The organism is Maricaulis sp., assembly GCF_015665295.1.
GTDB lineage: Bacteria > Pseudomonadota > Alphaproteobacteria > Caulobacterales > Maricaulaceae > Maricaulis.
The window spans coordinates 1-54,334 of the sequence record NZ_JADFAJ010000020.1; the positions used below are offsets into that span (position 1 = coordinate 1).

Here is a 54,334-nt window from a genome sequence, read left to right on the forward strand (position 1 = left end):
CTTCTGCAAAATCAAGCACTTCCGCCGATGCGCAACACGCTTCGACAAGCTCGCAAGAAACTTCCTAGCCGCAGTCGCTCTCGCTTCAATCCGACTCTGGGCCAGAAGTTATGAGTCCACGACCTAGGACGTCGCGTCGCCTTTCAGAGCGCTTCGATCACGTCAGACCAGTCCGGGTTGCGCGCTGCCTGGGCTTGCAGAAAGGGGCAGAGCGGCACGATGGTGAACCCGATCTTGCGGGCCTCTGCGACGACATGACGGGCCAGCGCCGCGCCGACGCCAAGCCCCCGCAAACTGTCCGGCACACCGGTATGGTCGACGATGATCCGTGTTGCCGAGAGGCGCGAATAGGTCATTTCGCCCGTTTCTTCCTCGCCCTCGACATGCGCGACATAGCGACCTTTTGAGCCAGTCTCTTCCTGGCTGAAACTCATGCTCATGAATCTCTCCGTCCGGGTCAGCCGCTGACCGGTTGATCGAGTGCTGGGCGTACCGTCAGGGCGCTGCCGGAGGCAGCTTCCTGCCAGGCGAGCAGCCCGGTTCCGGCAAGGATCATGATGGAAAGTACAAGTCCGACAAAGCGCATCTTCGCCTCCGTTTTCGTTGACGGAGATGTAATTGGGTCGATCAGGCGTTATTAGTGGCTATTTTGGAAAAACTGAACCGTTCCGCCGGACCCAATCCGCTCGGGACTTCGCCGGATCGGCCGACCGCTGGTTCGGTCGATCGTTGGTTCGGTCGACGCGCGCGTTCAGTCGAAGTCGGGCAGCCGCTTTTGCAGTTGCGCCAGGACGGCCTCGGTCTGGTCCGGTCCGCCCATCAGGGCGGATTGTTCCACCGATTCCGCCATCAGGACGGTAGCGGCATCCGCGCCGGCCGCAAGGTTCAGCAGGCGCTTGCTGGCCCGCATGGCCGACGGGCTGCGTGTTGCGATCCCGGCAGCCATGGCCTGCGCCTCCGCCAGCGGATCATCGGCGCACAAGGTGGCGAGCCCGAGCGTGACCGCTTCCTTGCCGGTCACGTCCCGACCGCTATAGGTCAGGGCCCGGATCTGGTCGTCGCGCATTAGTCCCGGCAGGACAACGCAGCCGCCCATATCCGGCACCAGGCCCCAACGTATTTCGGCAATTGCCAGCCGGGCTTGCGGCGCGACGACGCGGATATCCGCACCCAGGGCAATCTGCAGCCCACCACCGAGCGCGCCGCCCTGGATCGCCGCGATGACCGGGACAGGCAGGTCGCGCCATTGCAGGCAGGCCTGCTGCGGCCGGTTGGTGAGGCCGTGTGTCCGCTTCTCCAGGGGTTCGCGAGTGAGATCCTCGCCGGCCATGGCGGCAAAGCTCGCAAAGTCCAGCCCGGCGCAGAACATGCGTCCGGACCCGGCGAGAACCACGGCGCGGATGTCCGTCCGCCTGGCCAGAAACGAACCGGCAGCCAGCAAGCCCTCGAACATGGCGGGGTCGATCGCATTGAGCTTGTCCGGCCGATCCAGCGTAACATGGGCGACCCGGTCGATGATCCGCACCTGCACGCGGTCGGCAAAGCGTTCATCCATGGTCCTGCGCCTCCAGCGGTCCATTGCCAGGATTTCCTGATTCCCGAGGGCCTGCAGCAAGGCAGTCGCCGAGCCAGGCGGCAACCCGGTCGGGAACCTCCAGCGGTGCGAGATGACCTGTGCCGGCCATGCGGTCGATCACGATCCCGCGTCTCGTCAGGGTCCGCGGGTTGACGATCGTCGAGGCCCGCTCGGCGCCGAGCACCCGGATCGGGCCGCGGTGGCGGCGCAGGGCGGCGCCGATATCATGTCCCTGGGCCTCAAAATTTGCCGCTTCCCAGCCGGGCGTGCAGGACAGGTGGTACATCCCGTCCTCGGCCCGCGTAAGCCCGTCTTCCAGATAGTCATCCAGAACCCCCTCGGCCCAGTTGCGGAAAGTGCGGTGCCGCACATAGCGCGCATGGGCATCGGCGGGGCTTGCCCAGCCGTCAAACCGTTTCCGGGCCGCATTGGCGATCGGGATCCGACCCTTGATCAGCCCGCGAAACGGGCTGGCGGCGGTCAAATAGAACACGGGCGGAAGGATGACCGGCTCGATCAGGGCGAGCGGTGCCGTGTCGGCCGCAGCGCTGGCGCTGAGCAGGGCGACGATTGCCCCCATGGAATGGCCGGCAAAGGCATCGGCCGGTCGGTCCAGCTGTTTGAGCCAGTCCAGGACATCCTGCGCGTAGAGAGCCCAGCTGCGATGGTTGTCGGGGTCGGTCGGCAGACGCGACCGGCCATGGCCGCGCAGATCCGGCGCGATAATGTCGAAACGCGGCGCCAGCCGTCCCAGAAGCCGTTTATAGGCGCTGGCGCAGAATCCGTTCGCATGGATGAAGACCAGCCGCGGCGAGCCGGGATTGGGCCATGCCAGCCCGGCGAGCGTGCCATTGGCGAGCGCGTGGGAGAAGCGAACCGGATCGGGTGTGTCAGACGTTTCGGTCATGCCTTTGTTTCCTCCCATCGCCCCGGCAAGGCTAGTGCGGCGAACGGGCGGGTTCGAGCCGGGATTGCACACATGGCTGCATGCGGGACATTCAGCGGTGCTTGCAGGACGGGCAATCCGCACATCGCCGCCGGCTGCCCATTGCCCGGGCAGGTGATCCGTGATTTTTCGCCAGATACATCTTCAGCGGGCGGCGCTTTGCGCTACACTAGGGCTCGACCAGACATGAGGGAGCAGGACATGTTGACCCGCAATTTCACATTGGCGGAATTCATCCGTTCGGACACAGCCAAATCCATGGGTGATCCGAATACGCCGGAGGAGGAGCATCTGCGTGCGCTGCATGGCCTGGCTTGCGGCATGGAGCAGGTCCGCCGCGTGCTGGGTGACCGTCCGGTCAGCATCACATCGGGCTACCGGAACCCGGCGGTCAACAAGCAGGTCGGTGGCGTACCCAATTCGGCGCATGCATTGGGATACGCCGCTGATTTTACCGTCAAGGACATGCAGCCGGTTGATGTTGCCAAAGCGCTGGAGGCCTCGCCGCTGGCCTTCGATCAGCTGATCTATGAGGCGTCGCGCAAGATCAATCATATCAGTTTCGATCCGCGCATGCGCCGCGAAGTCAAGACCCAGAAGGGCGGGCCGGGCACGCCGGTCGAGTGGGGGATCGTCGAAGACTAGTCCGCTACCGCCGGCGCCGCGAATACCGTGATCCCGTCGCGGGCCAGTCCGGCCGTCCACAACTCCCCATTCCAGATCAGGGCCGTGGTGATCCCGTCTGCATCCTCCAGCGGACCCCGCAGCCCGAAGACAGGCTGGCCGTCCGTGTCGACCGCAATCGCCATGGCCGGACGGTCGGGCAGCGCCGGTAGTCCGGCGATCTGCAGCCAGCGCCATATCAGGCGTTTCAAGAAGGGGCGGGCATGCAGGGCTTCGAGGTCCGCCGCACGCAGCGACGGCATGGCAGTCCAGACAAGCCCGCTTGCCGGGTCGAACTCCAGATTGTCGGGATAACCCGGCAGGCCCTCGATCAGCACCGTCAGCTCGCCGGCGTCCGGATCGAGCTGCCAGATGCGTCCGGCCCAGGTTTCATTGACATAGACCAGGCCGGTCGCCGGATCATGGTCGACGCCATTGATGAAGCCCAGCCCGCTGGCGAGCTCGGTCATGTCGCCGGGCGCTGTGACCAGCAGGATGCGCCCCGTTTGCTCGGCTTCCAGGAAGGAATCGAGATGTGCGCCATAGCCGTGCCGCAGCGAAGCATCGGTCAGGATGATGCGGCCGTCTTCCAGCACGCTGAGGTCATCGGTAAAGACGAGGGGGCCGCCATCCTGGGCCGAGGCGATCCAGACCGTCCAGCCGTCCGGCGTCAGCTGCAGAAGCCCGCGCAAGGCATCGGCCACGAAGAGCGATCCGTCCGGCGCAAAGCTCAGTCCGAGCGGGCGGCCGCCGGTATCGGCGATCTCCGACCAGATACCGGCCGTGTCACGGGCCATGATCCGCCCGTCGGCGAGCGAGGCATACAGCCGGCCGTCCGGCCCGGGTTCGAGATCCTCGGCGCCGTGGAAATCAGCACGTTCCGTGCGGATCGGCGTCTGGACCCGTTCGAACCGCTCATCCAGCGCCGGATCGGCGACCGGTGGTGCAAAGTGCATGGCATTCAGAGCGCCCGGCCCGTAGGCGGCGAACCCGACCAGCGCCGCGATCAGCCCCAGAATGATCAGAATCATCCGCATCTTCTTCTCCCCGGATCCCGACACGAGCAAAGCGGATTTCGGCCTGGAACGAAAGCGCGGCGTCGATGATGCCATCAGGCGCGTGGCTTGATCCGGCCTGCCTCGATCAATTGCTGGAAATGCTCCGTGACGGTCTCGGCCAACGGCCGGTAGCTGATGGACAGGGCCTCGCGGCTCTTTGAATTGTCTGCCGTGAACGGGATACCGACATTGCGGCTGACCATCTTGCGGGTCAGCGCCGGATTGATCATCGGACCGATCAGCCAGACCAGGAATTTCGGCAGGATGGACTTCCCGAAGCGGTAGCGGTCGCCGAAATGCTCGCGCAGGAGGGCGCTGATCTCGACGAAGCCCGTGTCGTGGGCCGAGAGGATATGGCGGCCCAGCGCCTCGGGCGTGTAGCCGGCCGCAATGTGGGCGGCGGCAACCTCGCGCACATCGACGGCGCCGATACGGAAGTCGGGTATGCCGGCTGCCATCGTGCCATCCCCCATCTGGGTCAGGATGGAATAGCTTTCGCCGCTCGCCTGCGGATTGATGCCCGGGCCGAGAATGAGGGACGGGTTGATGGTCACCAGATCCCAGCGAGACTGGGCGTGGACGATATCCCAGGCGGCTTTCTCGGCGCGGGTTTTTGACAGGGAATAGGCCTGGTGGCCGAGTGTGGAACTGGTGTTCCAGACGGTTTCGGTGAGCCGCCTCTCCGGCATGCCGGCAATGTCGCTGTTATCGCCATAGATGGCCGCGCAGCTGGAGGTCAGCACAACGCGTCTGACTGTTTCCGTGGCGTTCACTGCCGCCAGCACATTGCGCGTTCCCTCGACAGCCGGATCGATGAGATCGCGTTGCGGATCCTCGACATGGGCGATGAAGGGCGAGGCGGTGTGGATGACCAGCTCGCAGCCGGCCATCGCCGGAGCAAAGGCGTCCGGATTGAGCAGGTCGGCGCGAAAATAGCGGATCGAACCGGGTGAGGCCGCCGCGACTGCCTCGAGGTGTTTCAGCTTTTCGCGCTGGTCCGGGTCGCGAACCGTCACATGGACGACATGTCCTTTGCCGAGAAGCTGGGCGATGATCACGCCGGCCAGATAGCCTGTACCGCCGGTTACCAGGACGGGGCTGGCGGGATTGATCTGCGTCATGACGGGCCTCACGTGTTTCAGGGTCGCGGCACAGGTTAGTCCGATCCGTGCCCGATGCCAGCGCGCTCGTCGCGCGCGCCCATGGAACAGGCTCGATGGTTCTCCGGACGGGCAAAGCCCTGCCTGTCTGCGCCCGCAGCACGCGGCCTGGCCCGCTGCGGTGGGGCGGCCACGACATGATCACCGATATCAGGACTTCCTTGCCACCGGCTGCGGTCGCTGCGACCGTTTCGACGCGCCGGCCTGTTCGGCCCGGCCGCGCAGCCCTTGCGGACGCGCTTGTGGTCAGGCCTTGGCGCCAAGGTGGCGCGAAACAGCGACCTGTGTCGGGCGCTGACCGTTCGGCCCGTAGAGATTGACCTCAAGGCTGGAGATCGCGTGCACCAGCGTATTCGGCGAAATTGTCTGCTTCCCGGTCCAGGCAATGTTCGGGAAGCGCTCAAGGATCTTGGTTAGGGCGCGCTGGAGCTGCATTTGCGCGATGCGGTTGCCGAGGCATTTGTGCGGGCCGTGTCCGAAGGCAATGTGCTTGTCGACATTTTCGCGCGAGACGTCGAAGCGGTCAGGATCCGCAAAGACATCCGGGTCGCGATTGGCGGCCGGATACCAGAGCACAACCTTCTCGTCGCGGGCGATGCGCTGACCGCTCAGCTCGGTATCCTCCATCGCTGTGCGCCGCATGTGCTGGACGGGTGAGATCATCCGCAGCGCCTCATTTGTCATGGCCGGGATCAGCGAGCGGTCGGCCAGGACGCGCGCGCGCTGGTCCGGGAACTCGGTGAGCAGCCGGATCGTGCCCGACAGCGAGTTTCGCGAGGTATCGTTTCCGGCGAAAATGATCAGCAGCCAGGAGCCGTCGAGATATTCCTGGGGCAGGGGTTTGCCGGCCATCCGGGTATTGGCGATCGCCGTCATCAGGTCCGGCCTGGGATTGACCCGCCGATCCGCCATCACGCGCTCGCCATAGGCGAACATCTCGTTGACATAGTGGTAGAATTTGATCGGGAACCAGGGACGGCGCGAAAGCAGGGTCCAGGGATTGACGAAATACTGGTTGGCCAGTTCCAGATAGTGCATCCAGCGGATGATTTTCGGCCGGTCCGCCTCGTCGATCCCCAGCATTTCGCACAAGGTGAAGAGCGGCAATTCCTGCGAGAAGAGCGACACGAAATCGACGACGGGGCCGCGTCTTTCCATCTCGTCCAGCAGGCTGTCGATCTTGGCATCAACACGCTCGCCCAGTTCGGCTACGAAGCGCGGTATGAAGTAATCCTTCTGCTGGATCCGCATCTGCATGTGCTGGGGCTGGTCCAGATTGATGATGGAGTTGAAGGCGGCCGGGATCAGCTTTTTCGGCTTCCATTCATTCCGCGGCATCACGAACATGTTGATGCTGCCGCGCTCGGACGAATAGATCTCGGGCGCCAGTTCCACCGCCTTGATGTCGTCATAGCGGCTGACCGACCAGTAGCCGGCGCGCTTCGGGTCGGCGCTTTGCCACATCACCGGTGCCTCCTCGCGCATGCGCCGGAAGAAATCGTGCGGATGACCGTTCGTCCAGGCCTGCGGATCCCACAGGGCAAACCCCTCCAGGGATGGATAGCGAGCCTCGAAATGGGGGGCGACCTGCGGCTGGTCTTCCAGAATGACATCGCTGACGAGTTGCATCGGTTCGGACCGTTCCTGTCAAAAATCGAACAATGTTCACGTTTGACGTTAGGGCGGGCCGGGACAGTGTGGCAAGCGAAGTTCGCGCCGCGGCAGAGAATGAAGTTGTGTCGGCGGCCGTCCCGCGCTTGTCTGTCCGGGCAACAAGATGGGGAGACAGGACATGGCCATATCCGACCAGGTACCGACACAATCGGGCTTTCATGCCAAGAGCAGCGGTGCAGAGGTGCTCGCCGACATCGATTTGGCGGGCAAGTTCGCCATCGTCACTGGCGGCTATAGCGGGATCGGCCTGGAAACCGTGCGCGCCCTGGCGGCCAAGGGCGTCTCCGTCCTGGTGCCGGTCCGGTCGCCGGAAAAGGCGGCTGAAACGCTGGCAGATGTTGCGGGCAATGTGACAACAGCCGCGATGGATCTCGCGGACCTGGCCTCGGTCCGGCGCTTTGCCGCCGACATTCTTGAGACGCGCGCTTCGATCGATCTCCTGATCAATAATGCCGGTATCATGGCCTGCCCGGAAGCGCGGGTCGGGCCGGGCTGGGAATCCCAGTTCGGCATCAATCACATGGGCCATTTCGCGCTGACCCAGGCCTTGATGCCGGCACTGACCTCAAAGCCTGGCACACGGGTCGTGGCGCTGTCCTCCACCGCACACAAGATTTGCGGCATTCGCTGGGACGATATCCAGTTCACCGACACGCCCTATGACAAATGGCAGGCCTATGGCCAGGCTAAGACCGCCAATGCGCTGTTCGCCAATGCCCTGTCCCGCCGTTTCAAGGCGAGTGGCGGCGCGGCCTTTGCGGTTCATCCGGGCGGGATTTTCACGCCGCTGCAGCGCCATCTGCCGCAGGAGGAGATGATTGCGCTGGGCTGGCTCGACGAGAATGGCGAAATGTCGGAATTGGCCAAACAGGGCTTCAAGACGCCGGAGCAGGGCTGTTCAACCACGCTGTGGGCCGCCAGCTCGGCCCTGTTGGACGGCAAGCCGGGCGTCTATTGCGAGAATTGCGACATCGCCGCGCCGACCAACCCCGACAGCCCGCTCGCCCGCTATGCCGGCGTTGACGCCCATGCCTGCGATGACGAGGCGGCAGAGCGCCTGTGGACGGTGAGTGAGACGCTGCTGGCGGAGGTGTGAGAGACGGTCGCCGGACGTGAATTCAACCGTAAGCGCCCAGGACGCGTGGAACGGTAGTCGTGCCTGGTCTTCCAGTTGCCTCGCGTCGCCTATTCGGCGGGCGGCTCGCTGAGATCGGGTACTGTGACTGCCATCGCGCAGCCGGTCTCGTTCGCCAGCACGCAGGCGAAGTAGGCGCGTAGCCTCGCTTCCATCGCGTCCGGGGTCGTATGACCGATACCGGGCAGGAGGAGAGAGTTGAAATCCTCCATGCCGAAGTCCGAGTAGATCGCGCGGACGGCCGGCACACGGGCGATGGTTGAAGCACCGAGCGTTTCATTTACCCAGATGCTCTGCTCACAATCATAGCTGTCGGACCGGAAATTCTCGCAGGTGAAGGGCGGCTCCCGCACTGAATCGTTTTCGTCACTGCCGCCCTGGAACAGCAGAAAGGGCGTCTCGCGCAAGGCGGCGCCATTCAGAGGGCGGCCGGAAACCTGCTCGAGGTCGGCAATGCCGACCGGATAGGCCAGGCTTTCGCCATCATGGGTCTCGACGGGCAGGATGGGCAATCCACCAACCCCGCCAGCGGCGACCGCCCGCACGCGCTCGGGATGAAGGACCGTCATGCGGGTTACGAAATCCGCCGCCGCGGAAAAGCCCCAGAAGAGCGCGTCGTCGGAGAGCTGATGGCCGTTGGATGCGAGCTTGGCCCGGGCGTCATCCAGCATCGCCAGAATTTGAAGATCCGGACGGGCATACCGTCCATCGGCGTGCGTCATCGTCGGAAGGGTCAGGGCATGGATGTAGAGATTGCCGCCGATGCCTTCGACCAGCGGTCGCGGGAAGACCGGGGTCAACATCGGGGTGCCGAGATGGCGGCCGAAATCGAAATACAGCTGCTCGTTTCGGATCGCGGCCCAGTATTCATGCGTTTCAAACGGGGCGCCGGGCAATCCGTCATTATTGGGCTGGACCAGAACGGCGCCGTCCGGGGCGACGGTCTCGGGCAGGAGCAAGAGGTAGGGCCAGTGAAAGCCCAGTTCGGGATTGGCCTCGATACGATAGACCTGCCTAGGCTCAAGGACACCCTCATAGACATGCAGTTCGGGGGCGGGGCCGACAATCTCGCTTATATGATCGGGAATGCGTGAGCTTGGATCCATGGAGACCCGAGCACGAGGATGATAGCCGTCCCCCTCTTGGGCAAAGGTGCAGTCAAGTCCCGCGAGAGCGATCAGAAGTCCTGCAAGAAATCGTGCCATCTACATACCCCTTTGCATACACGACGCTTGTATCGCAGGTCGTTGTCAGACGAAAGCGGACCGGTCCCCTATCTACAACGCTTGGCAAATTCGGGCAGCAAACTGCCGGCATTCGGCCAGCGCGATTTGCCGATTCTCCCTGAACCGGTAAAACGTCAACACGTAAGGTAGTGGCGGAGAGGATGGGATTCGAACCCACGGTACGCTTTTGGCGCACACTCCCTTAGCAGGGGAGCGCCTTCGACCACTCGGCCACCTCTCCACTGACCGGTTTAGAATGCGGCGGCGCGGGCTTCAAGTGCGAGCTGCCGCAATTCGTGGGCGGATTGCAGAGACATGGCCCTGGCGATTGCTCAGGCGCGGCTGCGGGCCATGTCCAGCCAGCGATGATGGGTGCGCTGGACGAATTTCGGCGCGTGACGCGCGGCCGCCGTAATCTCCTGCCATCGGGCCCGGGCTTCATCGGCCTCGCCGAGGCTTTCAAGCATCAGGGCCCAGCGGGCGCGGGCCTCCGGACCGGGGAAATGGTCCGACACGCTGGCATAGGTCGCGGCAGCCTCCTCATGGCGGCCCAGGGCTTCCTGGGTGCGCGCGAAGAGCAGGTGGGCCTCCGGGTGGCGGATGTCGGGATGGGCGGCCTGCATGGCCTCGAGCTGGGCGAGGGCGGCCGTGTAATCGCCGGTCTCGTATTGGGCCCGCGCCAGGGTGAACATCATCGCCGCATCCTCGGCGAAGGCGCCACTGGTAGCCTCGCGGGCCATGACCAAGGCATCGGCGGGCCGGTTCGTGGCCAGCAAGGCATCGGCGGCGCGGCGCATATTCCCGGGGGTCCGGCTGATCTCGACCTGGGTGAGCGCCTCGCGGGCTTCGCGCCCCGGATCGAGTGCCTTGCGCGCGGCGGCTCCGGCCTTGCGCGCCTGGGCGCTGCCGGCCATCGAGGGCAGGACTTCCGCGAGGATGTAGACGATCGAGCCCAGCGCGGGGAAGATGAACAGGATCATGATCCAGTACATCTGGCGCTGCGTGCGGATGACGTGAACCGCGCAGGCAAGCGCGACCAGAATGTGAATCCCCATCAGAATCGGCATGTTGTCCCCCCTGCCAACCCCACCGGTTTAAGCGAGAGGGTTGCAGGGGGCAAGACAGCGCGTCTGACGGGAGCGCCCTGAGGTTTGGTCGATCCTAGAAGAAGGCCTGCAATCCGGTCTGGGCGCGGCCGAGGATGAGGGCGTGCACATCGTGGGCGCCTTCATAGGTGTTGACCGTTTCCAGATTGACCATGTGGCGCATGACCTGGAATTCCTCGGAGATGCCGTTGCCGCCGTGCATGTCGCGCGCCATGCGGGCGATATCCAGCGCCTTGCCGCAATTATTGCGCTTCATGATCGAGATCATTTCCGGCGCCGCCCTGGCTTCGTCCATCAGGCGGCCGATGCGCAGCGAACCCTGCAGGCCGAGCGTGATCTCGGTCTGCATGTCGGCCAGTTTCTTCTGGTAGAGCTGGGTCTGGGCGAGCGGCTTGTTGAACTGGTGCCGGTCGAGCCCGTATTGCCGCGCCGCATGCCAGCAGAATTCGGCCGCGCCCATGGCGCCCCAGGAAATGCCGTAGCGGGCGCGGTTGAGGCAGCCGAACGGGCCCTTGAGGCCGGAGACATGCGGCAGGAGGGCGTCTTCGCCGACCTCGACATTGTCCATCACGATCTCGCCGGTGATCGAGGCGCGCAGCGACAGCTTGCCGCCGATCTTGGGAGCCGACAGGCCTTTCATGCCCTTTTCCAGCACGAAACCGCGGATCTTGCCGTCATGGGCGTCCGACTTCGCCCACACTACGAAAACGTCAGCGATGGGCGAGTTGGAGATCCACATTTTCGAGCCGGTCAGACGGTAACCGCCCTCGATTTTTGTGGCGCGCGTCTTCATGCCGGCCGGGTCCGAGCCGGCATCGGGCTCGGTCAGGCCGAAACAGCCGATCCATTCGCCCGAGGCGAGTTTGGGCAGATATTTCTGGCGCTGTTCTTCCGAGCCATAGGCATAGATCGGATACATGACGAGGGAGGACTGGACCGACATCATCGAGCGGTAACCACTGTCCACACGCTCGACCTCGCGGGCGACCAAGCCATAGGCGACATAGCCCAGGCCGGCGCCGCCATATTCTTCCGGCAGGGTGCAGCCCAAAAGGCCCTGCTCACCCATTTCGCGGAAAATGGCCGGGTCGGTGTTTTCCTCGCGATAGGCATCGATGACCCGCGGCTGCAGCCTGGCCTGGGCATAGCTGTGCGCGGTGTCGCGGACCAGGCGCTCTTCCTCGGTCAGCTGGTCGTCGAGTTGGAACGGGTCCTGCCAGTTGAACGAACCCAGATCCGGAGCGTCCTTGGCTTTTAGCGTCGGCTTGTCGGTCATGATGTTTCCGTCCCCTCGGGCGTCTTTGCGTTTCGCTTTATTGCCGGATTAGCCGGGCGGGAAGCGCGGAGCAAGCCGCCGGAGCGGTTCGGCTTGGCGTGGTATCGCAAACACGGCTAGAGGTGACCGCGGACAGGGTCACACGACTCTGAACGACGTCATTCGGGGAGGGATGCATGTCGCAGGAAAGCCTGATCGTTCTGGCCACGCTGGTTGGCTACAAGCTCTTGCTCATCGGAGTCGGCGTCTGGGCCTCGCGGCGCAACCAGACCGAAAGCGATTTCTTCATCGCCGGGCAGGGGCTTGGTCCCTGGGTTGCAGGGCTGTCCTATGCCGCCTCCACCTCTTCAGCCTGGGTGTTGCTCGGCTTTTCCGGCTTTGTCTATCTCAACGGCCTGTCGGCCCTGTGGATGGTGCCGGGAATCTGGGGCGGCTATGTCGCTGTCTGGCTGTGGTTCGGTCGGCGCCTGCGCGCCGAGACACAGGCCGAGGGCCATGTCACGACGGCCGATTTCCTCGCCGGCGGCCAGTCGCCGGGCGGCAAGCGCCTGATTGCCATGGTTGCGGCGTTCATGATCCTGTTCTGCTTCATCTTCTATATCGCAGCCCAGTTCGGCGCTGCCGCCCAGGCCTTCGAAACGCAATTCGCGCTGCCGCGGCTGGAATCGGTGCTGGTCGGTGCCGGTGTGGTGCTGGTCTATTCCCTGCTCGGAGGCTTCTGGGCGGTCAGCGTGACCGACATGCTGCAGGGTGCGCTCATGCTGCTGGTCGCACTGCTCCTGCCGGTCGCAGCGCTGGTCGCGGCGGGCGGCCCGGCCGGTGTCATGGCAAGCCTCTCGGCCAATGAAAGCGCGGCCTATCTGAGCTTTGGCGGTGACATGCCGGTCATGCTGCTGGCCGGCTTCGTGATCGGCGTGTGGGGTGTCGGCCTCGGCGCGCTGGGACAGCCACAGCTGATCGCCCGCCTGATGGCGGTCAAGGATGAGGCGGCGCGCCGCCGCGGCTTCCAGATCGCCATCGTCTGGGCGGTGCTTGTCTTTGTCGGCATGACCGTGCTCGGCCTGGCCGGCCGGGCGCTGGTCGGGGCCGGGTCGAATGGCGAAGCGGTCTTCTACCAGGTCGCGCGTGACTTTCTGCCGCCGATCGTCGGCGGTCTGGTCATCGCTGCCGTCCTGTCTGCCGTCATGTCGACGGTCGATTCCATCCTGCTGGTCGCGGCTTCGGCGGTGAGCCGGGATCTCGGTGTGTCGCGCCGGTTTGCCGGGCAGGAAGTCACGGTCTCGCGGATCGTCATGGTCGCCATCGCACTGGTTGCCGTGTGGATGACGCTGGCCCTGCCATCCACGATCTTCGCCCGCGTCCTGTTCGCCTGGGCCGCGCTCGGCGCGGCCTTCGGCCCGGTCATCGTGATGCGGGTCTGCGGCGTCCAGTCCGGTCACAGGGCCGTGCTCGCCGCGATGATTGTCGGCTTCGGCCTGACGGTTTTCTTCAACGCCATGGGCGCCCTCGATCCCGCCGGTCTGCCGGCGCCGGCGGCAATGGCGGCACACTGGGCGCAATTGCCGGGCGATCCGTTCGAGCGGGTTTTCCCGTGGGTTCCCGCTTTGCTGATCCTGTGGTTCGGGCGGGTGAGGGGCCGCGTGTAACATCCACCTGCGACACCTCGCGCCTTGACCTTCGTGGCTTCCCGTAACAAGTCGGCGTCATGATTGCTGAACTCGGGCAATTTGCCCTCATCCTGGCCTTCGTGGTCGCGCTCTTCCAGTCGGTGGCCATCTTTGCGGGGCTGCGGACCGGCGATGCCGTGGTGCACGGCTTTGCCCGGATCGGCGCGATCGCGCAGTTCGCCCTGGTGCTGGCGGCCTTCGCCTGTCTGGCCTGGCTGTTTGCCGTGTCCGATTTCAGCGTGCTGGTCGTTGCCGAGAACTCGCACACCGACAAGCCCTTGCTCTACAAGCTGACCGGCGTCTGGGGCAATCATGAGGGCTCGATGCTGCTCTGGGCCCTCATACTGACGGGCTATACGGCGGCGCTGGCCTGGTCGGCCGGACCGGTCGAAGCGCGGCTGATTTCGCTGACCTTTGCCGTTCAGTCGCTGATTACCGCGGCGTTTACCGCCTTTTTGCTGTTCACCTCCAACCCGTTTGCCCGCCTGTGGCCGGGGCCGGAGAACGGCCTCGATCTCAATCCGCTTCTGCAGGACCCTGGCCTCGCCTCGCATCCGCCCATGCTCTACGCGGGTTATGTCGGTTTCTCGATCACCTTCTCCTTCGCGGTTGCCGCCCTGCTGGAGGGACGTGTGGATGCCCGCTGGGCCCGTATTGTGCGGCCCTGGGCGCTCGCGGCCTGGACTTTCCTGACGGTTGGAATCGCGCTGGGTGCCAGCTGGGCCTATTACGAGCTTGGCTGGGGCGGCTGGTGGGCCTGGGATCCGGTCGAGAACGCCTCGCTCATGCCCTGGCTGGCAGGCACCGCCTTCATCCACTCGCTGCGAGTGATGGAAAAGCGCGACACGCTGAAGGCCTGGACCATCCTGCTCGCCCTGCTGACCTTCGCCCTGTCTATGGTGGGCACCTTCCTGGTCCGCTCCGGCGTCCTGACTTCAGTACACGCCTTCGCCGTCGATCCCGAGCGCGGCGTCTTCATCCTGGCCATCCTGATCGCGCTGATCGGTGGCTCGCTGCTGATCTATGGGCTGCGGGCCAACCTGCTGAAGCCGACCGGCATGTTTTCCGAGGTCAGCCGCGAGAGCACGCTGCTGGTCAATAACCTGGTTTTGGCCGCAGCCTGCGCCCTGGTCTTTTTTGGCACCTTCTATCCGCTTTTCATCACCACGGTGAGTGATGAGACGGTGACTGTAGGCGCGCCCTTCTACAACCAGACCTTCAACCCGATGATGGGCGCCTTGCTCGTCCTGGTGCCGATCTCGGGCATGCTGGCGTGGAAACGTGGCAAGTTGCTGCCGGTGCTCAAGGATCTCGCGCCGGCGGGGCTTGCGGCGCTGGCCGGTGCCCTGGCGGCATTCTGGATTGCTGATCGCAGCCTGGTGGCGGGCGCCCTGGGGACCGCCCTTGCGATCTGGATCGCGGTCGGGGTGCTGATCGATCTGGGCAAGCGCTTCAAGCTCGGGCAGATCCCGGTCGCGGCCTCGCTGGCGCGGGCGGCGCGCCTGCCGCTCGGGATTTGGGGCATGTCTGTGGCCCATTTCGGTCTCGCCATCATGGTTTTCGCCATTACCGGGGTCAGTGCGTGGAAACAGGAGACGAGCAGTTTTCTGATGCCTGGCCAGCATCTCGACATTCGCGAGCTCACCGTCACCCTGGATCGGGTCGAACAGGTTGAGGGGGCCAATTATGTTGCCGAGCGCGGATATCTGACTGTTCGCCGCGACCAGAGGCTGGTGGCGAACCTGACGGCTGAACGGCGTCTTTACCCGGTGCGCGGCATGTCGACGACCGAATCCGCCATCCATGCGCGGGCGACCGGCGACGTTTATGTCACCATCGGGCAACCCAGCCCGGAGCACGGTTGGCCGGTGCATGTCTATCTCTACCCGTTTGCGGTCTGGCTGTGGATCGGCTCTGGCGTGCTCGGCCTGGGCGGTTTGCTGTCGATCTCGGACCGGGGCCGTCGGGCACTCGGTGCGAAATCGATGAACAAGGCCGGCGCCGGTGTCGCGGAGCCGGCGGAATGAATCGCGCCTTTCTCTTTCTGCCCCTGGCGATCTTCATCGTGATGGGGGTCTATTTTGCGCTCGGCCTGCGTGAGGATCCGTCCGCCATTCCCAGTCAGATGATCGACCGGCCTCTGCCGGCATTCGACCTTGCGGGGATTGCCGAGGGCGAGCCCGGCCTGTCGCGCGCTGACCTGGACGGGCGGGTCGCCTTGCTCAACGTGTTCGGATCCTGGTGCCCGCCCTGCGAGATCGAGCATCCGATGCTGATGCAGATCAGTCGCTCGGGCCGCGTCCCGATCTATGGCGTCAACTGGCGCGACGCGCCGGGCGACGGCGCGGCCTGGCTGGCGCGCAATGGCAATCCCTACCACCGCGTTGGCGATGACGCGGCAGGCAATCTGGCTTTCGAGCTGGGGATCACCGGTGCCCCGGAAACCTTCCTTGTCGATCAGCAGGGGCGCGTGCGCTTCCATCATGTTGGCATTATCGACGAAACCGTGTGGCGCAGCATTCTTCTTCCCATGATCGAGGCGCTGGAGGCGGAATGACCAGAGCATTTCGCATCCTGGCGCTCGTCGCCGCCCTGTTGTGCCTGGCGCCTGTGGCACAGGCATCGCCGCCGCCGGACGAGCGGATGGACGATGCCGTCATGGAGACGCGGGCCCGCGATCTTTATCGCGAGCTGCGCTGCGTGGTCTGCCAGAGCCAGAGCATCGACGAGAGCAATGCTGCCCTGGCGGCCGATATGCGGATCAAGGTGAGGGAGCGCCTGCTGGCCGGCGACAGCAATGCCGAGGTCCGCGCCTGGGTGCGTGAACGCTACGGCGATTATGTGCTGATGAGCCCGCCCGTTCAGGCCAATACGCTGTTCCTCTGGTTGCTGCCCTTTATCGCCCTCATCGGTGGCGGCACCGTTCTGGTCATTTTCGTCCGGCAGCAGGCGCGCCGCGTTGATATCGCGCCTGACGCCGACGAGGACGCCGAACTGGCGCGGCTGCGTGAGCAGGAGGGGCAGTCATGATCTGGATCCTGATCGCTTTTCTTGCCAGCCTGGTGGTTCTTGCGCTTGTCCTGCCGGTCATGCGCGGTGTTCGCGGTTCGCTGGCTGATGGCACGGATGTGTTTGTCGGTCAGCTGGCCGAACTCGACCGGGACCGGGAACTCGGCTTTATCGAAACCGCTGCCGCGCGCCAGGCCGAGCTGGAAATCCGCCGCCGCATGAGCCAGTCCGCCGCCGTCGCCGGGACAGACGCAGCTTCGGTTTCGACGGTCCTGCGGCGTGGTCTGGTCGCGGGCTCCGGCGTGTCGGCCATCCTCGCGGTGGCTCTGTACCTGATACTGGGTAGTCCGCATCTGGTTGGCATGGAGCCGGCCCGTGCGCCGGAACTCCCCGAGGAGGCCCGGGAAATCATGGCCGAACTGGCCAATCTTCGCGCCAGCCTCGAGAGTAATCCCGACAATCCGCAGGGCTGGGCCGTCCTTGGCGAGGCGAATTTGCGGATCGGGCGGTATACGGTCGCCGCCGAGGCATTCGAGTCAGCCATCGATTGGGAACCGGGCTCGGCCTATCTGTTTGCCTCGTTGGGACAGGCGCGCCTGTTTGAAGCCGGTGGCACAATGACGCCGACTGCGCGCGAGGCCTTTGCCCGCGCGCTGGATGTTGATCCGCTCGATGTCCGGGCTCGTTTCTTCATGGCTGAGGCGGTGTATCAGGACGGTGATCGGGAGGCCGCACTGGCGAGCTGGCAGGCGATTCTCGACGAATCGGGGGCCGACGCGGCCTATCGCGGCATGGTCGAGGCGCGGATCGCCGCCGCGCGCGCTGAGAGCGCGCTCGACGGCCAGCCCGGTGATGATGGCAATCAATAGGTCGACGAGGCCCTAGGAGGCCGGCAGGTCGCGCGGTGCCATCTGCGGGACATTGGCGTCATTCCGCGCCCAGGCCACGAAGACGTCCAGCTGACGCTCGGCTTCTTCATAGACATGGTCCGGAATCTGGGTCCGCTCGGACACCGCCGCGCGGACCGATGCCGGACAGTTGATGGCCAGCATTGTAACGGCAAGTGTGCCACCCAAGATGATTGCAGTCGTTTTCATCCTCAGCTCCCCAGCGATGAATCGATTAGCAGGTATCGTTACAAAAACGTAATAAGATCGCGAGGTCCATCCCGACAATCGATAAGACTTGTTGTTTTTTCGCCCCTTCATGCCGGCCTTGCGCGGGGAGGTTGCTTGCGCCGCCACTGGGTGGCGATTAGCATGTGACCTACAGGGCGAGGCAAGGTTGACCGGAAAATGGGGTGTCGGCCAGCCGTTATGGAACGCATGAAGCAGCCGAAAACGACAGTGCGCGCCGGTACATCAGAGCCGACGCAGGAGATTTTGTTGCAGCTCGTGCAAATCAGCACGAGCGGGGAGGGTGGTCACGACGCTTGCATTGATCGCTTGCTGGAGACGGTCGCGCGCTTTTTCGACCTTCCACTTGCCATTATCGCGCAAATCGAAGGCGCACGTTACGAGGTTCAATTCGTTCGTGATGTGAATGCCGAGGTCGAGGTTGGCCAGGTCTTCGATCTCAGCCAGACCTATTGCGAACGCGTGATCACGCTTGAGAAGCCGATCTATGTCCACAAGGCGTCGGAAAGCCTGTTTTCCGATCATCCCTGCTATCGCGACATGGCGCTTGAGACCTATCTCGGCGTTCGCCTTTTCGTTGGTGGCGCCGTTTACGGGACCCTCAATCTGACAGCGCCAGACGCACAACCGCGCGCTTGGAGCCCCGACGCCGTCGCCGTATTGGAGACTGCCGGCGCCCTGGTCAGTCACCACCTCGCCCTTCGCGAGGCTGATCGACGCTTCTCGCTCGCCGTCAAGGGTGCCAGCGTTGGTTTGTGGGAATGGGATGTCCGAAGCGATGCGCTTTACTGGTCGCCGCGCTTTCTCGAACTGGTGGGGGTTTTGGATCCGGATTTCCAACCGACTTTTGATGATTTTGTGGACCGGCTGCACGCGGCAGACCTGGACCGGGTCATTCTGGCCATCAACGATCACCTGTCCCAGCGCAAGCCCTTCGCGATCGAGTATCGGTTGCGGCACGAGGGCGGGGAGTATTTCTGGGTTCAGGCGCGTGGGCAGGCGGAATGGGGGCGGGGCGGCCAGGCCTTGCGAATGGCAGGGTCGATCGATGACATCACCGAGCGCAAGACTGCCGAAATGCGCGCCAGGGACCGGCTCCGCTTGCTGGAAATGGCCGGCGAGGCTGCCCGGGTCGGTTATATCGAGATCAGTCCCGAGGCCGGGCCGGGGTCAGCCAGTGACGAGGTCTACAGCATTCTCGGGCTTGATCGGACGCAGTTTGAGCTGTCTTTCGACACCCTGCTCTCGCGTGTGCATCCCGATGATTTCGCGACGGCCCGCAGCCTTTTTGAACGATCGGTCGAGAGCGGTGCGCTTGAAGCCGAGGCGATCCGTTTCACGCGGGCAAGTGATGGTGAAGAACGCCTCGTCCATGTCTGGGTCCAGTCACTGCTCGATCCGGGTGACCGGATTCCGCGCAGCTTCAGTGTCATCCAGGATGTCACCGGGCAGCGGGCGGATGAACAAAGATTGCGCCGCCAGGCAGCTGAACTGAAACGCAACAATGCCGAACTCGAGCGCTTCGCCTCGATTGCCTCGCATGACCTGCAGGAGCCGCTGCGAAAAGTATCCACGTTCGGCAGTCTCCTGGCGCGTGATTACAGTCCGCTGCTGGACGAACGCGGTACCAAGATGATTGGCCAGATGGTCGATGCGGCGCAGCGCATGCAACAACTCATCGCCGACCTCCTGCAATATTCCCGTTCGGCGCACACCGCGCTGAATGTGGAGGTCCTGCAGCTCGACGAGTTGATGCAGGACGTCATGACGGATCTCGAGATTGCTGTGGACGACTGTCACGCGACAATCAATTTCCCGCCCGAGGCGAAGATTGCCGGCGACCGGATATTGATGCGTCAGCTATTCGTCAATCTGATTGGCAACGCGTTGAAATACAGGGCTGCCGGCCGCCGCCCGGTGATTGATATCGGTGTGCAGAATGGCAAGCGATGCTGCCGGATCGCGATCAGCGACAATGGAATCGGCTTTTCCCAGAAGTATGCCGAACGGATATTCGAGGTCTTCCAGCGCTTGCATTCGCGCGATGCCTATCCGGGTACCGGGGTCGGGCTCGCCCTGTGCCAGCGGATAGTCGAGCGCCATGGCGGGACGATTCGTGCCGAGGGCGAGGTCGATGTCGGCGCATGTTTTACCGTAGCGTTACCGCGAGACCCCGTGGATCGCTATTCCCTTATGACTGGCGAAGCGGTCTAGACGCAGTCCATACATTGAGTGTTTGACGAGGGGTTCGGGACGGCTGACACTCACGGTCCGTTCCGTACCGGTTCTTTTGTTTTCATTGCGAGTAGCCATCCATGATCCTTGAATCCCGTATCCTTGCGCGCTCCGAGGCGATCCTGAAATCCTGGCGTACGCTCAATTGGGCGAGCGCGTTTTCCGCGATCATCTATCCCGCGCTCGGCCTTGCCCTTCTCACCACAATGGTCGTGCTCGGTCTTGCCCTTGGCGGGCTGACCCTGCGCTGGTGGTATGCGCCGCTGTGTTTCGGCGTGACCGCGCTGACCATCTTCCTGTGCAATATGGGTATCGGCCCACTCCACCGGATCTGGCAACATCGCGCCGGCGAGATCAAATGGCCCGGCCAGGTGATCATCATGGTCAACTGCATCCTAGCCATGCAGGGTTCACTGAAGGATTGGGTGAATTATCATTCCCAGCACCACCGCTTCGCCGACAAGCCTGGTGATCCGCATAATCCGTTTGAATCCAAGGTCTGGGCCTGGGTTGGCTGGATCCTGTGGCGCGACGAAAAAGATCTCGCCCGTCCGATGCCGATGTGGCTGAAGGACAATCCGGTCGTGCATTTCGCCGACCGTTTTCACATCACCCTGTCTCTGGTCATGCACTTTGCCATTCCGGCCATGATCTATCTCATCGTTGCCCTGGCGGGCGGCTCGCTGATCCTGACCGCGCTGATCCATGCCAGCGTGATCATAGGTCGCGGTCTGCAGTTTCACGCCACCACGCTCGGCGTGAACGTGTTCGGTCACATGAAGACCCCGAAATGGTTCGATTATCTTCTGGCGCTTCTGACCGGCGGCGAGGCGCTGCACGACCATCATCACGACTTCCCGCGCTCGGCGCTGCACCTTCCCAAGAAGGGGTTCTGGAACCGGGTCGTCGACTATAATGGCACGGCGCTCCTGGTGATGCGCCGTCTCGGCATCGCCAAGAACCTGGAGATCGCACCGCAATTTGCCTGATTGCGGGCGATCTGCCGCACTGCACCTGAAAGCCCCGGTCCGTCGACCGGGGCTTTTTCATGCGTTCCTGCATGCGGCGATTTCACTGAAATCGCCGCTTTCAACCATGGACCTGACCCCGGTTCGGCGCTAGCGTCTTCGCAAGTGCATCATACCGAATGCTCGATAAAGTCGATAAAGGGGAGATCATGTCCGATCTGGAAAGCTTCCGCGAAGAAGTCCGGGACTGGCTTGAGGCCAATTGTCCCGAGGAAATGCGCCGGCCCATGGAAAGCGAGGCCGACGCTGTCTGGGGTGGCAAGAAGGGGCAATACTCAGAACCGCAAAAGACCTGGCTGGAGCGGATGGCGGCCAAGGGCTGGACGGTTCCGGAATGGCCGACCGAATATGGCGGCGGCGGTCTTTCCAAGGAGGAAGCCAAGGTCCTGCGCGCGGAAATGCAGCGCATCAAGGCGCGCTCGCCGCTGCAGTCCTTCGGGATATGGATGCTTGGGCCGGCGCTGTTGAAATTCGGCACGCACGAGCAGAAACTCGAGCATCTTCCCCGCATCGCCCGTGGCGAAATCCGCTGGGCACAGGGCTATTCCGAGCCGAACGCCGGCTCCGATCTGGCAGCATTGATGACCAGGTGCGAGGACAAGGGCGATCACTACCTGATCAACGGCCAGAAGATCTGGACCTCCTACGCCGATCAGGCCGACTGGATCTTCGCGCTGGTCCGGACCGATTTCGAGGCCAAGAAGCATGAAGGCATCTCCTTCATCCTCGTCGACATGGACCAGCCGGGCGTCACCACGAAACCGATCAAGCTGATTTCCGGCAAGTCACCCTTCTGCGAGACCTTCTTTGATGATGCGAAGGCGGAAAAGCGCAATGTGGTTGGCGAGCTCAACAAGGGCTGGACCGTCGCCAAATACCTGCTCACCCATGAGCGCGAAATGATTGGCGGCATGGGATCAGGTGCCATGCGCCCGGCTGGCGATGTGGCCGTGCAAATGCTCGGCAAGGACGAGCAAGGCCGTCTCGCCGACCCGCTGCTGCGCACCGATATCGTGCGCCTGGAAATCGACGGGCTCGCCTTCATGTCGACGATGGAGCGGGTTCTTGACGAGGCCAAGGCCGGGCAGGGGACAGGCGCCAATTCCTCGGTCCTGAAATACTACGGCACCGAGCTCAACAAGCGCCGCCTCGAACTGATGATCGACAGTGCCGGCCAGGACGGGCTGGAATGGGGAGCGGATGATGATGTCGCGGCCACATGGCTGCGCACCAAGGGCAATTCGATCGAGGGCGGTACGTCCGAGGTCCAGCTCAACATCATCTCCAAACGCATTCTCGAATTGCCGTCGGCCTAGACGCCGCACCACAGGGGAGAGACCATCATGGCCATGGTGCTCAATGAAGAAGCCGGCATGCTCAAGGATGCCGCCCGCGGATTTCTCGCGGACAGCGCGCCGGTCGCGCAATTGCGCAAGCTGCGCGACACCGAAAGTGCGGACGGGTTCGACCGCAAGACCTGGGCCGCGATGGCCGAGATGGGCTGGACCAGCGTTTTGGTTCCCGAAGACCAGGGCGGTGTGGAGATGGGCTATGTCGCCGCGGGCGTCATCGCCGAGGAGATGGGCCGCACGCTGACAGCCTCGCCCTTCCTGTCGACCGCCATCATGGGCGCAACAGCCCTGTCGCGCTTCGGCTCGGACGGGCAAAAAGCCGAATGGCTGCCGCGTATTGCCGCTGGCGAGGCGATAACTGCGGTCGCGGTCGATGAAGGCCGCAAGCACAATCCTTCAAGCGTCGCCACCACGGCCGAGCGCTCGGGCAATGGTTTCAAGCTGTCCGGCCGCAAGAGCTTCGTGGCTGAAGGCCATGTCGCCGACATGCTGATCGTGTCCGCGCGAACCGCCGGCAGCGGGAGCGAGGACGAAGGTGTGTCGCTCTTTCTGGTGCCGATGGGGGCTGCCGGACTGACGGTGGACCGGATCAAGACCGTCGACAGCCGCAATTTCGCAACCGTCACGCTGGACGGCGTTGACGTGACCGCGGATGCGGTGCTGGGCGAGGTGGATGGCGGGCTCAAGGCGCTGGAAGCCGTGCTCGACGCCGGTCGTGCCGGCCTGTCGGCGGAAATGTCCGGCTCGGCACAGCAATGCCTTGAAAGCACGGTGGGCTATCTCAAGGAACGCAAGCAGTTCGGTCAGATCATCGGCACCTTCCAGGCGCTGCAGCACCGGGCCGCGCATCTCTATTCCGAGGTCGAACTGGGCAAGTCGATCGTCTTGAAGGCGCTTCAGTCGCTGGACGCCGCACCGGATCATGCCGCGATGATGGTGTCGGCCGCCAAGGCCAAGCTGGGCCAGGTCGCCCAGCTGGCGGCTCAGGAAGGCGTACAGATGCATGGCGGGATGGGCATGACGGACGAGTTCGATATCGGCTTCTTCATGAAGCGGATCCGGGTCGCCGAAGCGCTCTATGGTGACGCCAATTACCACGCCGAGAAATTCGCTCGGATGCGCCAGTACTGATCCGGACCGGAACCAATCCGGCGGAGGAGAGACGGATGGAATATCAAGGCAAGGTGGTTGCGATCACAGGTGGTGCGCGCGGTATCGGGCTCGCCATGGCGCGCGCTTTCCACGCGGCAGGCGCGAAGATTGCGCTCGCCGACCTCGACGGCGCGGAAGCGGCCGCGGCCGAGTTTGGCGGCATTGGCATGAAAGTCGATGTCACGAAGGAAGCGGAAATCGCGGCCTTCCTCGACCGGGCTGAAGCAGAGCTGGGCCCGGTTGAGGTCTATGTCTCGAACGCGGGCATCCTGCGCACGGACGAGCCGAGCTGGGACGCCGCTGGTGCCGACGACAAGGCGTGGCATGACAGTTTCGAGGTCAATGTGATGGGCGCTGTTCGCGCTGCCCGCCAGGTCTGGCCGCGCATGAAAGCGCATGGCGGCGGGGTGTTCGTGATCGTCGCCTCTGCGGCCGGTCTGCTGGCCCAGATCGGCGCGTCTTCCTATACCGCGTCGAAGCATGCGGCTGTCTCCTTTGCGGAGAGCATGGCGATCGCCCATGGTGATGAGGGGCTGCAGGTGGTGTGCGTTTGTCCGCAAGCCGTCCGGACCGACATGCTCGGCGGCAGCGAGGATGGCGGGATTGCCGGAGCGGATGGTATTGTCGAGCCCGCCGATGTTGCGGCCGAGACCCTCGCTGCGATTGCGGAGAAGCGCTTTCTGGCGCTGCCGCACGAGAATGTCCCGGCCTATGAGCAGGCGCGCGCGAATGAACGCGATCGCTGGCTTGGCGGGATGCGCAAGTTTCGCCGCATGATGGTCGGCGCACGCGGTCGGCCCGTCTAGGCACGGGGCGCGCCGAACAGAATTCGAAGAACAGTAAAAACGGTTAAAAGATCAAAGGGGAGAGATATGGATCTCGGTGTATCCGAGCGCGTGAAGCCGCTCATCGAACAGGTTCGTGCCATGGTGCGCGATGTGGTCATGCCGGTTGAGGCGGAATACCATGCGGAGATCGGCAAGGCCGGTGACCGTTTCGCCTTCACCGACCGCCAGACCGAGATCCTTGAAAGTCTGAAGGCCGAGGCGCGCAAGCGCGGCCTGTGGAATTTCTGGCTGACCGGATCGGATCGTGGCTACGGCTTGTCCACTGTGGAATATGCCTTCCTGGCCGAGGAAATGGGCTGGTCCCACCTGGCCGCCGAGACCTTCAACTGTTCGGCGCCGGATACCGGCAATATGGAAGTCATCGAGCGCTACGGAAACGCCGAGCAGAAGAAGCGATATCTCGAGCCGCTGCTCGAGGGCAAGATGCGGTCGGCCTATCTGATGACCGAGCCGGACGTAGCCTCCTCGGATGCCACCAATATTGCCTTTTCCGCCGTCGAAGATGGCGATGAGTGGGTGCTCAACGGCGAAAAATACTGGGCTTCGGGCGCCGGGGATCCGCGTTGTGCCGTCTATGTCCTGATGACCCGCACCGAGGGCGATGACGCGCCGAGACACGGTCGTCACTCGCAATTCCTCATTCCTTCCGGCCTGCCGGGCATCGAGATACTGCGTCCGATGACCGTGTTCGGTCATGACGATGCACCGCACGGCCACATGCATATCCGCTTTACCGATGTGCGCGTGCCCAAGGAATGTCTCATCCTTGGCCGCGGGCGTGGTTTCGAGATTTCGCAAGGCCGTCTCGGGCCGGGGCGGATCCACCACTGCATGCGGGCTATCGGCCAGGCCGAGCGGGCGCTCGAGCTGATGTGCCGCCGCGCTGTTTCGCGGACCGCGTTTGGCAAGCCGCTCGCCAAGCTTGGGGCCAATTACGACATTATCGCGGAACGGCGCATGGCGATCGAACAGGCACGCCTGCTTTGTCTCAAGGCCGCCTGGATGATGGATCAGGGCGATCCGCGCGCCGCCGCGCCCTGGATCTCGCAGATCAAGGTCGTGGCGCCTCGCGTCGCTCTGGAGACCGTTGACGAGGCCATGCAGATGCATGGCGGGACCGGCGTCTCCCAGGACACGCCGCTGGCCATGATGTGGACCGGTTTGCGTACCCTGCGCTTCGCCGATGGCCCCGATGCCGTCCACCGCATGGTGATCGGCCGCAAGGAACTCAAACCATACGCCAATGAGGTCTGAGCATGGCCCAGCGTAAACCTGCCCCCCCAAGGGCCGTTCTCGAACAGATTGCGCGGCAGGTCGCCGAAGCCGAACCGGTCCTCAACATAGGCGAGGCCGATGTCCTGGGCGTGCGCCAGAAGGCCTATGTCAACGCACCGGCCGATCTGCGTTTTCTCCTGCTCAAGGCCATGGAGCATGGCGATGCCACGGCTGTGGTGTTTGAAGGCCAGCGCTGGTCCTTCGCGGATCTGGTGGCGCGCTCGGTTGCCGTCGCCAACACGCTGATCGACCGGCATGGCGTCAAGCCGGGCACGCGCGTCGCGCTGGCCTTGCGCAATTGTCCGGAATGGATGGCCTGTTTCCTCGGCGTCATCGCCGCCGGGGGTGTCATCGTGCCGCTCAATGGCTGGTGGACCAGCGAGGAGATGGCGTTCGGGCTTGAGGATTGCGGCGCCAGGATCGTGATTGCCGGGGCCCGCCAGGTCGAGCGTATCCGGCCGCATGCCGGTCGGCTCGGCCTGACACTCATTGCCGGCCGCGGCGAGATCGACAATGTCGCGGATACATTCGACAACATGGTCGCGGCCGGCGCCGGCAAGGCGCCGCCTGAACTGGTCATCGATACCGACAGCGATTTCGCGATCTTCTACACCTCCGGCTCGACCGGAAAACCCAAGGGCGCGCAGCTCACTCATCGCGGCGCGGTGACAACCATATTGTCGTTTGCCCTGCTGGGCGCTGCGCTGAAACTGGCCAATGGCAACCAGGAATTTGTCGATGGCGATCCCGGCGTCCTGGTCTGCCTGCCGCTCTTCCATTGCACCGGCTCACACGCCGTCTTCATGCTGTCGCTGTTTTCCGGCCGCAAGATGGTGCTGATGCGCAAATGGGATGCCGGCGAAGCCGTCGATCTCATCCAGGCGGAGAAACTGACAGACATGGTGGGCGTGCCGACCATGTCGCATGAGCTTACCCTGGAGGCCGAACGCCGCGGTGTAGTGCTTGAAACCCTGCAATCGATGGGGACTGGAGGCGCCAAGCGTCCCGAGGCTCATGTCGAGAAGATCAATGAGGTCTTTCCGCAGGCCTGGGCCTCCTCGGGCTACGGCCTCACGGAGACCAATGCGCTTGGCACCTATAACGGGCTGGCGGAATACCAGGCCAAGCCGGGATCCTGTGGCGCGCCGCTGCCGGCTGTCACCTTCATCAAGACGGTTGATGCCCAGGGCCATGAGACCCCGACCGGCGAGCCGGGCGAGGTCTGGATTCAGTCCCCTGCCGTGTTTCGCGGCTATCTCAACCAGCCCGAGGCCACCGCTGACGTCCTGACTGCAGATCGCTGGTTCAAGACCGGCGATGTCGGCATCCTCGACGAGGACGGCTTCCTGTTCATCGTCGACCGCATCAAGGACATGGTGATCCGGGGCGGCGAGAATGTCAGCTGCCTGGAAGTCGAGGGCGCGCTGGCGCATCATCCCGACATACTGGAAGCGGCGGTGATCGGCATTCCCGACGAGCGCCTGGGTGAGCGTGTCGGTGCGGCGATCCTGCTGCGCGAGGGCGCGAGCCTGTCCGATGACGACCTCAAGGCCTTCCTCAAACCGCACCTGGCGCCGTTCAAGATTCCCGACCGTGTCTGGCGGATGGATGGTCCCCTGCCGCGCGGCGGGACCAGCAAGATCGACAAGCCGGGGCTTCGCAAGATGCTTTTGAACGATGGGGAGACGGCCTGATGCCTGTTATCAAGAAGGAAGACCTCGCCGCCGCGGTCGGAACCGAGATCGGCGTGTCTGGCTGGACCGAGATCAGCCAGGAACAGATCAACACCTTCGCCGATGTCACGGATGATCATCAATTCATCCATATCGACCCGGAGCGGGCCGTCAGGGAAACGCCTTTCGGCGGGACGATCGCGCACGGTTTTTTGACCCTGTCCATGCTGTCTTCGCTGGCGGCTGGAACCACACTGGTGCTCGAGGGCATTGTGATGGGGATCAATTATGGTTTCGAAAAGGTGCGCTTCCTCACCCCGGTCCGGGCTGGCAAGCGCGTTCGCGGTCGCTTCACCCTGGCCGATGCGGTTGAGCGCAATCCGGGCCAGTGGATGCTCAAATACGATGTGACGGTCGAGATCGAAGGCGAGGACAAGCCGGCGCTGATGGCGCAATGGCTCACCCTCCAGATCGTCGGCTGACCGGCACACACCACAATCAGGGAATTGAGACGATATGAGTGAAATTCGTTTTGACGGCCGCGTCGCCATTGTCACCGGCTCGGGCCAGGGCTTGGGCCGGACCCACGCGCTTGCGCTGGCCTCACGCGGTGCCAAACTGGTCATCAATGACCTGGGCGGCTCGCTGGACGGCACCGGAACCGGCTCTGCCGCCGAGGACGTCGCCGCCGAGATCCGCGACGCGGGTGGCGAGGCGATCTCGCATCGCGCCAATGTCACCAAGGCCGATGAAGTCGCCGACATGGTCGAACAGGCCAGGGCCAAATGGGGCCGGATCGACATCCTGGTCAATAATGCCGGCATCCTGCGCGACAAGTCCTTCTCCAAGATGGAGCTGGATGATTTTCGCGCCGTGGTCGATGTCCATCTCAACGGGTCGGCGGTTTGTACCAAGGCGGTCTGGGACATCATGCGCGAGCAGGAGTATGGCCGTATCGCCATGACCACCTCCTCCTCGGGCATGTATGGCAATTTCGGCCAGTCCAATTACGGCGCCGCGAAGTTCGGCGTGGTCGGGCTTATGAATACGCTCCACCTGGAAGGCGCCAAGTACAATATCCGCGTCAATGCCCTGTCGCCGACCGCCGCCACGCGCATGACCGAAGGCCTGCTGCCGCCGGCCGCGCTCGACCTGATGACGCCGGAATCCGTCTCGACGGGCCTTGTCTATCTCGTCAGTGAAGACGGTCCGAGCCGCACCATCCTGTGCGCTGGCGCCGGCGGTTATGCCGTCACCAAGATCCACGAGACCGATGGCATCTACCTGCCGCCGGAACAGCAGACGCCGGAGAATGTTGCGGCACGCTTCTCGGAGATTGCCGATGAGGCCGGCCAGAAAGAGCTCAAGGCAGGCGGCGAGCAGACCATCAAATTCCTCACCAAGGCGGCGGCACATGCCGGCGTGAAACTGGGCTGACCCCCAAGACAGGAGACGCCAAATCATGAAAGCGCTTATCTGCAAGGCGTTCGGTCCCGAGGACCAGCTCGTCGTTGAAGACATCGATGCCCCGGCCATCCAGCCCGGCCATGTCCGCATCGACGTGAAGGCCGGGGGGCTGAACTTCCCCGATCTTCTGTGCGTGCGCGGGCAGTACCAGTTCAAGCCGCCACTCCCCTTCGTGCCGGGCACGGAAGGCGCCGGTGTGATTGCCGAACTGGGGGAGGGCGTTGAAGGTCTCGCAGTCGGCGACAAGGTCTTGTTCAACACCCCGGTCGGGGCCTTTGCCGAACAGGCCGTGGTCCCCGCGGCCTCTGTCACCCCGATCCCGGACTCCATGCCCTATGAGGCGGCCGCGGGTCTGACGATCGTCTACGGCACCTCCTATCATGCGCTCAAGCAGCGGGCCCTGCTCAAGCCGGGCGAGAGCCTGCTGGTGCTCGGCGCGGCCGGCGGTGTCGGCCTGGCCACGGTCGAGCTGGGCAAGGCCATGGGCGCGCGTGTCATCGCCGCGGCGTCCAGCGATGAAAAGCTGGCCGTCTGCAAGGAGCATGGCGCCGACGAGCTGATCAATTACTCGACCGAAGACCTCAAGGCCCGGATCAAGGAATTGACCGGCGGCAAGGGCGTCGACGTGATCTATGACCCGGTCGGCGGTGATTACGCCGAGACCGCCTTCCGCGGCATTGCTGCGGGCGGTCGCCATCTGGTCATCGGTTTTGCGGCCGGCGAGATTCCGAAATTGCCGCTCAACCTGCCGCTTCTGAAAATGGCCAGCGTGGTGGGTGTGTTCTGGGGCGCCTGGGCCGGTGCCATGCCAGCCGCGCACAAGCAGAACATGGCCGAGCTCTTCGAGATGTTCGAAGCCGGCAAGATCAAGCCCCACGTGGCCGGCACCTACCGGCTGGAAGACTTTCTCGAGGGCTTCAACGCCCTGTCCGGCCGCAAGGCGATCGGCAAGGTCATCCTGGTGCCCTAGGCATCCGGATCGGTTCGACATGAAGCGGCGCGGCGGAGTTCTGTCGCGCCGCTTTGCTTTGCCTGCGTGGATGGCCGGAAGCCGCGCGCAAGGCTTGACCGGGCGAGCAGTCGGCCCATCATCATAACCAGCTTGTACGAAATCCCGGGGGAGAGAAGAATGAAACTCGTGACCGCAGCCGCCCTGTCGGCCTTGTTCGCCGCGCCCGCTTTGGCACAGCAACATGCACCGCCATCGGAAGTTCTCGCCGTGCACGATTACGTTGCAGCCGTGTCAGCTGACCGGATCGAGGCGGATATCCGCACCCTGGCCGAATTCGGCACGCGCCACACCCTGTCGGAAACCGAGAGCGATACCCGCGGCATTGGCGCCGCCCGGCGCTGGATCTTCGAGGAGTTCGAGCGTATCTCCGCCGAGTGCGGCGGCTGCCTGGAGGTCATGTATATCTCCGACACGATTTCCGGTACCGCTCGCATTCCCGACCCGGTCGAAGTCGTCTCGGTCATCGCTATCCAGCGTGGCCGGATCGACCCGGATCGCCATGTCATGATGTCCGGCGATATCGACAGCCGGGTCACCGATCCGCTGGACGGAACCTCCGACAGTCCCGGCGCCAATGACAATGCGTCGGGCATGGCAGGCGTGATCGAGGCGGCACGGGTCCTGAGCCGGCACGAGTTCGACGGCTCGATCATCTATGCCGGACTGTCCGGCGAGGAGCAGGGCCTGTTCGGCGGCCAGATCGTGGCCGCCCACGCCATCGAGAATGGATGGCGGATCAAGGGCGTGCTCAATAATGACATGATCGGCAATATCGCCGGCATCAATGGTGTCATCAACAACACCACGGCCCGTGTCTTCTCCGAAGGCACGCGCGCCGTCGAGACGCCGGAGGAAGCCCGGATCCGTCGCTTCACCGGTGGTGAGGTCGACAGCCCGTCCCGCAATCTGGCGCGTTTCGTTGATCGCACGGCGGACCAGTACATTCCCAATCTCGATGTGATGATGGTCTACCGGCTCGACCGTTTCGGCCGCGGCGGCCATCACCGCCCGTTCAATGCGGTGGGCTATCCCGGCGTGCGCATCATGGAGACCAATGAGCATTATGACCGCCAGCATCAGGACCTGCGCACCGAAGACGGCCGACCCTATGGCGATACGATTGACGGGGTCGATTTCGACCATGCGGCGCGACTGACGGCCCTCAATATTGCCGTCATGGCGCAGATGGCCGGTGCCCCGCCTTTCCCCTCCAATGTCACCGTAGCGGGTGCCGTCCAGCCATCGACCACGCTGAGCTGGAACATGGCCGAGGGTGAGGCTGCGGAGAATCTCTCCGGCTATCGGGTCTACTGGCGCCTGACCGATCAGCCGCAATGGCAGTGGAGCCGTTTTGTCGGACAGACAGACACGTTCACGCTCGAGAATGTGGTGATCGACAATTACTATTTCGGCGTTTCAGCCGTGGCGCTTGATGGCTCGGAAACGCCGGTCGTATTTCCCGGCCCGGCCGGCTCGTTCGGCAATTAGAGTCCGGGATTCATCCCTCTGGCGGCACGATCGGATGTATTGTGCCGCCGGGGCGGGCCACACTTGGCCGCATCTGACACGAGAGGATTCGGATCATGATCATGACCTTGCTGGCCGCGACCGCCCTGGCACTTGCACCGAATGCCCCTGCGCGGGCCGAGGAGCAAGCCTTTGAGCAGGCTGAAACGGGGGCTTTGTCCCTGGCCGATCATCTGGCGCCCGAGCTCGGGCGCTTCGCCGTTGCCAATTGGGTGATGAGTGGGCCCGGCGAGATGTCGGAGCTCCACTTCACCGTCGAAACAGGTCTGGTCCTGGGTGGGCAGGGTGTCCGCACGATCTGGCGCGAGGCCGGCACCGGTGCCTTCTTTGGCGAGCTGACCCGCGTCCTGGATGCTGAAACCGGCGAGGTCGTGCAGCACTGGTTTGCTGCGGCGCGTGGCGAATGGGCGGTGACCCGCCAGGCCCTGGAATTTGCGCCGGACGGCCATGGCTCGGAATTTTCCGGTGAGGACGGGTTCGGGCCCTTCGATGCGCGAACGCGGACCCGGCATAATGCCGATGGCAGCTATGTCTGGACGATCGAGCGTCGCTATCCCGGCACGAACTGGTTCCTGGTCGACCGCGGCGAAGCCGTCCCGATCGCGAATTGACGGGCGGGGCAGGGCCCGCCCGCCAGGGCGCGTCTGCCTAGTCGCGCGCGACGATGGTGTAGGTCACGGTTTGGCCGGTGGCGGCATTGACACCGGTCCAGCTTGCGCCGACGTCCTCGGCGTCACCGAGCGGTGCGCATCCGCCTTCACCCGTGCTGCGCTGGAAGCAAAGCTCATTGCCGTCAACCCACCAGGTACCGGCAATCCCGGCATTGGTGGTGTAGGTTCCGTCGGCCTCGAAATAGGTGATGTAGCTGCCTTGCGCGGTGGAGACTTCCAGCGCGTTGGCGACCAGCGTGTCGACCGGTGAGGCCTGCAGCGCGGCGGCGAGAAGAAGTGAACTGATCAACATGATGTATTCCCCTGACAGTGTGGTTGATTGATTGCGGCGGGAACGCCGTTTCCAACACTCGGTACGACCATAGGCGGCGAATTCGCCTGTCTCAATACATTCGTTGAAGAAATTCCCGTGACAGGGGATGCTCCGGGCATCGGCTGGCAGGGCCGTGGCCGAGGCGCCCCCGGTGCGCGCGCGCGGGCATTGGGCGGTCAGTCAGGCCGGCGGAATGATCATATGGATTTGAGCAAGGCGTATGCCGACCGGGCCGGCAAGGCCCGACTAGCCGGCTTCGCGAACCGAACGCGGGCGCGGATCGCGCCCGGCGATGTCACGATGGGTGACTTCTTCGCCGCTCTGATTGGCGACGCTTATCGGCGCGATTTGTTCGCCGGTCCGGGCGTCATAGACTTCCACGGGAAGCCCGTCATCGCCATAGACCCATTTGTCGCCCCATTGCTGCATCGCCATGAGGATGGGGAAGAGAGCTTCGCCGCGCTCGGTCAGTACATATTCCTGACGCTGACCGCGAACGCCGACTTCTTCGCGCTCCATGATGCCGTTCTCGACAAGCTTGTTGAGGCGGTCTGTAAGGATATTCTTGGCAATGCCGGTGCGCTCGTGGAAATCGCTGAACCGGCGTGCACCCTTCATGGCATCCCGCACGATCAGAAGCGTCCACCAATCGCCCACCTGATTCAAAGTCTGCGCAATCGCGCAAGACATTTCATCAAAACGTTTCCGGCCCATTCTTGGTCCCCCAAAAACCAGATCGCTGCCCGTGCGACCTACCAATCCAACACCAAAACCATCACGGCATCCGGCCCCCGAGGCGAGATGTTGTCTCAGTGATCATAGCGCGCGACAGTGCGGGTCTGAGCTATCAAGGCCCGCAAAAAGTCTTGTCACAGGATACAGCCTCTACCGAGTTTGGCGACCCCTTATGTTGCCATGACAACTGGTTAACCGCTGATCGGGCAGGGGTTTCTGGCATTGGTTAGTATGACAAGTCATTGACAGGACAGTTTTTTATGGACGCCTCTTCGATCGACCAATTGCAGGTAATAGTTGATGACCAGTCGCGGCTCGGGATCACCCTCATCCTCTTTGTGATGATGCTGTCAGTGTCACTGACGCTGAATCTGTCCGATTTCGCATTGATGAGGCGCGAACCCCTGCGCGTGCTGGGGGGCGTGGCAGTCCAGCTGATCGGTCTGCCGCTTTTGACGCTGGGTCTGATTTTGCTTCTCTCTCCGCCCGCAAGTATCGCGCTGGGCATGCTCATTGTCGCGAGTTGTCCGGGCGGGAACGTCTCGAACGTGCTGACCCGGGCGGCTGGCGGCAATACTGCCTATTCGGTCACGCTGACCTCGATCTCAAGTGTCTCGGCCGCAGTGATGACACCGCTCTCCATCCTGTTCTGGTCAGGCCTCTATGCGCCGGCCAGCGCCCTGGTCACCTCGCTGGAAATCGACCCGCTTCCCTTTTTCGCGCAAACCGCCGTGCTGCTCGCGTTTCCACTTGTGCTGGGCATGGTCATCCGAGCCTGGCGGCCGGCCTTTGCCAAGCAGGCTGCGGCGGTGCTGGGGCCCATCGGGCTGGCTTTCATCGGGCTGCTCGTGCTCGTCGGCATCGTCCAGAACCTTTCGATTTTCATCGCGACCGGGGCGCTGATCATCCCCATCGTCATCCTGCACAACAGCGCCGCCTTCGGGCTCGGCTGGCTGGCCGGCCGCGGCATGGGCATGGAAGCGGCGCGGGCGCGGGCGCTGACCTTCGAGGTCGGCATCCAGAATGCCGGGCTCGGCCTGGTCATCCTGCTCAGCCAGTTTGACGGCGTCGGGGGCGCGGCAGCCATCATCGGCACCTGGAGCATCTGGCACCTGATCGGCGGTTCGCTGTTGGCGGGCTTGTTCCGGCTGATCGATTCACGGAAACTCGGGCCACGTGCCGCAGAGCGCGAGACCTGACGGGAGGCTGACATGCACGATATCAAGATCACCGGTGGTGAACTCCATGACGGAGCCGGCGCGGCCCCTGTCACCGCCGATATCGCCATCAAGGACGGGCGTATCGCCGCCATCGGCACCGATCTCGGTCCGGCCGCGCAGACGATTGATGCGAGCGGCAAGCTGGTCACGCCGGGTTTCATTGACATCCACACCCATTATGACGGCCAGGCCAGCTGGGATGGCCAGCTTCGCCCCTCGATCGATCACGGCGTCACCACGGCGGTCATGGGTAATTGCGGCGTCGGTTTCGCGCCGGTGCGCGAGGCCGATCACGGCAAGCTGATCAAGCTGATGGAAGGCGTCGAGGACATCCCCGGCACTGCCCTGCATGAGGGCCTGACCTGGGACTGGGAGAGTTTCCCCGACTATCTCGACGCGCTGGCGAAAATTCCGCGCACCATCGATATCGCCGCCATGGTCCCGCATGATCCGCTGCGCGTTTATGTGATGGGTGATCGGGCCGTCCATTCCGAACCGGCCAATGACGCCGATATCGCCGAGATGCGCCGCCTGACCCGCGAGGCGCTGGAAGCCGGCGCCGTCGGTTTCGCGACCGGTCGCTCGGATGTCCACAAGACCGCCGATGGTGAATGGACGCCGTCCTCTGAATCCACGCGCGAGGAACTGACCGGCATCGCTCGGGCTTTCGACGGTCTCGATTACGGCGTCGTCCAGGCTGTCTCCGACTTCAATCTGGAACGCGGTGAGCAGGATTTTGACGAGGAATGGGCGATCATCGCCGCTTATGCCAAGGCGTCCGGCCGGCCTTTCTCCTTCTCTCTCATGCAGCGTGATTTCGCGCCGGACCAGTGGCTCAAGCTCATTGCGCGGACCGAAAAGCTGAAGGATGAGGGCGTTGATGCCCGCATGCAGGTGGCGCCGCGCGCCATTGGTGTCTTCCTCGGCTTCAATTGCACCTTCCACCCTTTCATGGGCTATCCGACCTACAAGACCATTGCCGACCTGCCGCTCGCCGAACGCGTCGCCCGCATGAAGGATCCGGATTTCAAGGCGCAGATACTGTCGGAAAAGACCGACAAATTATCCGGTCCCGGCTCCTCGGTCCCGCCGCTCGCCGACCTGCTGATGGCGCATATCGAATTCGTCGCCGAGAAATTCTTCCAGCTCGGCAATCCGCCGGACTATGAGCAATCCGGCGAGCATTCCCTGGCCGCGCGGGCCCGTGCGCAGGGCGTCTCGCTGATGGAAATGATCTATGACACGCTGCTGGAGCGTGACGGGCACGAGCTGATCTATCTGCCGCTCTATAACTATACCGAGCTCAATTATGACAATGTGCTCAGGATGATGGAGCATCCGCAGGCGCTCTACGGCCTGTCCGATGGCGGCGCCCATGTCGGCACGGTCTGCGATGCCTCCATGCCGACCTACATGCTCACCCACTGGACCCGCGACCGCAAACGCGGCCGCAAGCTCGACCTGCCGCGCGTGGTGCGCATGCTGACCGGCGCCCAGGCCGATTACATGGGCATGAGCGATCGCGGCTATCTGCGCGCCGGGATGAAGGCCGACATCAACATCATCGATCTCGACCGCCTGCAGATGGAACCGCCCCACATGGAGCGCGACCTGCCCGCCGGCGGCCAGCGCCTGCTCCAGGGCGCCACCGGCTATGTCGCAACCATCGTCGCCGGCGAAGTGGTGATGGAAGAGGGCCAGCTCACCGGCGCCATGCCGGGCACGGTCTATCGGGCCGGGCGGCAGGCAGTGGCGGCGGAGTAGGGGATGCGGAATTTCGCCTGGAAGAGTGCGCTTTTCCTGATTTGCTTGTTGAGCGGCCTTCTGGCGTTCTTCTTTATGTTGAAAGCCTTCTTGTCGGGTTGGCGCGAGGCGTTGTCTTTCGTGCCGTCCGCGATATCCGTGATGGGAATGACTGCCACGGCCATCTGGTTGTTGGCCCTGCTGCTCGCAACTGTGTTCAAGGTAGCGGATGTTTTCGAGACCCGACGCGTCAAGGCGTTACGCCGAGAGATAGGCGATCAGGTTGAGGTGCGAGTTCGCGAGACTTGATTATCCGGGCTTCGCCCAGACCTCCCCCTAAACCTCTTGCCAGCAGTGGGCCACCGGGGTTCAGCGTCGTCAAGGCCGCCTTCGGCGCCGCAATGCGGGCATGCGCCTTGACGACGCTGAACCCCGGTGGCGCAGTCTCGGCATGAGATTTAAGGCAGAGACCGGCTCGATTTGCGAGACCTTAAGGCATAGGCCGAGGGACATGCACCTGCGCTACGTGTAACGTCCCAAAGTGCCAATGTCTCGAAGGGACACGGACCTTAGGTCCATGTCCCTGTGTTATCGTCGTTCAGGACGCTAGCGCTTGCGGGCCTTGCGGGCGGCGTAGCGCTCGTCACGGGCGGCTTTTTTGGCGGCTGCTTCGGCCACGAGCGCATCGGCGGCTTCGCGTTCCGCAATGAGGGCAGCTTCGGCCTGCTGGGCAAGCTCAGCTTCCTTGCGGGCTTGCGTCTCGGCTTTCACGCGTTCGCGCTCGATCCGCCGCGCTTCGCGTGCCTTGTCTGCCAGTTCCTGTTCAGCGCGCCGGGCCGCAAGCGTCGCCTCGTCCGGCTTTGGCGCATTCTTGAATTTCTCCAGAAGTTTCTTCTTGGCCTCCGCGGCGTTCTTGTTGCGGTCGACGAAACTCGGATTTGCGTAGTTTTTCAAACTGATTTGGTCCCTGAGCCTGTGGAGCGCCGGCATGGCAGGTTGCCTGCTTCGACGCTTGGCCCCTTACTGCACTTGCTGACCGGCTCGCGCAAGCCTGTGCGGTCTCATATTCGATGCCCGTGGGTGAATTGCGCCGGATTTTTCAGATCAGCCCATACCCGAACGCCTGACGCTCGTGGTCGAGCAGCCAGCGTTTGCGCCATAGTCCGCCGCCATATCCGGTCAGCGATCCGTCAGCGCCGATGATGCGGTGGCAGGGGGTGACAATCGCGATCGGATTGGCGCCGTTGGCGCGTGCGACGGCACGGGTTGCTGTCGGTTGGTCGAGCGCTGCGGCCTGTTCGCCATAGCTGCGGGTTTCGCCGGCCGGAATGGCATGGAGGGCATCCCAGGCGCGCATCTCGAACGGCGTGCCCACCGGCGCACACGGGGTTTCGAACCTCGCTGAGCGGCCGGCGAAGAATGCCTTCAGCTCGGCGGCCAGTTGTCGGGTCGGCCCGGTGCGCCCGAACGCGATACCTGAATCAGCTGCGCGCTGAAGCTTGATGAGCTCGGTCGGCAGGAGGCCGCGTTCGAAGAATTCGAGCAGTCGCAGATGCGTGGCGTCGGCTATGGCCAGAAGCGGGCCGACCGGGCTGGGGATCCAGTCGGCCCGGAGGTTGGCCTCGGAGGGCGGGGTGCCGCCGAGCCGCTTTGCGAACGCCTGCCGGAAACCGGCGTCATCATCAAACAGGGGCTCGGCGTGTTCCGGCTTCATCGCACGTAGCTGGCACCATTGATGTCGATACAGCTGCCGGTCGCGCTGCGGCAGGCTCCGGAGGCGAGAAAGGCGCACATGGCGGCGATCTCGTCGGGATGGGCCAGATCGCCGATCGGGATTTCAGCCTTGGCGCGGGCGCGGTCTTCCTCGTGCTGCGGTCCCATGCGGGTATCGATCCAGCCCGGCGCGAGGGCGTAGGCGTAGACGCCGTCATTGCCCCATTGCCGGGCAATCGTCTTGGTCAGCGACAGGAGGGCGCCCTTTGAGGCACCATAGGCCATGTGATTGCGGTCCTCGCCGCGATAGCCGGCGCGGCTGGCGATATTGATGATCGAGCCGCCGCCCGAGGCGACCATTTCCGGGATCGCGGCGCGGCAGATATCGGCCACTGCCATCAAATTGACCTGCAGCGTTGTCGCCCAGCTGGTTTCCCAGTCCGTATCGGAACTGTCGAGCGGGCTGGCCCAATGGATGCCGGCATTGTTGACGATGATGTCGAGCCGGCCCGAGGCCAGGTGCAGGGCTGCGTCATATAGGTCTCGGCCGGCGCCGGGCTGCGACAGGTCGGCCTGGACGGCGCCGAGCGCCGCCGGTCCGATGGCCTGCACGGCGGTGTCGGCATCGGCCATGTTCTGATTGCCGTGCAGGACGACTTCGGCACCCTGGGCCGCGAACATGTGTGCCGCCGCCAGGCCGACGCCATGGCTGGAGCCGGTGATCAGGGCGCGCTTGCCCGTCAGTTGTCCCGTCATTTCAAGCCTATTTCATCTGCTTCTTGGCGACGGTTTCGTACATCTTGCCATAGGGCGGGGCAAGCAGGCGGGAGGGGTGCCACTTGCCGGTGCGGAAGACCGAGCGCTCGTGGCTGAAGGTCAGGAAGCCGGCCTCGCCATGATAGGCGCCCTGTCCGGATGCGCCGATCCCGCCGAAGGGAAGGTCGGGCACGGAGAGGTGCAGCAGGTTGCTGTTGACCCCGACCCCGCCCGACAATGTGTTGTCGAGGATCCGGTCGGCCTGGATCCTGTCGGTTGAATAGACATAGAGCGCCAGCGGGTGGTCACGCTCATTGACGAATTCGGTCGCCGCGTCGAGCTCGGAATAACCCACCACGGGCAGGATCGGCCCGAAGATTTCCTCTGTCATCAGCCGGCTGTCCAGCGGCGGGTTGAGGACGATGGTCGGCGGAATTTTCCGGGCCGCCTGGGCGGCCTGGGCATCATGCTTGGGCTGCAGGATTTCGGCGCCGCCGGCGCGCGCTTCCTCGATCATGCCGTTGAGGCGCTCATAATGCCGGTCCGAGACAATGGCCGTGTAGGCATCATCGGTCGCGACATCCTTGAACTGGTGCCGGGCGACCTTGATGATTGCCTCGCCGAGCGCTTTTTCGCTGCCTTTCGGGGCAAGCACATAGTCCGGCGCGACACAGGTCTGTCCGGCATTGAAGAACTTGCCCCATGTGATCGATTTTGCTGCCGAGTCCTGAGGGTAGTTCGGGGTCACGATGGCGGGTGACTTGCCGCCCAGCTCAAGGGTGACGGGGACGAGGTTCTCCGCCGCTGCCATGGCCACAAGCCGGCCGACCTGGGTCGAACCCGTGTAGAAGAGGTGGTCGAATTTCAGTTTCGTGAAGGCCTCGCCGACTGCCGGTCCTCCGGTGATCACGGTGACATGATCCTCCTCGAAAGCGCCGGCGAGGAGCGACTTCATGATTTCGGCTGTGGCTGGTGTGTATTCCGACGGTTTGATCATCGCCCGGCAACCGGCGGCCAGGGCCGCGACCAGCGGGGCCATGGCAAGCTGGAAGGGATAATTCCACGGCGACACGATGCCGACGACGCCCTTGGGTTCGCGGCGGATCGTGGCCGAGCCGGGCATCAGCGTCATCGGAACGCCGACCTTGCGCGGCTTCATCCATTTGCCCAGATGCTTCCTGGCATGGCCGGCATCCTGGATCACGAAGGCGATCTCGGCGATCACGCTTTCCTGCTTGGCCCGGTTGCCGAAATCGCGGCTGATGGCCTCGGCGATGGCATCGGCATTCTTGCGACAGAGGTCGGCAACCCGGTCGAGATCGGCCTTGCGCTTGTCGATCGGCCGGTGGCGCTCGGCGCGGAAAGCGGTCTGCTGGGCCGCCAGAAGGGCCTTCATGCGTTCGATCTGCTTGGCTTCGGCTTCACTCATTGTGGCCTCCTTACGCGTTGTCTTCGGCGATCATGGCGGCCGCGCGGGTCGCGATCATGATCGTGGGTGCATTGGTATTGCCGCCGATCAGGCGCGGCATGACGGACGCGTCGATGACGCGCAGCCCGTCGACGCCGCGAACCCGGCAGCGACTGTCCGTGACCGCCAGCTCGCCTGATCCCATCGCGCAGGTCGAGGTCGGGTGGTAGAGCGTTTCGGCCCGGGCGCGGACATCATCCCGCAGCCCGGCCATCGTTGTGATATGGGCGCCGGGAAAGCGCTCTTCCTTGCGGTCATGGTCAAATGCCGGCGCGTTGAGGATATCACGCACCTTGGCCAGGCCGTCCGTCAAGACGTCGAGGTCGAATTCGTCCTCGAGATAGTTCGGCTGGATGGCCGGATGGTCGTTGGGGTCGGTGCTCTTGAGCGTGATCGCACCACGGCTTCTCGGATAGAGCTGGCAGACATGCAGGGTGACGCCATGCCCGCGAACCTTTTCCATGCCATGGGCATTGGAGATCGCGGGGATAAAGACGAGCTGCAGGTCGGGCAGGTCGCCGGCATGCGCCGACTTGATGAAAGCCCCGCCCTGGACCGGATTGACCGTGAAGGGACCATCGCCGCGCAACGCCCAGCGCGCCACCATGTACATGTGGTGCGGCAGTGATCGTATCGAATTGCCGATCGAGGTTGCCGAATTGGTCCAGACCTGGGCCGTCACGTCGAGATGGTCCTGCAGGTTCTTGCCGACGCCGGGCAGGTCTTGCTCGACGCTGACGCCTGCCGCCCGCAACTCGTCGGCCGGGCCAACGCCGGACAGGAGCAGGGTTTGCGGTGAGTTGATGGCTCCGCCCGACAGAATGACTTCCCTGCGGGCATTCAGGGTGCGGATCTCGCCCTCGATCTCGACCTCGACGCCGGTTGCGCGGCCATTCTCGATGACCACCCGGTGCACCATGGCGCCGGTCTGGACCGAGCAGTTTTCACGCTCGAGCGCCGGGCGCAGGAAGGCGTCGGCGGCCGAGCAGCGCTTGCGGCCTTTCTGGGTCACCTGGTAGGGGCCGAACCCTTCCTGGGCCGGGCCGTTGAAATCGTCATTGCGCTTGTACTGCAACTGGTCGCCGGCCTTGAGGAAATCCTCGGTCAGCGGGTTGAGCGGGGCGATGTCCTGCACCCAGAGCGGTCCGCCCGTGCCGTGCAGCTCGCTGGCGCCGCGCGTCTGGTGCTGGACTTCCTTGAAGGCGGGCAGGGCGTCCTTCCAGCCCCAGCCTTCAGCGCCATATTCGGTCTCCCACTCGTCATAGTTTTCCGGAGCCCCGCGCATATAGTGCATGGCGTTGATCGAGGAGGAACCGCCCAGCGTCTTGCCGCGCGGCCACAGCAGCTTGCGGTCGTTCAGCTGTTTTTGCGGTTCGGTCCAGTAGCCCCAGTTGAACTGCTCGCCGGTGACTGCGTATTGCAGCAGCATCGGCGTGCGGATGATCGGGCTGTTGTCGGTCCCGCCTGCCTCCAGAACGAGGACCGAGACGGCGGGATCGCGCGACAGCCGCTCGGCAACGGTGCAGCCGGCCGAGCCGGCGCCACAAATGATATAGTCGTAATCCACATTACTCATCGTCGGCCTCCATCTGTTCGGTCTGCATGTCGGGTCGGGTTGCGGCGGGGTCGTCACCATAACGGGCGGCGAGGGCCCGCATGGCGATGATCGACTCTTCCGTGCGAGCGCCCCAATCCGTGTCGGCGGCGGTGCGGGCGATCACGATATTGCGGCGCTCATCGACCCAGACATATTGGCCGTAGACGCCGGCCATGAAGTATTCGCCGTCATGGTTTTCCGGCACCCAGAAATGCAGGCCATAGCCACGATGGGCATAGACCGAGTCCGGCCCGGCTTCCTGGAAGGGCGCGTTGGGGCGGGTCGCCTGTGTGACCCAGCCTTCCGGCAGCAGGCGCTCGCCGTCCCAGATTCCGTCCTGCAGGTAGAACTGACCGAAACGGGCATAGTCCTCAAGCGTCGCGTTGAGGCAGCAATAGCCAATCGCCATGCCGTTCTCGCCGGGAATATTCTGGTTCCAGTAGGCCTCTCCGGTCATGCCCAGCGGCTGCCATATCCGGTCCTGGACGATATGGGCGAGGGTGTCGTTATAGACACCGCGCACCACGGCCGAGAGGACCTGGGTGTTGGCGCTGACATAGTGCAGGTCTTCACCCGGCGTCCGGTTGCGCTCTATATCGGCAACCAGGCGATCGATGTTTTGCCCGTAAATGTTGGCCCCGAGGAAGAGGCGGCGAATGTCTGAATCCGGGGCGTTGTAGTCTTCCTCGAAATCCATCCCGGCCGACATCATGAGAAGGTGGCGCAACGTGGTGTCGCCGTAATCGCTGCCGCCATATTGCGGCGCGAACATCTCGGCGCTCTGATCGAGATTGGCGATGCGCCCGTCCTGTATCGCCATGGCGATCAGGGTGGCGACATAACTCTTGCCGACCGACCAGGACGTGTGGCGCGAGCCGGCATCGGCACCGAGGCGGTAGGCCTCGTACACGACCTCGCCATTGTGCAGCACCATCAGCCCGGTGGTATCGCTGTCCGCCATCCAGTCGTCGACGGTACGATCAGCACCGCCAAAGCGGTAGCCGACGGCAACCGGTTGAAGGTTTCTCTCCAGATGGGTGGCCGATTCGGATGGGTTTATCGCGCGATAGGGGAAGACGGCCCCCATGTTGGTGAATGTTTCCACGAGCCGTTCCGGTTGGGTTGCGGCCTGGATTTCAGCCGGCGAATATTCCGACCAGGGCCGATAGAACCAGCCTGCGGCCGCGAGGGCGCCGGCGCCTAGAATCACGACTAAACCGATGATAAGTTTCTTCATTTTTCTCCCCATGACAGCGATTTGAACGCTGTTCACTCCTTAAGGTACCAGAGTTGGGACAGGAGAAAAGGGTGAGATTTCCGACGGAATTTCAAAACGCTGGGTGAGGTATCCATGCATCAGGCCGGGCATGATTTTTGCGGAGGGGGGATAAACCGGCTGACAGAGGTGTCGAGCGGTGTTCATATATTGGACAGATGCGCGGAATGGTTGGCTAATAAAACCGCGCCACAGGGGAGAAAATCCAATGAAGATGTTTTCCAAAGCCGTTGCGATGGGCACGACGGCTATTTTGACCGGGCTGTTTGCGGGTAGCGCAATGGCACAGGTCGACGTGATCACCGTGACATCCCAGAAGCGCGAGCAGACGCTTCAGGATACGCCGGTTTCGGTCGCCGTCGTCACCGGTGAACAAATCGAGCAGTCGCAGATTCGCGACGCGGCAGACCTGCAGACGCTGGTTCCCGCGCTTCGCGTATCCGAGTTCGCGACCTCAACGAATACGGAATTCAATCTGCGCGGCATCGGTACGTCGAGCTTCAACCCGGGCCTCGAGCCGTCGGTCGGCGTCTTCATTGACGGCGTTTACCGTCCGCGTTCGGGCTCTGCGATCAACGATTTGATGTCGGTTGAGCGCGTTGAGGTCATTCGTGGCCCGCAGTCCACCATCTTCGGCCGCAACACGCCGGCCGGTGTTGTCAGCATCATCACCCAGGCACCGGACTTCGATTTCAACTACGCCGGTGAAGTGACGGTTGGCAATTACGGCATGCGCCAGGCGCGCGGTACCGTGACGGGACCTCTGACGGACAATGTCGCCTTTCGTCTTGAAGGCAATGTGCACCAGAATGACGGTTATATTGAGGTCGTTGATGGCCGTGAGGCCAATAATCGCGACCGGATGAGCTTCCGCGGTCAACTGTTGTTCAATCCGAGCGACAATACCGAGGTCCGTATCATCGCCGATTGGGGTGATATCGACGAGAATTGCTGTGCCGCACCGTTCGCCTTCTATGACCCGATCGACCTCGCGGCGCTGGTCGGACTTGGCGGCACGGCCGTGCCGGCTGATCCCAATGGAGGCGACACGATCGCCATCGATGGCGACCTCAACACCCAGCTCGTCACCCAGGGTATCTCTGCCGAGATCGAGCATGATTTCGACAGCTTCACCTTTACCTCGATCACGGCCTTCCGGAATTACGACGAAGACCAGATTTTCGACGCCGACTTCTCGGATCTCGACCTGGTCAGCCTGCGTCATATCGAGAACCAGTATGACAGCTTCACCCAGGAGTTCCGCCTGACCTCGACCGGCGACAACATGGTCGACTGGATGGTTGGCGGCTTCTACTACAATAACGAGCTGAACTACGACAATTCGACGCCTTACGGCGCCAATGCCCGCGCCTTCTTCGACGCGGCCTCGGCCCCGTCCGTGGCCGATCTCGTCGCGTCCTTCGGCCTGCCGGCCGGAACCGGCGGCGTGTCGCTTCTGGAAATTTTCCTCGACATGAACCAGGCTGCCGGTGTGGGCGGTTTCGTTCCGCTGGCGTCGGGCAATGGCGCCCTGCCGACGAGCCCGACCGAGGGTTTCATTTCGACCCAGCACGGCCTGATTTCGGAAAGCTACCAGTACAACACCAATGCCTGGTCGGCCTTCGGTCAGTTCGACTGGCATGTCACCGACCAGTTCACGGTGACACTGGGTGGTCGCTATTCCGACGAAGACAAGGACATGGTAACGGCGATCAACCAGCCGGATCCGATGTCGGCCTTCTCCTTTGTTGACCTCGCCCAGGACCTGCGTCTCGTGACGCCGGGCACCTGTGACCCGGGCCTGTTCCCGGTCATTGGCGGCGACGCCTGTGCCTATCTTGTCCCGGCCATCCTGTTTGGTCAGGCCCAGGCTGAGGCTCTTGGTGGCGATCCGACCCTGCTGAACACGCTGGTCGCTCTCGGCATCTCGCCGACTTCGCCGCTCACCGAAGCGCAGGCGTCCAGCCCGGCTCTCAACCCGCTGCTGGGCTTCACCGCCTTCCAGAACTTCCCGCCGGTCAATGCGGGCAATTTCCCGACCTCGCGCAACGACACGAATTTCTCGGGCAATATCATCCTGTCCTACGATGTGTCTGACACGCTCAATCTCTATGCGAGCTATGCAACGGGCTTCAAGCCGGGCGGTTTCAACGTCTCGACCAATGCCGCCTTCACCGGCGTCTATGAATTCGAGGAAGAGACCTCCGAGAGCTTCGAGGTTGGTGTGAAGGGCTCGTTTGATGGCGGTCGTTTCGTCTACGCCATGGCCTACTTCAACCAGGAGGTCACTGACTTCCAGACCAACAATTTCGTTGGCAACGGTTTCGCGCTCGAGAATGCCGGGTCGATCGAAGTCTCCGGTCTCGAGTTCGAAGGTCAGTGGGCACCGACTGACAACCTGCTCTTCACGGGTGGTTTCACCTACCTGTTCGACAGCATCTACGGCGAGTATCTCTACGCGCCTTGCCCGGACAGCTTTGACGCCGCCGACCCGAATTTCGCACTTTGCGTGCCGGGTGCGGAGCGGACCAATGGCGCTGGTGTCACGGCCCTGTTCAACGATCTGACCGGTCGTGATCGCGGTAATTCGGAGTTCCTCGGGGCTCTGACCGCGACCTATACCCACCAGGTCGGCGAGGGCATGGAAATGTCCTGGCGTGGTGAGATGAGCCATGTGTCGGAATTCTCCCACACGACCAGCCAGGATCCGCGTCCGTTCGCGAATCAGGATGCCTTCCAGCTTTACAATGCGTCTGTGACGCTCGGTGCCGATGACGGTGCCTGGGCCGTGCAGGTGTGGGGCCGGAACATCTTTGACGAAAACTACACCAAGGGTGGTTTCCCGTCGGTCGGTTATCTCGGCACCAGCTATAATGCCTATCCGGGTGATCCGCAGACCTATGGTGTTACCCTGCGCATTCGCGGCTAGTGAACGCCGTTCAAATAAGCGTATGATTGCGGGCGGGGGCCATTGGCTCCCGCCCGTTTTCGTTTGTGGCGGAGCTGTTTGATGGGACTGATATTCCTGATCATCGGATCGATCCTTGGCGTCAGCGCCATGGTATTTTTCAATGCGCGCCTCGGCATCAGCCCGCAGGCCAGGCTGTCGGGACTGGACGAGGCGATTGCGCGCCTCGATGCCGACCGGGTCGGCTTCGAGGCCGGTGAGGCTGTGCTTGCCGCGGATGGCGAGGGCGCTCTGGTTGCGTCGCGCTCCGGGGACTGCCTGGGGCTTCTGGTCGCGCGCGGCAGTGATTTCGTGATCCGCTATCTCACGCCCGGCTCAGTGCGTGAGGTGAGACTTGATGATGCCGGCGAGGCGGGCGGCGCCGGCTTCCGGTTTCGACTGAATGATTTCGTCTTCGCGCCGGCCCATCTGCGATTTGACGATGCCGAGACGGCGGCCCGCTGGGCCGACCGCCTGTCCGGCCTCACGCAGGGAGGTCAGGCATGACCATCCAGGTTCCCGCCTTTGTCGAAACCCTCGACCCGATAACGCTCGCCATTCCCTTCTTCACGCTCTCGGTCTTTGCCGAGATGATTCATGCCCGCCTGACGAAGAAGACGCGCTTTGAGACCCGCGACACCGCAGCCAGCCTGATTATGGGGCTTGGCAACAATATTTCCTCGATCATCTTCGGCCTGTTGCTGGGCGGCTGGTCGGTCTTCGTCTATGAGCACCGGCTGATGGATATCTCCTTTGCCTGGTGGGTCTGGGTGGTCGCGATCTTCCTCGATGATTTCCTGTATTACTGGTCGCATCGCTTCGCCCACACCGTGCGCTGGTTCTGGGCCGACCATGTCGTCCACCACTCCTCCCAGCACTACAATCTGACCACCGCCCTGCGACAGCCCTGGCTGAGCCCCTTCACGCTGAAATTCATGTGGCTGGGATCGGCGATGGTGTTTGTTGGTTTCCACCCGGCGATGGTGGCCTTTGTCGGCGCACTCAATCTGATCTACCAGTTCTGGATCCATACCGAGGCGATCAAGCGTTGCCCGGCCTGGTTCGAGGCGATCTTCAACACGCCCTCGCACCACCGCGTCCATCACGCCACCAACCCGCTCTATCTCGATCGCAACTATGCCGGCATTTTCATCATCTGGGACAAGATGTTCGGCACTTTCCAGCCCGAGCTGGACGAGGAGCCCTGTCGCTACGGCATCGTCAAGAATCTCGGCACCTACAATCCGATCAAGATCTGCCTGCATGAATGGCTGGCCATCGTGAAGGACATGGCGAGCGCCAAATCGATCAGGCATGCCGCGCTCTATTTGCTCGCCCCGCCCGGCTGGTCGCCGGACGGATCGCGCGAGACGTCCAGGCAGATTCTGGCGAAGTGGGAAGCGCGGCAGGCTGAAAAGCCGGACAAGGCCGAGGCGGCGGAATAGGGCCTGTTCTCCTTTTCCGCCCCCCATCGTGGGGAGGTGTCGCGCCCGAAGGGCGGGACGGAGGGGTGACGCCGAAGGCGGCATTTGGCCCTCCTTGCTTGTGGCCCTCCTCGCTTGCGCTCGACCCCATCGCCCCTCCTTCGCCAAGGCTCCGGAGGGCCACTTCCCCACGTCGTGGGGAAGAAAAGGGAGAGTTTATCCCGTTTGTGCAGCCCGTCCTTCTCCCTTGGGAGAAGGTGGCCGGAGGCCGGATGAGGGGGAAAACGCCCGCTGGCACCGGGATTTACCCCTCACCCTGACCCTCTCCCAAGGGAGAGGGAAAGCGGTTGCGACAGGAAAATCTGCCAAACTTATCCTCCCCCTCCAACGCCGGGCGATAATGCCCTCGGTTTTCGGGACGGGAGGCGCGAGCTCAGTCACTTGTGCCCGGAAACGAGCGGAGCCTGTCCGCGTCTCGGGGGTGACAGCCCGAAACTCCGGCAGGGCCTGCGAACCGGTCCCGGGGCATTAAACGACCGACCCCATGTACCGGCCGCATTGGAAACGGGGTGGAGACAGCCCGGGAAAACTCCGCGAGCGGGATGCCGAGGACACCACGGACACCGCAGACCAGCCAAACGGACACCCCGGTGTCCGCCGGCATTCCGCTCCCTCCTGTCTCCGGCGCTTCGCGCGTGCGGAGCCGGACGGCGTGCCATGTTTCCCCGATCACAATTCCGGATTCCCCCTTGCCAAAAACGGGAAAATGACTCACGTTTGTGTTGTGAACATTGTTCACCAAGGCGCTGTGTGCGAAAAACGCACAAGCACAGGACATGATTGGTCGCACCTGGGGAGGTAACGCGCCATGGCATCGCTTCGCGAGCTCTATCCGATGCCGGACATCGACAAGCACTGGTCGATTCCGGAGCAATTCAACGCCACCTTCGATTTCGAGTATGACGAAGGTCGCTCCACGCTCATGCACCTGTACCAGAAGGGCAAGGACATGCAGTGGGATGCGGTCAATCGCATCGACTGGAGCCTCGAGCTTGACCCGGAAAATCCGATGCAACTGCCCGATGAAGGCATCGCGCTGCACGGATCGCCGATCTGGGAGAAGATGACGAAGAAGGAACAGATCGAGTTCCGCCGTCATGCCCAGGCCTGGAATATCTCGCAATTCATGCAGGGTGAGCAGGCGGCCCTGATCTGTGCCGCCAAGATCGTCGAATCCGTGCCGGATCTCGACGCCAAATTCTATGCCGCGACCCAGGTCATGGACGAGGCCCGCCATGTCGAGGCCTACAAGAAGCTGATGCAGAAATTCGGTGTCGCCTATCCGATGACCGAACCGCTGCGCCAGCTCGTTGACCAGGCCCTGCGCGACAGCCGCTGGGACTTCACCTATCTGGCCATGCAGGTCGTCATCGAAGGGCTCGCGCTCGCCGCCTTCGGCACGATCCGCGATCTCGCCCAGAACCCGCTGGCCAAGATGGTCAATGCCTATGTGATGGAAGACGAGGCGCGCCATGTCGCCTTCGGTCGTCTTTCCCTGCGCGACTATTATCCGCAACTGACCCAGGCCGAGCGCGATGAGCGCGAGGAATTCTTGGTCGAGGCCTGCTATCACATGCGTGACCGCTTCCAGGCGCGGGAAGTCTATGAAGTCATGGGCCTGCCGGTCGAGGAATGCGTGGCCTGGGCCGAGCAGTCGGAAATGAACAAGCTGTTCCGGACCCTGCTGTTCCAGCGCATCGTGCCGGTCGTGAAAGACATCGGCCTGTGGGGTCCGAAGATCCAGGCCGCCTATGCCGATATGGGCGTGCTGCACTATGCCGACCAGGATCTCGATGCCCTGGCCAAGCAGGACGAGGAAATCGCTCGCGAACTCGACACGGTGAAACACCAGGATGTGCGCACGGCCTACGTCAATGCCGTCGCTGGCGCCGCCGAGTAGAGACGGTCGCCTTTCACTTTATCCCAGACTGGGGCTCCGCATCATGCGGGGCCCTTTTCTTTTGTGGCTTGTGTCACGTCATCGCAGCCGTGGGAGGTTCAATTCGTCCCGGAACAGGCATGCGGCGGTCCGGAGTTTGACCTCCGGACCGCCGGCTGCACTCGTCTCACCCCTGGAGGGGGCTATCCACGCGTTCGGTTCAAGACGCTGGCGGTCGACATGCCTGTGGGTGCGCCCGGGCTTTCAACGCGTTCCTCGCCAATGCGCGGGGGCAAAGTATCCACAAATGTTGGACTATAAATATCGCCTCGTTCAAAAACCGCCCGCGCAAGTTCCTCGGTTTGACCATTCTCGACGCGCAGATATCGCACGGCGACACGGTGATCTGCCCGATAATTCAGAACATAACGGTAGCTGACGCCGTTGGCATCCGGGTCTGATACATAGACGCTGCGGTACCAACGTATGTCGCAGCCGTTTTCATTCAGGACACGCACGTTGTCGATAAAGCCAAACCAGGTCGACTCCCGGTCAGCATGCTGCAAGGACAAGCCGTCGCCATAGGAAAAGCCAACCAACTGACCTGGCATATTGGGCATGTCACCATGAGACAGGACCGGGTTCAGGTGCCACAAATACCGCCAACTCGCCACCCACATTTCACATCCGGCGTTGGCGATGCTTTCGCTGTCAACGACATTGGCGATGGTAGGTGATCCGCGATAGCGCCGGTCGACACTCGACGTCGCGGCGCCGGTCTGACTCTCCGCAGGCGCCGCGAAGCAAATTCCGGCTATCAGCGCAGCGGCACCGACAATGACATGGCCCAATTTCATTTCATCTCCCCCGTTGATGAATTCGCAGAGTGTCGGGGTTCAATCGGGGCGTCAATATCTGGCCCAGCGTTTTGTAAACGAACGAATGTCTCGCTTCGTGAGCGAGAACCGGTTCAATGGCGCTCCCCCTCAACTCTCCCCGAACGCATAGGGAGAGGCGCGCAGCTGGTGCGGGTCCAGGGTGAGCTTGCGGTTGAGGGGCGGGAAGGCGCGCTGGGCGCAGTCCTCGCGGTCGCAGAGGCGGCAGGCGAGGCCGATCGGGGCGGGCCGGGCGTCGGCCACGCCGTCGGCATGGATGACCTTGCCGGCATTGTCCCAGTCACAGCCCAGGGCGATGGCGTGCAGGACCGGCGGCTGACCGCTCGGGCCGGGCGTCGACTGGCCACGGGCCAGCGAGAGCATGCGAGTGCCGTCCGGCAATTCGAAGACCTGGGCCAGAATGCGTTCAGGCAGGCGCAGGGCGTCGTAGAGATTCCATTTCGGACAGCCGCCGCCGGATCGCGCGAACGGCATGATGCCGCCGCGGAAGCGTTTCGAGACATTGCCCGCCGCATCGACCCGGATCATGAAGAAGGGCAGGCCGCGCGCGCCGGGGCGCTGAAGCGTGGTCAGGCGGTGGCAGACCTGCTCATGACTGGCCTCGAAACGGCGCTGCAGCCGGTCAAGATCATGGCGGCTGGTCTCGGCGGTCTTGAGGAAGGCGGCATAGGGCATCTGCACGGCGCCGGCGAAGTAATTGGCGAGCCCGATCCGCAGGAGGCGGCGGCCTTCCGGACTGGGCAGGCCGATCTGGTCGCACAGGCGGTCCAGCAGCTCGGCCTGTTCCAGAGAGGCCAGCACGACGGCGATGTGAAAGCCACGCGAGGCCGGAGCGATGGTTTCGGACAGGAGGAGGCGGCGTCCATGGAAGTCGACCCGGCGGCGCGCGCCCGCCATCACGTCCTCGTCCAGCACCCGCACGGTAAAACCATGCTGTTCCTGCAGATAGGCGGCCAGCGCCTGGTCGCGATTGCGGCTGCGCAGGCCGGCCCGTTCGCACAGGGCCTCGGCGGCCTCCTCCAGCTCCGGAAAATGATTGTGGTGGGTGTCGATCGCATCGCGCACCGATTCCAGCACGGCACCCGGTCCGCCCGTGGTGGCGCCGGGGCCGGAGATGCGGGTCGCCATGTCGGCTGTCGCCGTTGCCATCTCGCGATAGGACTGGAAAAGGCGGGTGAGGGCCTCGGCGGCACGCGGCTGGCTGTCGGCCAGCTCGTTGAGCTCCATCCGGTCCAGTTCCAGCCCGGCCAGGACCGGATCGGCGGCGGCCTCGGCGAGGTCGGCGATCAATTGCCGGTCGCTCTCATTGGCGAAGCCGCGGACATCGACATCAAAGGCCTCCGCAAGCGCCAGAAGGACGCGGGCCGTGACCGGGCGCTGATTGCGTTCCAGCAGGTTGAGATAGCTGGCCGACAGGCCGAGCGCCTCGGCCGCCTCGGCCTGGGTCAGGCCGCGCTCGCGCCGCAGGCGACGCAGGCGGGCGCCGGCAAAGATTTTCTCGAAGGCCTGATTGTCACTCATTCTTGTACCAAAATTTACAAACTGACATCAACACAATGTAATCATCATACATGAAAACCTCTTTATAAGAAAAGCCCTATCGACGTGTCTCCTTCCGTTTGACAGTTTTGCTGCAACGCAACTCAAGCCAAACCGGCCCAGCCGGCACGGAGATAGAAATGACGACTTTCGCGGATCTGGTTCCCAATACGGCCGATGATCGTTTCAACGGTATCGAGCGCCCTTACTCCCCCGAGGATGTGCAAAAGCTGCGCGGCTCCGTCACCATCAGCCAGACCCTGGCCGAGCGCGGCGCCAACAAGCTTTGGGAGCTGCTGAAGACCGAGCCCTATATCAACGCGCTGGGCGCGCTGTCGGGCAACCAGGCCATGCAGATGGTTCGCGCCGGTCTGAAAGCGATCTACCTGTCCGGCTGGCAGGTCGCCGCCGACGCCAATACCGCCGGTACCATGTATCCCGACCAGTCGCTCTACCCGGCCAATTCGGCGCCGGAACTGGCCAAGAAGATCAATCGCGCCCTGCAGCGCGCCGACCAGATCGAGGTGTCCGAGACCGGTCAGGCCAGCCGTGACTGGTTCGCCCCGATCGTCGCCGATGCCGAAGCCGGCTTTGGCGGCACGCTCAACTGTTTCGAGATCATGAAGGCCTTCATCGAGGCCGGCGCTGCCGGCGTCCATTTCGAAGACCAGGTCGCGGCCGAGAAGAAGTGCGGCCATCTGGGCGGCAAGGTCCTGATCCCGACCAGCCAGCATGAACGCAATCTCGCAGCGGCCCGCCTCGCGGCTGACGTCATGGGTGTCTCCACAATCACCGTGGCGCGTACTGATGCGGAATCGGCCAATCTGATCAATTCCGACATCGACGAGCGCGATCACGAGTTCATCGATTTCGATGCCGGCCGGACGCCGGAAGGCTTCTTCCGCCTGAAGTCCGGCGTTGGCGTGGATCACTGCATCAAGCGTGGCCTCGCCTATGCCAAGATCGCCGACCTGCTGTGGTGGGAAACCTCCAAGCCGAACCTGGACGAGGCGCGCCGTTTCGCCGAAGCGATCCAGAAGGAGTTCCCGGGCAAGATGATGGCCTATAACTGCTCGCCCTCGTTCAACTGGGAAGCCAATCTCGACAAGGCCACGATCGAGACCTACCAGCAGGAGCTCGGCGCCATGGGCTACAAGTTCCAGTTCGTGACCCTGGCCGGCTTCCACCAGCTCAATCACGGCATGTTCGAACTGGCACGTGGCTACAAGGCGCGCGGCATGGGCGCCTATTCCGAGCTGCAGCAGGCCGAGTTTGCCTCCGAAGTCGACGGCTACACCGCAACGCGCCACCAGCGCGAAGTCGGCACCGGCTATTTCGACAAGGTCTCGCTCGCGATCTCTGGCGGTACCGCTTCGACGACCGCCATGGGCGAGTCGACCGAGTCGGCCCAGTTCGCAGCCGAGTAACGCCTCACTCACTGCTCCTTGCCGGGGTGCGGTCCCTTTCGAGCGCACCCCGGTCTTCTCTCCCGATACAGGAGAATGACATGACCCTTATTGCCCCCTCCGGCGTCGAAGTCCTGGGCCATCTCGAGCCCGGCTATCGTGATATTCTCAGCCACGAAGCGCTCGGCTTCCTGGCCGGCCTGCACCGCCGTTTCGAAAAGCGCCGCCAGTCGCTGCTGCGCTATCGCAAGGAACGCCAGGCCGAACTTGACCAGGGCGCGCTTCTGATGTTCCCGCACGAGACGGTCGATATCCGCTCCGGCGAGTGGAAGGTCCGTCCGGCTCCCGCCGACCTGCAGGATCGCCGCGTCGAGATCACCGGTCCGGTGGATCGCAAGATGGTCGTCAATGCGCTCAATTCCGGCGCCAAATGCTTCATGGCTGATTTCGAGGACGCCACATCCCCGCTCTGGGCCAACCTGATTGAAGGCCAGATCAATCTCCGCGATGCCAATCTGCGCGAGATCGACTTCACCGATCCGAAGAACAACAAGCGCTACCAGGTCAAGGAGGACGCGGCGGTTCTGATCGTGCGTCCGCGCGGCTGGCATCTCGACGAGCGCCATGTCCATGTCAACGGCCAGGCGATTTCCGGCTCGCTGTTCGATTTCGGCCTCTATGTCTTCCATAATCATGCAGCCCTGAAAGAGCGCGGCACAGCCCCGTATTTCTACCTGCCCAAGCTGGAAAGCCGGCTGGAGGCGCGCCTGTGGAGCCTGGTCTTCCAGCATGCCGAGGACGAGCTGGGCCTGGAGCGCGGCACGCTGCGCGCCACGGTACTCATCGAAACCCTGCCGGCGGCCTTCGAGCTGGACGAGATCCTCTACGAGCTGAAAGATCATATCGTCGGCCTCAATTGCGGCCGCTGGGATTATATCTTCAGCTATATCAAGCGCCTGAAGTCACGCCCCGACCATGTCCTGCCGGATCGCTCGGCGGTGACGATGAGCGTGCCCTTCATGGCGGCCTATTCCCGGCGGGTGGTGGCGGTCTGTCACCGCCGCGGCGCCCACGCCATGGGTGGCATGTCGGCCTTCATCCCGGTCAAGAATGACCCGGAAGCCAATGCCGCTGCCACCGAAAAGGTCCGCGAGGACAAGTTGCGCGAAGTGAAGAACGGCCATGATGGTACCTGGGTCGCACATCCGGACCTGGTTCCGGTCGCGATGGAGGTCTTCAACCAGCACATGAAGGGCCCCAACCAGCTTGATCGTCCGGCTGATCCGCATGAGCGCCCGGTCACCACGCAGCAATTGCTGGAAGCGCCGGTCGGTGACATTACCAATGCCGGTGTCGACGACAAAATCGATGTCGCCATCCGCTATATCGCCGCCTGGCTCGGTGGTCGCGGTGCGGTGCCGATCCGCAATCTGATGGAAGATGCAGCGACGGCCGAGATCGCCCGGGCCCAGCTCTGGCAATGGCGGACT

49 protein-coding genes, 1 tRNA gene and 1 pseudogene are annotated in these 54,334 nt (G+C 63.3%); 29 read left to right on the plus strand and 22 right to left on the minus strand.

Features of this window, described 5'->3' with window-relative positions; genetic code table 11:
- Positions 1-127 (plus strand): annotated as a pseudogene (locus QZZ02_RS10140) (IS5/IS1182 family transposase); the annotation flags it as partial.
- 16 nt (positions 128-143) lie between these two features.
- Here QZZ02_RS10140 and QZZ02_RS10145 read toward each other — a convergent pair.
- From QZZ02_RS10145 to QZZ02_RS10160, 4 genes are all read right to left on the minus strand, one after another.
- Entirely contained in the window at positions 144-434 is a 291-nt protein-coding gene (locus QZZ02_RS10145; RefSeq protein ID WP_366511527.1) for a GNAT family N-acetyltransferase, read from the minus strand.
- 23 nt (positions 435-457) lie between these two features.
- Positions 458-586, minus strand: a complete 129-nt coding sequence (locus QZZ02_RS10150) for a hypothetical protein (protein ID WP_291844118.1) — start codon at positions 584-586, stop codon at positions 458-460.
- 165 nt (positions 587-751) lie between these two features.
- Positions 752-1,555 (minus strand): crotonase/enoyl-CoA hydratase family protein, encoded by an 804-nt coding sequence (locus QZZ02_RS10155; protein ID WP_291844119.1) that lies wholly within the window; start codon positions 1,553-1,555, stop codon positions 752-754.
- Positions 1,548-2,483, minus strand: coding sequence for an alpha/beta hydrolase (locus QZZ02_RS10160; protein ID WP_291844120.1), 936 nt, complete (start codon positions 2,481-2,483; stop codon positions 1,548-1,550). Before QZZ02_RS10160 ends, QZZ02_RS10155 begins: the two co-directional genes overlap by 8 nt.
- A gap of 240 nt (positions 2,484-2,723) precedes the next feature.
- Between QZZ02_RS10160 and QZZ02_RS10165 the strand changes: the two genes are divergently transcribed.
- Entirely contained in the window at positions 2,724-3,167 is a 444-nt protein-coding gene (locus tag QZZ02_RS10165) for a D-Ala-D-Ala carboxypeptidase family metallohydrolase (protein WP_291844121.1), read from the plus strand.
- Here QZZ02_RS10165 and QZZ02_RS10170 read toward each other — a convergent pair.
- From QZZ02_RS10170 to QZZ02_RS10180, 3 genes are all read right to left on the minus strand, one after another.
- A complete protein-coding gene (locus tag QZZ02_RS10170) occupies positions 3,164-4,222 on the minus strand; it encodes an SMP-30/gluconolactonase/LRE family protein (protein WP_291844122.1) in 1,059 nt (352 codons plus the stop codon). The two genes, QZZ02_RS10165 and QZZ02_RS10170, sit on opposite strands and share 4 nt — an antisense overlap.
- A gap of 74 nt (positions 4,223-4,296) precedes the next feature.
- Positions 4,297-5,364, minus strand: coding sequence for an NAD-dependent epimerase/dehydratase family protein (locus QZZ02_RS10175; RefSeq protein ID WP_291844123.1), 1,068 nt, complete (start codon positions 5,362-5,364; stop codon positions 4,297-4,299).
- Between the two features lie 285 nt (positions 5,365-5,649).
- Positions 5,650-7,032: a cytochrome P450 gene (locus QZZ02_RS10180; protein WP_291844124.1), complete on the minus strand. Its 1,383-nt coding sequence runs from the start codon at positions 7,030-7,032 to the stop codon at positions 5,650-5,652.
- A gap of 163 nt (positions 7,033-7,195) precedes the next feature.
- Between QZZ02_RS10180 and QZZ02_RS10185 the strand changes: the two genes are divergently transcribed.
- Positions 7,196-8,173: an oxidoreductase gene (locus QZZ02_RS10185; RefSeq protein ID WP_291844125.1), complete on the plus strand. Its 978-nt coding sequence runs from the start codon at positions 7,196-7,198 to the stop codon at positions 8,171-8,173.
- An 89-nt stretch (positions 8,174-8,262) separates the two neighbouring features.
- Here the strand turns inward: QZZ02_RS10185 and QZZ02_RS10190 are convergent, their stop codons facing one another.
- The 4 genes from QZZ02_RS10190 to QZZ02_RS10205 form a co-directional block, all read right to left on the minus strand.
- Positions 8,263-9,417, minus strand: a complete 1,155-nt coding sequence (locus tag QZZ02_RS10190) for a hypothetical protein (protein ID WP_291844126.1) — start codon at positions 9,415-9,417, stop codon at positions 8,263-8,265.
- Between the two features lie 171 nt (positions 9,418-9,588).
- A tRNA-Ser gene (locus QZZ02_RS10195) sits at positions 9,589-9,679 on the minus strand.
- A gap of 91 nt (positions 9,680-9,770) precedes the next feature.
- Positions 9,771-10,505: a tetratricopeptide repeat protein gene (locus tag QZZ02_RS10200; protein ID WP_291844127.1), complete on the minus strand. Its 735-nt coding sequence runs from the start codon at positions 10,503-10,505 to the stop codon at positions 9,771-9,773.
- A 94-nt stretch (positions 10,506-10,599) separates the two neighbouring features.
- A complete protein-coding gene (locus QZZ02_RS10205) occupies positions 10,600-11,820 on the minus strand; it encodes an acyl-CoA dehydrogenase (protein WP_291844128.1) in 1,221 nt (406 codons plus the stop codon).
- Between the two features lie 176 nt (positions 11,821-11,996).
- Here QZZ02_RS10205 and QZZ02_RS10210 point away from each other — a divergent pair, with 176 nt between their 5' ends.
- Genes QZZ02_RS10210 through ccmI form a run of 5 tightly spaced genes read left to right on the plus strand, consistent with a single transcriptional unit; the run spans position 11,997 to position 17,365 of the window.
- The gene (locus QZZ02_RS10210; protein ID WP_291844129.1) at positions 11,997-13,466 is read left to right on the plus strand and encodes a sodium/proline symporter; all 1,470 of its coding nucleotides are present in this window, start codon (positions 11,997-11,999) and stop codon (positions 13,464-13,466) included.
- Between the two features lie 59 nt (positions 13,467-13,525).
- On the plus strand, positions 13,526-15,514 hold the full coding sequence (locus tag QZZ02_RS10215) for a heme lyase CcmF/NrfE family subunit (RefSeq protein ID WP_291844130.1): 1,989 nt from the start codon (positions 13,526-13,528) through the stop codon (positions 15,512-15,514).
- Positions 15,511-16,044, plus strand: coding sequence for a DsbE family thiol:disulfide interchange protein (locus QZZ02_RS10220; protein ID WP_291844131.1), 534 nt, complete (start codon positions 15,511-15,513; stop codon positions 16,042-16,044). Before QZZ02_RS10215 ends, QZZ02_RS10220 begins: the two co-directional genes overlap by 4 nt.
- The gene (locus QZZ02_RS10225; RefSeq protein WP_291844132.1) at positions 16,041-16,517 is read left to right on the plus strand and encodes a cytochrome c-type biogenesis protein; all 477 of its coding nucleotides are present in this window, start codon (positions 16,041-16,043) and stop codon (positions 16,515-16,517) included. The genes QZZ02_RS10220 and QZZ02_RS10225 overlap by 4 nt, the downstream gene beginning before the upstream one ends.
- Positions 16,514-17,365: a c-type cytochrome biogenesis protein CcmI gene (gene ccmI, locus QZZ02_RS10230; protein WP_291844133.1), complete on the plus strand. Its 852-nt coding sequence runs from the start codon at positions 16,514-16,516 to the stop codon at positions 17,363-17,365. Before QZZ02_RS10225 ends, ccmI begins: the two co-directional genes overlap by 4 nt.
- A gap of 12 nt (positions 17,366-17,377) precedes the next feature.
- Here the strand turns inward: ccmI and QZZ02_RS10235 are convergent, their stop codons facing one another.
- Positions 17,378-17,593, minus strand: coding sequence for a hypothetical protein (locus QZZ02_RS10235; protein WP_291844134.1), 216 nt, complete (start codon positions 17,591-17,593; stop codon positions 17,378-17,380).
- A 297-nt stretch (positions 17,594-17,890) separates the two neighbouring features.
- On the opposite strand from QZZ02_RS10235, the gene QZZ02_RS10240 reads away from it, so the two are divergent.
- From QZZ02_RS10240 to QZZ02_RS10295, 12 genes are all read left to right on the plus strand, one after another.
- A complete protein-coding gene (locus tag QZZ02_RS10240; RefSeq protein WP_291844195.1) occupies positions 17,891-19,846 on the plus strand; it encodes a PAS domain-containing protein in 1,956 nt (651 codons plus the stop codon).
- Positions 19,847-19,947: 101 nt separating this feature from the next.
- Positions 19,948-20,856 carry an acyl-CoA desaturase gene (locus tag QZZ02_RS10245; protein ID WP_291844135.1) on the plus strand — a complete coding sequence of 303 codons (909 nt, stop codon included), beginning with the start codon at positions 19,948-19,950 and terminating at the stop codon, positions 20,854-20,856.
- 188 nt (positions 20,857-21,044) lie between these two features.
- Complete coding sequence (locus QZZ02_RS10250) at positions 21,045-22,211, plus strand: acyl-CoA dehydrogenase family protein (RefSeq protein WP_291844137.1); 1,167 nt, start codon at positions 21,045-21,047, stop codon at positions 22,209-22,211.
- 27 nt (positions 22,212-22,238) lie between these two features.
- The gene (locus tag QZZ02_RS10255; RefSeq protein WP_291844139.1) at positions 22,239-23,378 is read left to right on the plus strand and encodes an acyl-CoA dehydrogenase; all 1,140 of its coding nucleotides are present in this window, start codon (positions 22,239-22,241) and stop codon (positions 23,376-23,378) included.
- Positions 23,379-23,413: 35 nt separating this feature from the next.
- Positions 23,414-24,205, plus strand: a complete 792-nt coding sequence (locus QZZ02_RS10260; protein ID WP_291844141.1) for an SDR family NAD(P)-dependent oxidoreductase — start codon at positions 23,414-23,416, stop codon at positions 24,203-24,205.
- A gap of 66 nt (positions 24,206-24,271) precedes the next feature.
- Complete coding sequence (locus QZZ02_RS10265) at positions 24,272-25,501, plus strand: acyl-CoA dehydrogenase family protein (protein WP_291844143.1); 1,230 nt, start codon at positions 24,272-24,274, stop codon at positions 25,499-25,501.
- Positions 25,502-25,503: 2 nt separating this feature from the next.
- Entirely contained in the window at positions 25,504-27,216 is a 1,713-nt protein-coding gene (locus QZZ02_RS10270) for a class I adenylate-forming enzyme family protein (RefSeq protein WP_291844145.1), read from the plus strand.
- Complete coding sequence (locus QZZ02_RS10275) at positions 27,216-27,677, plus strand: MaoC family dehydratase (RefSeq protein ID WP_291844147.1); 462 nt, start codon at positions 27,216-27,218, stop codon at positions 27,675-27,677. Before QZZ02_RS10270 ends, QZZ02_RS10275 begins: the two co-directional genes overlap by 1 nt.
- 34 nt (positions 27,678-27,711) lie before the next feature.
- Positions 27,712-28,632, plus strand: coding sequence for an SDR family NAD(P)-dependent oxidoreductase (locus QZZ02_RS10280; protein WP_291844149.1), 921 nt, complete (start codon positions 27,712-27,714; stop codon positions 28,630-28,632).
- Between the two features lie 25 nt (positions 28,633-28,657).
- Positions 28,658-29,632 carry an NADPH:quinone oxidoreductase family protein gene (locus tag QZZ02_RS10285; RefSeq protein WP_291844151.1) on the plus strand — a complete coding sequence of 325 codons (975 nt, stop codon included), beginning with the start codon at positions 28,658-28,660 and terminating at the stop codon, positions 29,630-29,632.
- A gap of 159 nt (positions 29,633-29,791) precedes the next feature.
- A complete protein-coding gene (locus tag QZZ02_RS10290) occupies positions 29,792-31,162 on the plus strand; it encodes a M28 family metallopeptidase (RefSeq protein WP_291844153.1) in 1,371 nt (456 codons plus the stop codon).
- Between the two features lie 95 nt (positions 31,163-31,257).
- Complete coding sequence (locus QZZ02_RS10295; RefSeq protein ID WP_291844155.1) at positions 31,258-31,812, plus strand: hypothetical protein; 555 nt, start codon at positions 31,258-31,260, stop codon at positions 31,810-31,812.
- A gap of 37 nt (positions 31,813-31,849) precedes the next feature.
- Here the strand turns inward: QZZ02_RS10295 and QZZ02_RS10300 are convergent, their stop codons facing one another.
- Together QZZ02_RS10300 and QZZ02_RS10305 are read right to left on the minus strand one after the other, a co-directional pair.
- The gene (locus QZZ02_RS10300) at positions 31,850-32,164 is read right to left on the minus strand and encodes a hypothetical protein (RefSeq protein WP_291844157.1); all 315 of its coding nucleotides are present in this window, start codon (positions 32,162-32,164) and stop codon (positions 31,850-31,852) included.
- A 267-nt stretch (positions 32,165-32,431) separates the two neighbouring features.
- The gene (locus QZZ02_RS10305; RefSeq protein WP_291844159.1) at positions 32,432-32,899 is read right to left on the minus strand and encodes a helix-turn-helix domain-containing protein; all 468 of its coding nucleotides are present in this window, start codon (positions 32,897-32,899) and stop codon (positions 32,432-32,434) included.
- Positions 32,900-33,180: 281 nt separating this feature from the next.
- On the opposite strand from QZZ02_RS10305, the gene QZZ02_RS10310 reads away from it, so the two are divergent.
- The 3 genes from QZZ02_RS10310 to QZZ02_RS10320 are packed head-to-tail and all read left to right on the plus strand — an operon-like array spanning position 33,181 to position 36,192.
- The gene (locus QZZ02_RS10310; RefSeq protein WP_291844161.1) at positions 33,181-34,119 is read left to right on the plus strand and encodes a bile acid:sodium symporter family protein; all 939 of its coding nucleotides are present in this window, start codon (positions 33,181-33,183) and stop codon (positions 34,117-34,119) included.
- Positions 34,120-34,131: 12 nt separating this feature from the next.
- Positions 34,132-35,904 (plus strand): amidohydrolase family protein, encoded by a 1,773-nt coding sequence (locus QZZ02_RS10315; RefSeq protein ID WP_291844163.1) that lies wholly within the window; start codon positions 34,132-34,134, stop codon positions 35,902-35,904.
- Between the two features lie 3 nt (positions 35,905-35,907).
- A complete protein-coding gene (locus tag QZZ02_RS10320; protein WP_291844165.1) occupies positions 35,908-36,192 on the plus strand; it encodes a hypothetical protein in 285 nt (94 codons plus the stop codon).
- A gap of 297 nt (positions 36,193-36,489) precedes the next feature.
- Here the strand turns inward: QZZ02_RS10320 and QZZ02_RS10325 are convergent, their stop codons facing one another.
- The 6 genes from QZZ02_RS10325 to QZZ02_RS10350 all read right to left on the minus strand — a co-directional run bounded on the left by QZZ02_RS10325 (position 36,490) and on the right by QZZ02_RS10350 (position 42,654).
- Positions 36,490-36,837: a DUF6481 family protein gene (locus tag QZZ02_RS10325; RefSeq protein WP_291844167.1), complete on the minus strand. Its 348-nt coding sequence runs from the start codon at positions 36,835-36,837 to the stop codon at positions 36,490-36,492.
- A gap of 145 nt (positions 36,838-36,982) precedes the next feature.
- Entirely contained in the window at positions 36,983-37,597 is a 615-nt protein-coding gene (locus tag QZZ02_RS10330) for a methylated-DNA--[protein]-cysteine S-methyltransferase (RefSeq protein ID WP_291844169.1), read from the minus strand.
- Complete coding sequence (locus tag QZZ02_RS10335) at positions 37,594-38,352, minus strand: SDR family oxidoreductase (protein WP_291844171.1); 759 nt, start codon at positions 38,350-38,352, stop codon at positions 37,594-37,596. Before QZZ02_RS10335 ends, QZZ02_RS10330 begins: the two co-directional genes overlap by 4 nt.
- 7 nt (positions 38,353-38,359) lie before the next feature.
- A complete protein-coding gene (locus tag QZZ02_RS10340) occupies positions 38,360-39,781 on the minus strand; it encodes a coniferyl aldehyde dehydrogenase (protein WP_291844174.1) in 1,422 nt (473 codons plus the stop codon).
- A 10-nt stretch (positions 39,782-39,791) separates the two neighbouring features.
- Entirely contained in the window at positions 39,792-41,396 is a 1,605-nt protein-coding gene (locus QZZ02_RS10345) for a GMC family oxidoreductase N-terminal domain-containing protein (RefSeq protein WP_291844177.1), read from the minus strand.
- The gene (locus tag QZZ02_RS10350) at positions 41,389-42,654 is read right to left on the minus strand and encodes a serine hydrolase (protein ID WP_291844180.1); all 1,266 of its coding nucleotides are present in this window, start codon (positions 42,652-42,654) and stop codon (positions 41,389-41,391) included. The genes QZZ02_RS10345 and QZZ02_RS10350 overlap by 8 nt, the downstream gene beginning before the upstream one ends.
- A 247-nt stretch (positions 42,655-42,901) precedes the next feature.
- Between QZZ02_RS10350 and QZZ02_RS10355 the strand changes: the two genes are divergently transcribed.
- From QZZ02_RS10355 to QZZ02_RS10370, 4 genes are all read left to right on the plus strand, one after another.
- Positions 42,902-45,622 carry a TonB-dependent receptor gene (locus QZZ02_RS10355; protein ID WP_291844182.1) on the plus strand — a complete coding sequence of 907 codons (2,721 nt, stop codon included), beginning with the start codon at positions 42,902-42,904 and terminating at the stop codon, positions 45,620-45,622.
- An 81-nt stretch (positions 45,623-45,703) separates the two neighbouring features.
- On the plus strand, positions 45,704-46,147 hold the full coding sequence (locus QZZ02_RS10360; protein ID WP_291844184.1) for a hypothetical protein: 444 nt from the start codon (positions 45,704-45,706) through the stop codon (positions 46,145-46,147).
- Positions 46,144-47,085 (plus strand): sterol desaturase family protein, encoded by a 942-nt coding sequence (locus tag QZZ02_RS10365; RefSeq protein WP_291844185.1) that lies wholly within the window; start codon positions 46,144-46,146, stop codon positions 47,083-47,085. Before QZZ02_RS10360 ends, QZZ02_RS10365 begins: the two co-directional genes overlap by 4 nt.
- An 847-nt stretch (positions 47,086-47,932) precedes the next feature.
- Complete coding sequence (locus tag QZZ02_RS10370; protein WP_291844186.1) at positions 47,933-49,024, plus strand: ferritin-like domain-containing protein; 1,092 nt, start codon at positions 47,933-47,935, stop codon at positions 49,022-49,024.
- 182 nt (positions 49,025-49,206) lie between these two features.
- Here QZZ02_RS10370 and QZZ02_RS10375 read toward each other — a convergent pair whose 3' ends face one another.
- Together QZZ02_RS10375 and QZZ02_RS10380 are read right to left on the minus strand one after the other, a co-directional pair.
- Positions 49,207-49,860, minus strand: a complete 654-nt coding sequence (locus tag QZZ02_RS10375) for a hypothetical protein (RefSeq protein WP_291844187.1) — start codon at positions 49,858-49,860, stop codon at positions 49,207-49,209.
- Positions 49,861-49,989: 129 nt separating this feature from the next.
- Positions 49,990-51,420: a short-chain fatty acyl-CoA regulator family protein gene (locus QZZ02_RS10380; RefSeq protein ID WP_291844188.1), complete on the minus strand. Its 1,431-nt coding sequence runs from the start codon at positions 51,418-51,420 to the stop codon at positions 49,990-49,992.
- Positions 51,421-51,578: 158 nt separating this feature from the next.
- On the opposite strand from QZZ02_RS10380, the gene aceA reads away from it, so the two are divergent.
- Entirely contained in the window at positions 51,579-52,865 is a 1,287-nt protein-coding gene (aceA, locus tag QZZ02_RS10385; RefSeq protein WP_291844190.1) for an isocitrate lyase, read from the plus strand.
- Positions 52,866-52,945: 80 nt separating this feature from the next.
- A partial coding sequence (gene aceB, locus QZZ02_RS10390; protein WP_291844193.1) for a malate synthase A occupies positions 52,946-54,334 on the plus strand: 1,389 nt, incomplete at its 3' end.

Coding starts and splice junctions, on each gene's coding strand:
- QZZ02_RS10365 (WP_291844185.1), top strand. CDS start 46,144: ATGACCATCCAGGTTCCCGCCTTTGTCGAAACCCTCGACCCGATAACG.
- QZZ02_RS10375 (WP_291844187.1), bottom strand. CDS start 49,860: ATGAAATTGGGCCATGTCATTGTCGGTGCCGCTGCGCTGATAGCCGGA.
- QZZ02_RS10275 (WP_291844147.1), top strand. CDS start 27,216: ATGCCTGTTATCAAGAAGGAAGACCTCGCCGCCGCGGTCGGAACCGAG.
- QZZ02_RS10200 (WP_291844127.1), bottom strand. CDS start 10,505: ATGCCGATTCTGATGGGGATTCACATTCTGGTCGCGCTTGCCTGCGCG.
- QZZ02_RS10210 (WP_291844129.1), top strand. CDS start 11,997: ATGTCGCAGGAAAGCCTGATCGTTCTGGCCACGCTGGTTGGCTACAAG.
- QZZ02_RS10170 (WP_291844122.1), bottom strand. CDS start 4,222: ATGCGGATGATTCTGATCATTCTGGGGCTGATCGCGGCGCTGGTCGGG.
- QZZ02_RS10370 (WP_291844186.1), top strand. CDS start 47,933: ATGGCATCGCTTCGCGAGCTCTATCCGATGCCGGACATCGACAAGCAC.
- QZZ02_RS10165 (WP_291844121.1), top strand. CDS start 2,724: ATGTTGACCCGCAATTTCACATTGGCGGAATTCATCCGTTCGGACACA.
- QZZ02_RS10290 (WP_291844153.1), top strand. CDS start 29,792: ATGAAACTCGTGACCGCAGCCGCCCTGTCGGCCTTGTTCGCCGCGCCC.
- QZZ02_RS10305 (WP_291844159.1), bottom strand. CDS start 32,899: ATGGGCCGGAAACGTTTTGATGAAATGTCTTGCGCGATTGCGCAGACT.
- QZZ02_RS10265 (WP_291844143.1), top strand. CDS start 24,272: ATGGATCTCGGTGTATCCGAGCGCGTGAAGCCGCTCATCGAACAGGTT.
- QZZ02_RS10355 (WP_291844182.1), top strand. CDS start 42,902: ATGAAGATGTTTTCCAAAGCCGTTGCGATGGGCACGACGGCTATTTTG.
- QZZ02_RS10225 (WP_291844132.1), top strand. CDS start 16,041: ATGACCAGAGCATTTCGCATCCTGGCGCTCGTCGCCGCCCTGTTGTGC.
- ccmI (WP_291844133.1), top strand. CDS start 16,514: ATGATCTGGATCCTGATCGCTTTTCTTGCCAGCCTGGTGGTTCTTGCG.
- QZZ02_RS10340 (WP_291844174.1), bottom strand. CDS start 39,781: ATGAGTGAAGCCGAAGCCAAGCAGATCGAACGCATGAAGGCCCTTCTG.
- QZZ02_RS10320 (WP_291844165.1), top strand. CDS start 35,908: ATGCGGAATTTCGCCTGGAAGAGTGCGCTTTTCCTGATTTGCTTGTTG.
- QZZ02_RS10155 (WP_291844119.1), bottom strand. CDS start 1,555: ATGGATGAACGCTTTGCCGACCGCGTGCAGGTGCGGATCATCGACCGG.
- QZZ02_RS10160 (WP_291844120.1), bottom strand. CDS start 2,483: ATGACCGAAACGTCTGACACACCCGATCCGGTTCGCTTCTCCCACGCG.
- QZZ02_RS10255 (WP_291844139.1), top strand. CDS start 22,239: ATGGCCATGGTGCTCAATGAAGAAGCCGGCATGCTCAAGGATGCCGCC.
- QZZ02_RS10245 (WP_291844135.1), top strand. CDS start 19,948: ATGATCCTTGAATCCCGTATCCTTGCGCGCTCCGAGGCGATCCTGAAA.
- QZZ02_RS10220 (WP_291844131.1), top strand. CDS start 15,511: ATGAATCGCGCCTTTCTCTTTCTGCCCCTGGCGATCTTCATCGTGATG.
- QZZ02_RS10215 (WP_291844130.1), top strand. CDS start 13,526: ATGATTGCTGAACTCGGGCAATTTGCCCTCATCCTGGCCTTCGTGGTC.
- QZZ02_RS10335 (WP_291844171.1), bottom strand. CDS start 38,352: ATGACGGGACAACTGACGGGCAAGCGCGCCCTGATCACCGGCTCCAGC.
- aceA (WP_291844190.1), top strand. CDS start 51,579: ATGACGACTTTCGCGGATCTGGTTCCCAATACGGCCGATGATCGTTTC.
- QZZ02_RS10260 (WP_291844141.1), top strand. CDS start 23,414: ATGGAATATCAAGGCAAGGTGGTTGCGATCACAGGTGGTGCGCGCGGT.
- QZZ02_RS10150 (WP_291844118.1), bottom strand. CDS start 586: ATGCGCTTTGTCGGACTTGTACTTTCCATCATGATCCTTGCCGGAACC.
- QZZ02_RS10285 (WP_291844151.1), top strand. CDS start 28,658: ATGAAAGCGCTTATCTGCAAGGCGTTCGGTCCCGAGGACCAGCTCGTC.
- QZZ02_RS10300 (WP_291844157.1), bottom strand. CDS start 32,164: ATGTTGATCAGTTCACTTCTTCTCGCCGCCGCGCTGCAGGCCTCACCG.
- QZZ02_RS10235 (WP_291844134.1), bottom strand. CDS start 17,593: ATGAAAACGACTGCAATCATCTTGGGTGGCACACTTGCCGTTACAATG.
- QZZ02_RS10380 (WP_291844188.1), bottom strand. CDS start 51,420: ATGAGTGACAATCAGGCCTTCGAGAAAATCTTTGCCGGCGCCCGCCTG.
- QZZ02_RS10270 (WP_291844145.1), top strand. CDS start 25,504: ATGGCCCAGCGTAAACCTGCCCCCCCAAGGGCCGTTCTCGAACAGATT.
- QZZ02_RS10280 (WP_291844149.1), top strand. CDS start 27,712: ATGAGTGAAATTCGTTTTGACGGCCGCGTCGCCATTGTCACCGGCTCG.
- QZZ02_RS10315 (WP_291844163.1), top strand. CDS start 34,132: ATGCACGATATCAAGATCACCGGTGGTGAACTCCATGACGGAGCCGGC.
- QZZ02_RS10330 (WP_291844169.1), bottom strand. CDS start 37,597: ATGAAGCCGGAACACGCCGAGCCCCTGTTTGATGATGACGCCGGTTTC.
- QZZ02_RS10145 (WP_366511527.1), bottom strand. CDS start 434: ATGAGTTTCAGCCAGGAAGAGACTGGCTCAAAAGGTCGCTATGTCGCG.
- QZZ02_RS10190 (WP_291844126.1), bottom strand. CDS start 9,417: ATGGCACGATTTCTTGCAGGACTTCTGATCGCTCTCGCGGGACTTGAC.
- QZZ02_RS10180 (WP_291844124.1), bottom strand. CDS start 7,032: ATGCAACTCGTCAGCGATGTCATTCTGGAAGACCAGCCGCAGGTCGCC.
- QZZ02_RS10175 (WP_291844123.1), bottom strand. CDS start 5,364: ATGACGCAGATCAATCCCGCCAGCCCCGTCCTGGTAACCGGCGGTACA.
- QZZ02_RS10345 (WP_291844177.1), bottom strand. CDS start 41,396: ATGAGTAATGTGGATTACGACTATATCATTTGTGGCGCCGGCTCGGCC.
- QZZ02_RS10350 (WP_291844180.1), bottom strand. CDS start 42,654: ATGAAGAAACTTATCATCGGTTTAGTCGTGATTCTAGGCGCCGGCGCC.
- QZZ02_RS10250 (WP_291844137.1), top strand. CDS start 21,045: ATGTCCGATCTGGAAAGCTTCCGCGAAGAAGTCCGGGACTGGCTTGAG.
- QZZ02_RS10310 (WP_291844161.1), top strand. CDS start 33,181: ATGGACGCCTCTTCGATCGACCAATTGCAGGTAATAGTTGATGACCAG.
- QZZ02_RS10205 (WP_291844128.1), bottom strand. CDS start 11,820: ATGACCGACAAGCCGACGCTAAAAGCCAAGGACGCTCCGGATCTGGGT.
- QZZ02_RS10185 (WP_291844125.1), top strand. CDS start 7,196: ATGGCCATATCCGACCAGGTACCGACACAATCGGGCTTTCATGCCAAG.
- QZZ02_RS10360 (WP_291844184.1), top strand. CDS start 45,704: ATGGGACTGATATTCCTGATCATCGGATCGATCCTTGGCGTCAGCGCC.
- QZZ02_RS10295 (WP_291844155.1), top strand. CDS start 31,258: ATGATCATGACCTTGCTGGCCGCGACCGCCCTGGCACTTGCACCGAAT.